Raw genomic sequence first — 55,375 nt, 5'->3', positions numbered from 1 at the left:
AGGGCAAGGGCCGATACCGTGGGCAGGTACATCAGAGGTGCCGCTCAGAAGCTCCAGGTCATGCGTGTGGTTACGACGATCACATCCTGCGCGCCGCGGATGCCGCCCGGCCCGTGCACCCATTGTATGTCGGGCTGCACGCTAAGCGACGGGGCGATCGCGTCGGCGAAGGTCAATTCCAGCGCGGTCTCGTTTCCGGGGTCCTGATCGAGTGCGCGCACCGCATCGCGATAGTGATTGCTCGTCCAGGCGTGATGCACACCAAGCGAAAGCTGGCTGTCGGGGCGCCCAGAAAACGCCGGCTCCATCAGCAGGCCGGCCTGGAAGCCACCGTGAAAGGGCGTGGTATGGGGATCGGACAGGCCGGCGCGCAGGAAGGCGGTAACCTCGCGCGATCTGCCGGCGGGCAGCAGGTCCCCCTCGATCACGAGGTACGCGCCTTGCGAGGGCTTTCGCAATGGCTGTCCATCTTGCCCGGTTTCATACTGGTTTTCAGGGTTGCGGGTGTAGCGCCAGACGCCGACCGTACCGCGGATCCTTCCTTCGCCCCGCCCGGCTTCGGCAATGGCAAGAAGGCCGTCGCGAAAGCTGAAATCAACGCCGCCGCGGTCACCAAGGGTGCTCGCCCGCGCATTGATCAGGCCCAGGCGAACAAAGCTGCCCGCATTGCCCACAGGGACATGAAGACGGGCCGCCAAGGCGCTCGACGGAAAGATCGAGGGGCCGTTTGGTCCGGTTGCCGCCAGTTCCGATCCGATGCCGAAAGGGGGGGCAAGAAGCAGGCCTGCCGCTTCGTTGGCGTAGAACTCGCTGTTCACATCGTAAAGACCGGCGCGCAACGAGGTCCCGGAACTGCCGATGTCCTGCTCCAGCCAGGCTTCGAAGAGCCGCAGGCCCGCGTCAGGCACTTCAATGTTGTCCACGCCCTGAAGCGTCTGCGCGGCATCGTTGGGCCGTGCGCCGCGGTTGTCCAGCACGTGCAGGTGGGCCCGCCCGCCCTGCCACCCGACGAGACGGCCAAGATCGAGATCGGCGGTCAGGTTGACGTTGGTGAGACTGCGCACCTTGCGGTCGCTTCCGCCCTGCACCACCGACACCAGATCGACGATCGCCTCGCCCGCCAGTTCGACCGGTGCAGTTTCGCCCGCTGTGTCCTGCGCCAAAGCGACCGGCACAGCCATCGGCAGGACAAGGCCGGACAGGGCGATGGCCAAAGCCATGTTGGTGAGGCCGGTCATGCCGCCAGCGCCCGTCCAGGATGCGCAGGGCTGGCCTCGCCGATGCGAAAGCGCGAAAGTTGTTCCACCACATCTTCGATGGAGCCGACGACCGAGCGGCTGGCCTCGTTCACCTGCTCGGCAACGGCACTGTTGCTTTGGGTGATCTGCTCGATCTGCCGCGAAGTCGCGTCGATCGAACGCAATGATATGTCCTGCTCGCTGGCGCCCGCCTCGACCACTTCCATCATGTGGTTGATCTCGTCCATCTGCCCGGTGATTGCGCGCAAGCTTGCGCCGGCATCGCGCACCAGCCGCACGCCATTGCCGATCTCGCCCGAGGCATTGGTGATGAGGTCGCGGATCTCGCGCGCCGCGTCGGCGCTGCGTTGGGCAAGCGCGCGCACTTCGGTGGCGACGACGGCAAATCCTTTGCCCGATTCGCCAGCCCGCGCGGCCTCGACGCCGGCGTTCAGCGCGAGCAGGTTGGTCTGGAAGGTGATCGCGTCTATGACACTGACGATCGAACCGATCTCCTGCGCAGCGTGCTCGATGCGATCCATCGCCTCTTCGGCATGCTGGATCACTTCGCCGCCCCGGTTGATTTCCTGCCCTACGCGATCGACCGCCGTACGCGCGGTCGACACCGCTGCCGTCGAGCCTTCGACGCGCTGGGCGAGACTGGCGATCGCCGCGGCGGTCTCTTCGAGGCTGGCGGCCTGGCTGGCGTTGCGGTCGGACAGGTCGCCCGCCGCGCCGCCGATGTCGCGTGCCACGCCGTTGAGCCGCTCGGTCGTCGTCTTCATGCGATCGAGCGCCGAACCGAGAACGCGCAGCGCGTTGTTGAAATCGCTGCGGAGTTGCTCGAACGGCCCATGCAGCGGGTGATCGATGGTATAGGACAGGTTGCCCGCAGCCAGTTCGCTCAGCCCCTTGCCAATCGAGGTGACGATGACGTCAGCCTGACGTGTCGTTTCGCTTTGTGCTTCGCGCAGGTGATCGCGCAGTTCGACAACCGCCCGCGCGAGACTCCCGATCTCGTCGGCGCGCGTTTCACCCGCCATGTCGACGTCGAGCCGTCCGGCAGCCATCTCCTGAACGCGCCCGGCAATGGCGATGATCGCCGCAACGATGTCCCGCCGCGCAAGACGTGCGACACATGCCAGCAGGAACAGCAGCACGACAAGGCTCGCCAGCGAAATCCACTTGGCTTGTGCTGCGACGGCATTGGCATCGGCGGCCGTGCGCGCTGCGTGTGCTTCGACGGCGTCAGAAATCTTTGCCATCTCGCCTTCAAGCCGTGAAAACAGTTCCTGAAAGCGTTGCAGCTGCGCATCGTCGGGCACGCCACCCTGCTGCGCTGACGCAGCAATGCTCTGGCCCAGGGAAACGTAGGCGCGAAACGCCTCGTCCGCCGCCCGGCGCGCAGCTAGCACTTCAGGCGCGCCGGTCGTGCGCATGGTCGCTCCCATCCGATTGTCGAACTCGCGCAGGCGCGCCTGCAGTTCGCGCGCAGCTTCGCCGCCATCGATGGCCCGGGTCTGCTGCGCTGCGACGATGCTGACCACTTCTCCACGGATCGCATCGTGCCCCATGTCGGCTTCCATGTGGTCGCGCATCAGTCTGGTCGCAGCGTTAAGCTGGACCATCGCGCTTTCCTGCCGCCACATTCCGCCAAGGCTGAGAGCCGTCGAAACGAGTGCACCGACCCCAAGGATCGTGCAGCCAAGCATGACTTTCCGTTTGATGGATTGCTCACCAATCACGTGATGCTCCATGTTCATGCACACCGAACATCGCCGGGTGGCTCGACAGCGGAACATCTTGCGCAATTACGGCCAATATTGGCCGAATCTGGCCATAGGTACTCCACGTTAGTGGAATGTCCGTGGCAACTTTACGCAATGCGCCAGTAATCGCTTGCTAGGGGCGAATAACAAGTGTTTGTTACAGCGCGAAATTAGTGGTGCTGGCTGAAGTTGAGGGAGCAGGCTTGAACGCACAAACAGCCTTGCAGATGGGGAGTGCCGTCATTGCAGCCATTACAGCGGCTGCACGTGGCGCTGCCCCGCGTGAAGCCTGCGGCATCCTGCTTGGCCGGGGTGCCTGCGTCGAGTCCGTGCTGGTTACGGCAAACGTGTCGGCCGACCCGACGCGGCATTTCGAGGTCGATCCTGCCGCGCTGGTCGCCGCCCACAAGACTGCCCGTTCTGGCGGCGCGAAAGTCATCGGATATTTCCATTCCCACCCCAACGGCCTTGCACGCCCGTCTGCCACCGACGCTGCCTCATCGGCCCGCAATGGCGCCGTGTGGGTCATCGCGGCTCCCGACAGCGACGGAACGTGGGGGATTACGTGTTGGCACGATGGCGCCGCAGGGTTCGAACGCCTTTCCTACCACGTCTCGGGTGGCTAAGGCTGTTGGCGAATGATTGCGGCGGACCGTCTATGTCATCCTGCCCGGCGCTGCTGGAGCATGGAACCGGGACGCACCGCATCGCAATCGCATTTGTCTGTCAGGACAGTGTAAACAGCGTAAACCCCTTATCCAAAAGGCCTGCAAACCGAACATGACCGCAACCGTCTCTGCTCTCGATCTTGCCAGCCTGCTCTGCTCGCGCCTTTGCCATGACCTGCTCAGCCCGGTGGGGGCCCTGTCAAACGGGCTCGAACTGCTTGCTGACGAAAAAGACCCTGAAATGCGGCAGCGGTGCTTCGAGCTGCTCGAGCAGAGCGCGAAGGCTTCGGCTGACAAGCTCAAGTTCTTCCGCCTTGCCTTCGGTGCCGCCGGCGGGTTTGGCGAACAGGTGCCTGTCGCCGAAGCGCGTCAGTTGGTCGATGCTCTGGCAGGCAGCAATGGCCGCGTCGCAGTCAACTGGATGTTCGGCGTGGACAGCCTCGCCAAGCCTGCGGTCAAGACCATGCTCAACCTTGCATTGATCGGCCTTGATGCGCTGGTGCGCGGTGGCACTCTGGATATCGGCGTGGAAGTGCGCGAAGGCGTTGCGGAAATCGTCGTGCGCGCGGCAGGGCAGCGCGTGGCCTTCGATCCGGCGATCGGCCAGGCACTCGAAGGCACGCTGCCCTCGGCCGAACTTTCCAACCGCACCGCGCCTGCGGCAATGGTCAACCAGCTGGCCACGGCAATCCAGGGTGGCGTGCAGGTGCATGTCACGGCGGAAAGCCTGGTCCTTGGCGCGGTGCTTCCGGTCGCCTGAGCCATGATGCGCCGCTGGCTCGTCCATCGCGAGGTGCCATCGCCAAACTGGAACGAGCGCAAGTTGCCCGTCAGCATGGTGGTGCTGCACTACACGGGGATGGAGACCGGGCAGGCGGCGCTTGACCGGTTGTGCGATCCGGCGGCGGAAGTTTCGGCGCATTACATGATTGACGAGGACGGCACGGTCACCGGCCTCGTCGATGAAGCCAAGCGGGCGTGGCATGCGGGACGATCAAGCTGGCGCGGGATCACCGACGTCAATTCTGCAAGCGTCGGCATCGAACTGGTCAATCCCGGCCACGAATTCGGCTATCGCCCATTCCCCGATGCGCAGATCGAGGCGCTGCTGCCGCTGCTGGCCGACATCGTCAAGCGGCACAACATTCCCCGCGCCAACGTCGTCGGCCATTCCGATGTCGCCCCGGCGCGCAAGGAGGACCCGGGCGAGCTGTTTCCGTGGGAACTGTTGGCCCGCCACCGCTTGTGCCTGCCGACACCCAAGCTGTCGATGCGGCTGCTCTACGACAACGAGGCTGCGTTCTTTCTTGCCCTCGAACGGTTCGGCTACGACATCTCCGATCAGGAAGCCGCCGTGCGCGCCTTTCAGCGACGCTGGCGCCCGCACCGGATCGACGGGCAGGTCGATGGCCATATCGGCGCATTGCTGTTCGAACTCCTGTTGGAACGCGATCTGGGTCATGCTAGGTGACTGCTCGCCAGGGGGCCGGGCAGCCGCGTGATCGCAAGATCCCGAGGAAAGTCCGGGCTCCACGAAACAAGGGTGGCGGGTAACGCCCGCCGGGCCTGACGCCGCAAGGTGGAGGGTCAAGGGAAAGTGCCACAGAGAGCAGACCGCTAGTCCGCAAGGACGAGTAAGGGTGAAAGGGTGCGGCAAGAGCGCACCGCGCGACCGGCAACGGAAGCGGCACGGCAAACCCCACCCGGAGCAAGATCGAATAGGGACTGCGCGCTCTTCGGAGCAGGCCTGTTTCGGGCCAGCAGTCCGGGTTGATTGCTTGAGCGTTCCGGCAACGGTCCGCCTAGAGGAATGGCTGCCAGCGGCGATACGGTGCCCGCCAAGAGCAATCTTGGGCATACCGTCGGCGCTACAGAACCCGGCTTACAGGCCCCCTGGCGCAAGGTCTGTTCCCACCGCCGCCCGCAGGCGTTAGGAAGGGGCCATGTCTGCCGGCCATCATCACCATCATTCGCACGCCCACTCGCACGATCATGGCCACAGCCACGCCCCTGCCAGTTTCGGCCGCGCCTTCGCGGTCGGCATCGGGCTGAACCTTGCCTTCGTGATCGTGGAGGCGGCCTATGGGCTGATTTCCGGATCGATGGCGCTGGTTGCCGATGCGGGCCACAACCTGTCCGACGTGCTTGGCCTGGTCATTGCCTGGATCGCCAGCGTGCTGACTGCGCGGCCACCATCGGCGCGGTTCACCTATGGCTTCAAGTCTAGCTCGATCCTTGCCGCGCTGGGCAATGCCGCGATCCTGCTGGTCGCGCTCGGCGCGATTCTGGTCGAGACCATCCGTCGCCTGATCGATCCGCAACCGGTTGCTGGCGACACCGTGATGATCATTGCCGCGATCGGCATAGTCATCAACACCGCCACCGCGCTGATGTTCATGCGTGGCCGCAATCATGACATCAACATCCGCGGAGCCTATCTGCACATGGCCGCAGATGCTGCCGTTTCGGCAGGCGTCGTGGTTTCGGGCCTGCTGATCACGCTGACCGGGGCGCAGTGGATCGATCCGGTGACCAGCCTGATCATCGTTGCGATCATCGCCATCGGCACCTGGGGCTTGCTCAAGGATTCGCTACGGATGAGCCTGCACGCAGTACCGCCGGGGATCGACGAGCAGCATGTGCGCCGCTTCCTGACCGGCCTGAACGGTGTGGAAGCCGTGCACGACCTTCACATATGGCCGATGAGCACGACCGAAACGGCGCTCACCGCGCACCTTGTCATGCCCGGCGGCCATCCCGGCGACAACTTTCTCCACCAGCTTGCCCACGAACTGGAGCACGATTTCGGCATCTGCCACGCAACGCTGCAGGTGGAGACGATCGACGGGCATGAATGTGCGCTGCTTCACGATCACACGGTCTGAGCATTGACCGAACAGGATGCGCTGACCTGACCTTGCGGGCATAGCCCCAAGGGACACGTCGAAATGCATGGGCAGAGAGCGCATCTGGAGCGCCGGAGACGTTCCAACCGGGTCAGAATTACCCCTCCGGCCCGGTTCCTCCCCTGACTTGCCGGCTATCTCGTTCCCTTCGGCCGGCGTCACATTCTGAAAGGCGCGCTGCCCCACGCAGCGCGCCTTCTTTTTGGCGTTTGTAGTTTGCGATCAATGACATGCACCTACGTGCATGTGGCCTATGCGACGACTCTCCCCACCTTATACGCGGGAGGGTGGGCCGGCCGCCCAATGTTTTGCGCCGGATGATCTGACGTTTCGACAAAGGAGTGACCGATGACCAAGAAGTTTCTGATCGCCGCGCTTGCCGCAACCGCCGCCGCCGCCGCACCCGTGTTTGTAACGCCCGCTTTCGCCAACCACCATGAAGAGACCAAGATGGTCGGCGGCGCAGCGATGTATCCGTCAAAGACCATCGTAGAGAACGCGGTGAACTCCGCCGATCACACCACGCTGGTTGCTGCCGTGAAGGCTGCCGGTCTGGTTGACACGCTCAACGGGACCGGTCCGTTCACTGTGTTCGCGCCGACCAACGCCGCCTTCGCCAAACTGCCGGCCGGAACGGTCGACACCCTGCTCAAGCCAGAGAACAAGGCCACCCTGACCAAGGTCCTGACCTACCACGTCGTGCCGGGGAAGGTGACGGCAGCGCAGCTCGTCGCCAAGATCAAGGCCGATGGCGGCAAGACCGAACTGACCACCGTCTCGGGCGGCAAGCTTACCGCCTCGCTGATGGGTGACACTGTGATGCTCACCGACGAGAAGGGCGGCATGGCCCACGTGACGCAGGCCGACGTAATGCAGAAGAACGGCGTGATCCACGTGACCGACGCGGTTTCGCTGCCGAACTGATCGGCTTCGAAAGCCCCCCACCCCCTCCCGGTTGCGGGAGGGGAGAAGGGTGGCGATCAGGCGGGAAGCTTTTGTGGACGTGGAGCGCACCTCAGCCCACTTCGCCGATAAGTGGCCGCTGCACTACCGTCTGACGAGTACAGAGTGAATTGGCTAACGGCAGGGGTAAACTCCCCTTCTCGACTCAAGAAGATGAAAGAACCGCTGCCTCGCTTCAGGGCTAATCTCGATCCTGAACCTATCGGCTCAAAGCGGAGTACATCCTCAAGCGAGTATGCCCAGCCCTTGTGGTACTCCAGAGTATAGCGAGCCGTTAGTGTCGGCGATTGCAAAGCCCTGATCTCACTTGCGCCCACCTCAATGTCAGGCAAGCCTTCCGATCGGAAGCACCCCTTTGCCTCCATTGGTGACTGCGGCGGCGACCCATTAAATGGCTGAAGCCACGCTAGCAACGCCACCAAAATCAAACCGCCCGCCAGCATAATGCCAGCGGGCGGTCCAAAATTTTCGTCCAGTTCGTTAAGTCCGCTCAGGCCGCTTCTTCCTTGCCCTTGTGGACGCGGATCGGTTCCTTGCGGCCTTCGACGACGTCCTTGTCGACCACGACCTCGTTGATGTCGGTCTCGGTCGGCACGTCGAACATGGTGTCGAGCAGCAGGCCTTCTACAATCGAGCGGAGGCCGCGTGCGCCGGTCTTGCGTTCGATGGCCTTCTTGGCGATCGCCTCGAGAGCGTCGTCGGTGAAGGTCAGGGTCACGTCTTCGAGCTCGAACAGCTTGGCGTACTGCTTGATCAGCGCGTTCTTCGGCTCCTTGAGGATCTTGACCAGCGCCTCGATGTCGAGGTCGTTCAGGGTCGCGATCACCGGAAGGCGGCCGACGAATTCGGGGATCAGGCCGAACTTGAGGAGATCCTCCGGCTCCGACTTCTGGAGCAGTTCGCCAACGCGGCGCTTTTCCGGATCGGCAACATGCGCGCCAAAGCCGATCGAGCGCTTCTGCAGGCGGTCGGCGATGATCTTGTCGAGGCCTGCGAAGGCGCCGCCACAGATGAACAGGATGTTCGTGGTGTCGACCTGCAGGAACTCCTGCTGCGGATGCTTGCGCCCACCCTGCGGCGGAACCGAAGCCGTGGTGCCTTCCATCAGCTTGAGCAGAGCCTGCTGCACGCCTTCGCCCGAAACGTCGCGCGTGATCGAGGGATTCTCGGCCTTGCGGCTGATCTTGTCGATCTCGTCGATGTAGACGATGCCATGCTGCGCCTTCTCGACGTTGTAGTCGGAAGCCTGGAGCAGCTTGAGGATGATGTTCTCGACGTCTTCGCCCACGTAACCGGCTTCGGTCAGCGTGGTGGCATCGGCCATGGTGAACGGCACGTCGAAGGTCTTGGCCAGGGTCTGGGCCAGCAGCGTCTTGCCCGAACCGGTCGGGCCGACGAGCAGGATGTTCGACTTCGACAGTTCGACATCGCCGCCCTTGCCGCTGTGCTTGAGGCGCTTGTAGTGGTTGTGCACGGCAACGGAGAGCACGCGCTTGGCGCGATCCTGGCCGATCACGTAGTCGTTCAGAGTCTCGAAGATGTCGCGCGGGGTTGGTACGCCGCCATCCTTCTTGCCGGCAATGCCGGCCTTGGTCTCTTCACGGATGATGTCGTTGCACAGTTCGACGCATTCATCGCAGATGAACACGGTCGGTCCGGCAATGAGCTTGCGCACTTCATGCTGCGATTTGCCGCAGAAGCTGCAGTAGAGGGTGCTCTTGGTATCCGATCCGGAAAGCTTGGTCATTCGTCCATCCCAGGCGCCTCTCCACGAGAGGCGGGCCCGATTATCCTACTACCGCAAGGGCATTAATCAACCGGACTCGAAAACAGGTAACAGATGCTTACTCGCCAAAGCCTTTCGCTGAGCTTAAGGCATTGGCGAGTAAGCGGAAACACTTATGCAGGCGCGCCGCCCGAACCTTCTTCGCCGCCGACCGTATCGGTCGTCGGACGCGACTCGAAGACCTTGTCGACAAGCCCGAAGTTCTTCGCTTCCTCGGCTTCGAGGAAGGTATCACGGTCCATCGCCTTCTCGATCTCGTCGAGCGTGCGGCCGGTGAACTTCACGTAGAGGTCGTTCATGCGCTTGCGGATGCGCAGGATCTCGCGCGCCTGAATCTCGATGTCGGAGGCCATGCCGCGGGCGCCGCCCGAAGGCTGGTGGACCATGATGCGTGCGTTGGGCAGCGCGATGCGCATGCCCGGCTCACCGGCGGCGAGCAGGAACGAGCCCATCGAGGCAGCCTGGCCGATGCACACGGTCGACACGCGGGGGCGGATGTACTGCATGGTGTCGTAGATCGCGAGGCCCGCCGTCACCACGCCGCCCGGCGAGTTGATGTACATCGAGATGTCCTTCGAGGGATTTTCCGACTCGAGGAACAGGAGCTGGGCGATGATCACCGAGGCCATGTGGTCCTCGACCTCGCCGGTCACGAAGATGATGCGTTCGCGCAGGAGGCGCGAATAGATGTCGAAGCTGCGTTCGCCGCGGCTCGATTGTTCGACCACGACCGGGATCAGCGCGCCGGTGACGGGATCGGTGGTGAATTTGCCTTGCGCACTCGATGCGCCGAACAGGTCGAGCATGGAAATCCTCATATGGTTAGGCTTCGCTATGTCGCGTGCCACGGCGCGATGTTCAAGGGCGTTAACCCCGAATCCGGGGATTTGCGGGTCGAATGGCAATTCGGCGATCCTGCCCGATGGTGCCGTTCGCTTCTGCAAGGCTGCCAAGGCGCTTGCATCGTGGCTTCGGCGTGGCAACCATGGTCGCAAACAAGGGCATGAGGGTAGCATAATGAGACTGCACATTCTTTCGGCGGCACTGGCGGCGACCGCGCTCTCTCCGGCAGCAAGCGCGCAGAGCGTTGCCGACTACCTCGCGCAGATCGCGGCGGTGGACGATTCTGGTCCCAAGCTCGATGCCGTCCTTGGGATTAACCCCGATGCCGCGAAGGAGGAAGCGGCGGCCAAGGCAATCAAGGGCGCGCTGGCTGGCAAGGCGGTTCTGATCAAGGACAACATCGAAGTTGCGGGCCCGATGGCTACCACCGCAGGCAGCCTTGCCTTGAAGGACAGTGTCACGGGTCGCGATGCGCCGCTGGTGGCGCGCCTGCGCAAGGCCGGCGTAGTGATCCTGGGCAAGACGAACCTTTCGGAATGGGCCAACATCCGCTCCTCCTCATCCTCCAGCGGCTGGAGCGCGGTTGGCGGTCAGACGAAGAACCCGCACGCGATTGATCGCACCGCTTGCGGCTCGTCCTCTGGCAGCGGTTCGGCAGTGGCGGCAGGCCTTGCCTGGGCCGCGATCGGCACGGAGACCGACGGGTCGATCACCTGCCCGGCATCGGTAAACGGCATTGTCGGATTCAAGCCGACCGTGGGCATGGTAAGCCGAACCCATGTCGTGCCGATCAGCCACAGCCAGGACACGGCAGGGCCGATGACCCGCAGCGTAGCCGATGCGGCACTGCTGATGAACGCGCTGGCGGGGAGCGATCCGGCCGATGCTGCTACCGCCGAGGCCGACGGGCGCAAGGCAGACTTCACTTCCGGCCTTGCCGCCGCCAGCCTCAAGGGGGTTCGCATTGGCGTGATGCGCAAGCAGGCGGGTAGCCATCCTGTGCTGCTGGCCCTGTTCGACAAGGCGCTGGCCGACATGAAGGTGGCTGGCGCGGAACTGGTGGACATCCAGTTCGAGCCAAGAGCGGAAATGGGCCGCGATGAGTTTGCCGTGCTGCTTTATGAACTGCGCGAGGACATGGGCACTTATCTGCGCTCGCTGCCCGGAAAGACCGGACCGAAGTCGCTCGCAGACCTGATCGCGTTCAACAAGGCCCACCCCGAAGAACTGCGCTGGTTCGGGCAAGACGTTTTCGAACAGGCCGAAGCGGCGACTGACAAGGCTGCTTACGAGGCAGCCCGGGCCAATTCGCTGAAGCTGGCAGGGGCGGAAGGCATTGACAAGTTGCTGCGCGACAACAAGGTGAGCTTCCTCGTCGCGCCGACCGAAGGCCCGGCCTGGCCGATCGACCTGGTGCTGGGCGACCATTTCGTTGGCGTCGGCGCAGGCAGCCTTGCTGCGATCGCGGGATACCCGCACCTTTCAGTGCCGATGGGAGCTGTGGAAGGCTTGCCGATCGGCTTGTCGATCATCGGCGCCAAGTGGGACGACAAGCGCGTGCTCGAAGCCGGCGCAGCTTTTGAGCATGTTCGGACCGCGCCCGTGCCGGTCCCTTCGTTCAAGCGCTGGGGAGAATAGGAAGCAAGGCTGTTTCGGCTTGCTGTAGAAGCTGGCGATATCGGCGGTTGGCTTGGGCCAGCAATCGCCGATCGGGCGAGCGGCGGACCGTAGTGCACTTCAGCCAGCGGGCCAGCCCGCGCAGCTTCGCGACAATCCGTTTTATGAGTGGCCGGGATTGTTCAGGCCGGAACAGGACCAGCGGTCTATGGCCGGGTGGCGAAAGGTTGGGAAGGGGGGCAACGATCAACTCTCGCGCGGTGGGCGTTTTTCTGGCGCAGGGCGTCGTACTGGACTTGCGATTGCGCTTGGGCGCTGGCTTGCGCGCTCCAATAGGAGGGCGGAGAGCCTTTTTCTTCTTGCGGGCGGCAGGAGGCGGAATCGCATAGGGGATTTCGCGCGAAGGTTCGGCTGAGCGCTTGCGGTCATCGCCCGGCCAAGTTTGCCGGCTAATGGCAACTTCATGTGGCAGCATGGGTATGGGAACGACAGATAGGCACTGTGTGGGCGGTGCCAGAGCTAGAACCGGGGGGCCTTGATCGCCTCGCTCCTTCACTTTTGACTGCTTTGCCGGGGTCCGGGCGGGGGGCGGTTTGGCAGCGCGGACCAAGACTTTTGCCGTGGCCTTGGCCCTGACTTTGTCAGCCTTGGGGGCGGGCGAACAATCACGTTGAAGCTTTGCCACCGATCAGTCCTTTGGACAGATAAAATGTCCAATTATATTTACACATTATTCATCAAGACTGGAGAGCAAGCAGGTCGGCAACGGATATGACAAGAAGATCAAGACATGAAACGAGCGCTTTGTCCAAGCCCCCGGAATAATGGACTAAAATACTTAAGGGGTGATGCGGTGCTGCTGGCCATGCCTGCGTTGATGGGGGCAGGGGCCTGCCTTTTGATCCATAGTCGAGAAACAGCCCTCCCTGAAGGACATGATGCCAGTGCACAAGGACATCAGATTTCAGGTCGGAGCCAACTACCCGCCACGTGAAAGGCGGTAACCGGCGGATTGCGCTTCCTCCTCGGAGCAAAACAGCCGCTCGGGGCGAGTACCGTCGTAATATTTCATGCCGGGCAAATAGTAGATGTGCTCACCGTTGCGGTGACTGATGTTTCCCTTGATCGCGCAGCCGAAAGCGTGGCGATAGACCTTGCGGACCGGGCGCTGAGGCATATTGCCGGACCCGCCAGAGCCTTGGCTGTCATGGCGCGAGACGATGGGGAGCCGCGCCTGGGGATGCGATTTTCGCCACTGCGAGGGCATCTCGAATGTCCCTGCCCATATGCCGACCTTGGCTTCTTTCGCAAGCTGCTGGGCCTCTGCCAATGCCGGTTCATCGGGGCTTGGCGCGGTCACCACGGCAAGACCGGCGGCCACCAGCGCTTCTGAAAGATCGCGCGCCGCGACAGTGCAGCGGGCGATCCCTATGCCCTGTGGATCGGTCACAACAACCCGGCATTCCGGTTCGGCGCCGTCTATCAACATGGCGAGTTGTCGTTTTGCCTGTGCCCCGCAGTCCCACGTCGCACCATCGCGCAGGCACTTTTGCGTGCTCTCGGGCGCATCGATCCCGAACAGGCGCAGCCGCTGCCCGGTCATGTCCAGCGTGTCTCCATCAAGAGCACTGGCATGGCCGCTGACAATCTGCCCCGCTGCAGGCACTGAAAGGGCGAGGAGTGCCAAGGCAATGGGCAGGCGCAAACACTATCTCCGATAAAAGGTCGGAGCCGCCTCTGGCGCATTCAGGTTAACCCTTGGTTTGCGACTGCAACGCTTCGAGCGCCTCCGAGTGCGATTGCAGGGCACGATGGCGGGCATTAGCACGAACTGCGTGGCTACGGTCCTGTGCTTTGCGTGCCCGCGTGCTGCGCCATAGGGCAAGGCTGCGAAACCACTGCGCGATGGTTTCAAAAAGGCCGCTGCCGCGCGGAAGCATGGGGGTATGCGAACGCGGCAGCGGCGTGACTTCGGCCATCGTTGCGGAGGCTTTGGCCGAAGGGGATTCGGTTGGTGCTGAGGGAAGCTCGGGCTCCATCGCCAGCGCGCGATCCAAAAGGTCGATCATGGTCATGGCAACAGTTGCATCCGAACCTGGTTGGACGTTGGGCGCCGAAGGCATGGCAGCGGGCGGTCTAGCGGCCATAGGCAGTTCCGCCTCCTGACTCGCAGGCTTGCGCGCATCGGCCGCCTTCCGCCGTGTCGCCTTGCGAGGGGGAGATGGGCGGCACTGTTTCGCCTCAAGCTTACCCTTCAGGGTTTTTCCCTTGTCGTTCTTGCCACGCTTCTTGCGCGCCGGAGCCTTGGGCGTGACGGGCCTTTCCGGCCAAGGCACGCTGGCGATGACAGCTCCGCGCGGGGCGGGGAGGATCAGATGCTCCGGGAAGGCAGGCGGGTTGGGGTGACGCAGCAGGAAGGCCGGTTCACGACGCGTTGGCGCAACCAGTGCGGCCGATCTTGGCACTTTGCCCTTGGTGGAAGAACGAGGCGGACGCGGACGCGAGGCAACACGATTGCGGACGGTGTGCATGGCAGTTCCCCCTTGAGAGGTTCTTGCCAATGGATGCTGACACAATGCGACTCGGCCGCGAAAGGAAGATGAATCGGAAACCGAGCAACCGCATATTTCCTAAGAAAATAGGCAATCAAACGGCGCATCACTACGTAGTACAAGGCCACAAAAGCCAACGGCCCGGCGTGCCGAAGCATGCCGGGCCGTCTGATATCCAGCCCCGTCGGGCCAGATCAATCCGTGATGGATCAGCCTTCGGCCTTCTTCTTGGCCGGAGCCTTCTTCTTGGGCGCAGGCGCTTCGTCAGCGGCGGCTTCGGCAGCAGGTGTTTCCTCGGCAGCCTTCTTCTTGGGAGCGGCCTTCTTCTTCGGCGCGTCGGCTTCGGCAGGAGCGGCGGTTTCCTCGGCGGGAGCCTCTTCCTTGGCAGCCTTCTTCTTGGCCGGAGCCTTCTTGGCAGGCTTTGCGTCAGCCGGAGCAGCGCCTTCCTCGGCTTCGATCGCGGCCTGCAGCTCGTCCTTGGTCACTTCACGTTCCGTGACTTCGGCCTTGTCGAACAGGAAGTCGACAACCTTGTCCTCGTAAAGCGGCGCGCGCAGCTGGGCGGCGGCGAGCGGTTCGGAACGGACATAGTCAACGAAGCGCTGGCGGTCCTGCTCGCGGTACTGCTGGGCAGCCTGGCGGATCAGCATTTCCATTTCCTGGCTGGAGACGGTCACGCCGTTGGCCTGGCCGATTTCCGACAGCAGCAGGCCGAGACGCACGCGGCGTTCGGCGATCTTGCGATAATCGTCCTTCTCGGCCTCGATTTCCTTGAGAGCCTCTTCGGGGTTCTCTTCGTTCTGGGCTTCCTGCTGGAGCTGGGCCCAGATCTGCTCGAACTCGGCATCGACCATCGAAGGCGGCACGGCAAAGTCGTGACCGGCGGCAAGCTGATCGAGCAACGCGCGCTTCATCTGGGTGCGGGTCAGGCCGGCAGTTTCCTGCTCGAGCTGGCCACGCAGCAGGGTCTTGAGCTGATCGAGGCTTTCAAGGCCGAGCGCCTTGGCGAATTCGTCGTTGGCTTCGAATTCACCGGGGTTCTTCACCGCCTTGACCTTGATGTCGAAGGTGGCTTCCTTGCCCTTGAGGTTTTCGGCCGGGTAGTCTTCAGGGAAGGTCACGGTGATGACGGTTTCGTCACCGGCCTTCACGCCGACGAGCTGTTCCTCAAAGCCGGGGATGAAGCGACCGGCGCCGAGTTCCAGCGGGGTGTCTTCAGCCGCGCCGCCTTCGAAGGCAACGCCATCGACCTTGCCGAGGAAGTCGATGATGATCTGGTCGCCGTCCTTGGCGGCTGCGCCTTCGGCAGCATCGCTGAACGACTTCTGGCCGGCGCCGATGCGGGCGACGGCTTCGTCGACCTGCTCTTCGGTAACGGGCACGGTCAGCTTTTCGAGCTTCAGGCCTTCAAGCGACGGCGCTTCGATCTGGGGCAGAACTTCCAGCTCGACGGTGAGCTCGGCGTCCTTGCCTTCGTCATAGCCTTCGCCAAGCGAAACGGCGGGCTGCATGGCGGGACGCAGCTTGTTGTCGGCAACCAGCTTGTCCATCGCTTCGCGAATGGAGGTCTGCAGCGCTTCCTGATGGAGCGCCGGGCCGTGCATCTTGCGAACGAGGTTGGCGGGCACCTTGCCAGGGCGGAAGCCGGGCATGCGCACCTGCGGAGCGATCTTCTTGACCTCACCCTCGACCCGGGCGGCAATGTCGCTCGCAGGGATGGTGACGGTGTAGGCGCGCTTCAGGCCCTCGTTGGTGGTTTCGACGATCTGCATCCTGATCCAACTTTCATGTATGTCACGCGCTTGCGCGGGAAAAGCTGACTCGGACGCCGGCGCGCGGACTGGTGCGGGCGAAGGGACTCGAACCCCCACATCTTGCGATGGCAGGACCTAAACCTGCTGCGTCTACCAGTTCCGCCACGCCCGCATCCGGCGAAAAGCGAGCGGTGCCCCTATCGCAGTGGCTTGAAAAGGGCAAGCACCTTGGATTTGGGGAGCGAGATGACCCCGCTTCTTGCACCCTCTCCGGCGGGGAGGGCACCTTTTCTTACCCCCCTCCCCGACGGGGAGGGGTTGGGGGTGGGGGCTCAACACCCGCCGGAATGCCCCGCATCAAGCGCAGACCACCCCTCCCCAACCCTCCCCTCAAGGGGAGGGAGCACGCGCGCAGCTATGCGCGGAACCCGCTATCCCCGCGACGAGTTGGGGCAGAAAGCGCAAGCCTTCAAAGGAGCCCCACGATGGCCACGACCCCTGATTCCCCGCAGCCCGACCGAATCGAACCCCAGTCCCCGCCCGAGAGCCCCCCGGTGACTGAGCCTGATGGCGTACCGCCGGTGATCCAGCCAGACGAGACGCCGGTGGTGGAACCGGATCAGGTTGAGCCGGGCGCGCCGCAGGAAGTGCCAGCGCCGCCGGATTGAGGCGATAGGAGATTGATTGAAAGCGTCGTCATGCTGAACTTGTTTCGGCATCCATCCCCCACCAACCCCGGACAGCGCAGGGGGAGATATGGACCCTGAAACAAGTTCAGGGTGACGCATATATTGAAGCGCGGATTTACAGATTGAACAACAAGATCGCGCCACCCACGATGATGAGCACAGAAATAAACTCTGTGGATTTCAGACGGCGCCCTATGACCCGGTCATACCATTTGTCGCCGTAACCGAGTGGTTCGAAGGGCATCTTCAATCTCCAAATCCAAGAGCATTGGGGTTAGGTAAAAAACCGCCCCAACAAGGCAAGGACGCCAATGCTTGCTGATGCTCGGCGGTCAGCATGACCGGCATCATCCCCCGCACACTCCAAGCAATAAGCCCTGATCCCGCCGCCCTCCATCAGGCGCAGCACATCGACCTGCATCCTCGCCATCAGGCCCTGCTGCTGCGCCGCAAGCGCTCCCGCGAGGTCGTGCGCGCGCGCTTCGGGCGCTTGCCCGGTCTCCATCTGGCGCAGGATTTGCGCGAAGGGGCTGGGTTCGTCCTCGACGTAGGCGGCGTGGAACGTGTCGGCCTTGGCCTGTTTGGCGACCCATGCCACGGCGTCGTCCAAGCCACCGAACTGGTCGACTAGGCCCAGCTGGCGCGCGGTTCCGCCGTCCCAGATGCGGCCTTGTGCGATCTTGTCGATGTCGGCCGGAGACTTGCCGCGCGCCTTGGCGACGAGGCCGAGGAAGCGGCCGTAGGTCTGTTCGACCTGGCCTTGCAGCAGGGCCTCGACCTGCGGGCTGAGGCCACCCAGGAGGTCCGGTTGGCCCGAGAGCGGGGTGGTGCGGATCGAATCGGTGGTGACGCCATATTGCGGCAGCGTCTGTTCGAGCGTGGGCAGGACGGCGAAGACGCCGATCGAGCCGGTGATCGTGCTGGGTTCGGCAAAGATGCGCTGGGCCGGCGTGGAGACCCAATACCCGCCGCTGGCGGCAAGGCTGCCCATCGAGACGGCGACGGGCAAGCCCTTGGCCTTGACGCGTTCCACCGCGCCACGGATGCGTTCGGAGGCCATGACCGAGCCGCCCGGCGAATCCACGCGCAGGACGAGCCCTGCGTAATCGTCGCTCTGCGTCACGCCGTCGATCAGGTCGGCGATCCGGTCGCCACCAGCGGTGCCCGGGCCGACATCGCCATCGACGATCTCGCCGGCGACAGTGACGACGGCGACAGCCTTGCCCGCCCTGGGCGCGGGCTTGTCCGCCAGATAGACCGGGAGTTCGGTGGCCTTGAACGCGCCGAGGCCTTCTTCCTCATCGGCGCCGACGATCTGCGCAACGCGCTGACCGAAGGCCACGCGATCGCCGATCTTGTCGACGAGGTTAGACTTGAGCGCTGCCTGCGCGGCATCGTTGCCGTTGTCCTGCACCCACTTGGCCGGATCGGTGGTAGCGAGGGTAAGATCGGCCTTGGGGCGGGCCTTCTTCACCTCGTCCTGCCAGTTCTGCCACAGCGTGCCATAGACCGCCTGCATCGCCTCGCGCGCTTCGGGCGACATGTCGGCGCGAATATAGGGTTCGACCGCACTCTTGTAGGTGCCGACCTTGAAGACGTGGACGTTGGCTTTCAGCTTGTCGATCAGGCCCTTGTAGAACAGCAGCGTGCCGCCCGGCCCGCTGATGGCCACGCCGCCCATGGGATCGACCCAGGCTTCGGACGAATGCGCGGCAAGCTGCATCGCATCGTCGGTGTAGATCAGCGAGCGGACGAGCACCGGCTTCTTCGCCGCGCGCACCTTGTCCATCGCCGCGCCGATCTGGCTGAGATGGACAGCCGAGCCGCCGCCGAACGCTTCGAGATCGAGCACGACAGCCTTGATCCGCGTATCGTCCGCCGCAGCGGCAATCGCGCGCGATACGTCACGCGCGGTATATTCGGCCTCGGGCGTCTGCCCGGACAGCAGTTGCGTTGGCGAAACCTCGCTGGCTTCCTCGACGATGCGGCCTTCAAGCGGCAGGTAAAGCGCACCTTCGCGCACCATTCCGGGAGCGGGGCGCAAGGTCAGCAGCATGTAAAGCCCTGCGAAGAACAGGAGCAGGAACAGCAGGACGAGACCGTCCTTGATGGCGACGAGGATCTTCCAGACCGATTTGGCAAAGCTCATGGGCAAGACTCTATTGTGGACGACCTGCCCTGACCAGCGGGAAACGGCTTGAGACTGAACCAACTGCCCTCTAGGGAACTGGTTTCAATGCAAAGCCCAACGACACCCCAAGCGGGCCGCTATCCAGCGGGCGGCCTCGCCTACCCGCACCGTGACCTGACCGGTATCGGCCAGCTTGCGCGCCACGAAATTCTCTACCTTCTGGACGAGGCGGAGCAATGGGTGGAGCTGAACCGGCAGCCGAAGAAAAAAACCGACCTGCTGAACGGCTTGACGATCATCAACGCCTTCTTCGAGAATTCGACGCGGACGCTGCTGAGCTTCGAGATTGCCGGCAAGCGCCTGGGCGCAGACGTCGTCAACATGCACGCCGCGACGAGCAGCGTGAAGAAGGGCGAGACGCTGATCGACACGGCGATGACGCTGAACGCGATGCGCGCCGATGCCATCGTGATCCGTCATGCCAGTTCCGGCGCGGTGCGGCTGATTGCGGAAAAGGTCGATTGCCCGGTGCTCAACGCCGGCGACGGACAGCACGAGCATCCCACTCAGGCGCTGCTCGATGCCCTGACCATGCGTCATGCGCTCGGGCTACCGGTGAGTTCGGACCTCAACGGGCTGAAAGTGACGATCTGCGGCGATATCCTGCACAGCCGCGTTGCGCGCTCGAACATTCTCAGCCTGACCGCACTGGGCGCAGATGTGCGGGTTTGCGCGCCGCCTGCGCTGATGCCAGCCGAGATCGAGGCAATGGGCGTAACGCCGTTCCATGATTTCGACGCAGCGCTGAAAGGGGCCAACATCGTGATGATGCTGCGCCTGCAACAGGAGCGCATGACCGGGCAGTTCATCCCCTCGCCGCGCGAATACCGGCACCTTTATGGTCTCACACCCGAACGGCTGGCCAAGGCAGAGCCCGATGCCTTCGTTATGCACCCGGGACCGATGAACCGGGGTGTCGAGATCGATTCGACCGTGGCTGACATGCCCGTGCGCAGCCTGATCACGCGCCAGGTGGAGATGGGTGTTGCGATCCGCATGGCCTGCCTCGAAGTCCTGACCCGCCGGGCGCGTGGCGTGCCGGGCTGGGAAGCAGAGAGAGTGCCAGCATGATCGCAAGGCCATTGACGATCATCGGCGGCAAGCTGGTACTGGGCGAGGGCGCTCCCGTCGCAGGCAGCTTGCGCTGTGAGGACGGCCGCATCGTGGCTGTCGGAGACGTGACGCCGCAGGATGGTGACGATGTCTTCGATGCCAAAGGCAAGCTGATCGCGCCGGGCCTCGTTGATCTCGGCGTTTTCGCCATCGACAAGCCGGCCTTCCACTTTGGCGGGATCACCCGCGCAGCCCTGATGCCCGATCAGGGGCCGGTGCTCGACCATCCGGCGCGTGTGCGCTTTGCCGCGCAATCGGGCAAGCCGGACATGTGGGTTCACCCGCTGGCTGCAGCGACACGCGGGCTTGAGGGTACGGAACTCGCAGAGCTTGCGCTGATGCGCGATGCCGGAGCCAAGGCCGTGGCGACAGGGCGCGGCTGGATCGCGGATTCGGGCGTGATGCTGCGGCTGTTGCGCTATTGCGCGATGCTGGGGCTGGTTGTGGTGACGCACGCCGAGGACGCCGGGATCACCGGCAGCGCCGTGGCAACCGCGGGCGATGTCGCGACGCGGTTGGGGCTGCCCAGTGCGCCGGCCGAAGCCGAGGCGCTGGCGGTGGCGCGCGATATCGCACTGGCCGAGCTTGCCGGCGCACACGTCCACTTCCGGCAGGTTACAACGGCCCGGGCGCTCGATCTGGTGCGTGCGGCCAAGGCGCGCGGGGTGAAAGTGACGGCTGGTGTCACCCCTGCGCACTTCATCCTGTCAGACCTCGAACTCGTCGGCTTCCGCACTTTCTGCCGGATGTCGCCGCCGCTGCGCTCGGATGCCGACCGCAAGGCCGTGGTCGCGGCGATCGGCGATGGCACGATCGACGTGATCTCGTCGGGTCACGACCCACGCGGGCCGGAAGACAAGCGCCTGCCCTTTGCCGATGCCGAACCAGGCATGGCCGGAGCCGAAACGCTCCTGCCGTTGACGCTGACACTGGTGCGTGATGGCGTGATCGGCATGGCCCGCGCTTTCGAACTGCTCTGCACCAACCCGGCGCGCCTGCTTGGCGTTCAAGCGGGGCGGCTTGAGGCGGGCATGGAAGCGGACATCGCCATCGTCGACCCCGTCCGACCGTGGATCGTCGATTCCGACAAGATGGCAGCCGCGGCGGGCAATACGCCATTCGATCGTCGACCTGTGGAAGGCCGCGTTGCCGCGCTGTTCAAGGGCGGCAAGCAGATCGACTGATCGTCGCGCCGAAACGGACAAAGGCGCGGCAGCTTTCGCCGCCGCGCCTTGCCGCCCCAATTCGGGTACTGATGATCAGCGTTTGGCCATCCGTGTTTCGGCAGCGCGTTGCTGGCCGGGCACGGCTGGTGCCGCTCCGCGCATGACAAGACATGCGCCGCCGCGGGCCTTCACCGTTCCGCACATCGAAGTGGCGGAGGATTGCCCGGCAAATCCAGCAGCAAGGACGCGCCAGTATTGCTTGCCATTGACCGTGACTTGCGTGGTCACGTTGGTGAAGCCTTTCAGCGCAGGGGTGCGTGAAGTGTAATGGCGCCAGGCGCGGCGCGCGCCTTCAGGGGTGGCAAAGGAGCCAAGCTGAACAAGATGGGTGCCATTGCGGGCAGGGGCGATGACCGCTCTCGCAGCAGGCAAGACCGGCTTGCGGCCAAGCGTGGCTGCAACCGCTACAGGCGCGGGCAGCCGGGCAGCCGGGCGGTCGATCATTGCCATCTGCGCTTGTGGCGATTGCGACGAAGCGTCAGCAAGGACCGGGGCAGGCGACTGTGGCTCGACTGCGGGCAGTTCGTTCACTGCTGCTTCGGCGAGTGCAGGTGCGGCAGCGACAGGCTCCACTCGCGTTGCAGCATCGGCCGCGAGTTGTTCGTTGCCGGGAAAGTTGGCCAGAGCCAAGGCTGCGGGTTGTCCTGCGTCTCCGCGAAGCGGAACGCCAATAAGGCCGGCGACACGATCGCGCGGCTTTTCCGAATAGCCCATGAGGGCCCACTGCTCCATGCGTTCACCCAGCTGGTCAGCCGGGACGTCCTGCGCGGCCATGAGGCGGGCCTGGCGCCACTGCCCGCCGAGCGCATAGGCAAGAGCGAGATTCTGGCGGACCTTTGGAGTATTCTCGCCACGGCGCAACGTATCGGCAAGCACTGCCGCTCCCTGCGCAGGCTGCCCTGCCAGCGCGATTGCAAGGCCGTAATCCGATGGCGCCATGGCATCGCGGTAGGAGTTGAGCGTGTCGAGCGCTTCGGCATTGCGCCCGATGGCGATATCGGCAAGCGCCAGGCTCAGGGCTGTCCGGCTCGAGTCCTCGCCCAGTTCCATTGCTTCATCGTAGGACTGCCGAGCCGATTCGAAACGGCCTGCCTTGAGATAGGCATTACCGAGCAGCACGCGGTATGCCGCATTGCGCGGATCGGCCAGCACCGCTTTCTCGGCGTTGCCGATCGCGATGGTCGTACTGCCCTTGGCAAGCGCGGTTTCTGCCGAACTTGCAAGCTTGGCCGGATGGACGCCAGCCGCGCCACATCCGGTCAGCAGCCCTGCACCAAGTGCGGCGGTCATGGCCAGGCGCGAGGCGCGGCCTGAAGCGATAATCCGAGAAGCGGCGGTCATCGTTCGAAGTCCCTCTTCATCAATTTCGCGAGATCGTCTTGCGGGCGAGATCTTCCAGACCCGGCATGTCGGCGAGGAAGCGATCAAGCGCTTCGGTCACCAGAGCCTGTGCACTGCAATCCTCGATCGTGCAGGCCAGGCGCAGGCGCAGGTGACGATAACTATCGAGCCGCAGCGTGAAGGCAGCCTTGCGGCCATCCTGCAGGGCCGAGCGTACTTCGCGTCCGGCCTTGAGACGGCGGGGCGGCGGCATGGTCAGCGGCGGGATCGGCTTGTTTGCTTCGACCTCGAACGGCGCTACGGCCTCGGCCAGCGCCTCGATCTGCTGGACGACAACCGGCTTTTCGGGCTGGGTGTGAGCAATTTCGTGCTCCTCGCCATGGTCGTTCCAGCCAAGATCGTCGAGGCTGATCGCCAGTTGCGGGCGCATCGCCGGGCGCGCGGCACCCTTGCGGGCAAGGAGGCTCGGAGACAGCGAGGCGAGAGGCTTTGCCAGGCTCATGCGCGACACCTCACGAGCCAACCACGCGACGACCGAAGCCGCCCGTCGGACGTGCGGCGCCGGCCATCGGCATCGTGGCAACCTGCTGCGGTACGGCAAACACGGTGCGACGGAAATTCTTCTCGAGTCGCTCTGAGATGTATGTCCACAGCGCGGTGACTTCGGCGGCCGACTTGCCCGATGGATCCACTTCCATCACGGTGCGTCCGTCGATCATCGATGCTGCGAAGTCGGTGCGGTGGTGCAACGTCACTGGCGCCACGGTGCCGTGCTGCGACAGCGCTACGGCGGCTTCCGAGGTGATCCGCGCCTTGGGCGTGGCGGCATTGACCACGAAGATCAGCGGCTTACCGGCGCGATCGCACAGATCTACCGTCGCTCCGACGGCGCGCAGGTCGTGCGGGCTGGGGCGAGTCGGCACGACGATGAGTTCGGCCACCGAAATCACCGACTGGATCGCCATGGTAATGGCCGGGGGCGTGTCGATCACGGCAAGCTTGAAGCCCTGCTGGCGCAGGATGGCAAGGTCGGATGCAAGACGGGCAACCGTGGTCTGGGCGAAGGCCGGAAATTCGGCCTCGCGCTCGTTCCACCAATCCGAAAGCGAGCCTTGCGGATCGATGTCGATCAAAACCACCGGGCCTGCGCCCGCACGCTGCGCCTGCACGGCGAGGTGACCGGACAGCGTGGTCTTGCCCGATCCGCCTTTTTGCGATGCCAAAGCCAGTACGCGCAAAGCCAAAACCCCCTGAATTACGCAATCTCTTGAGCAGGGATTCGCAGATCGGGCTGAAATTTTGGTTAAGACGGGGCCGAAGGGCGTGGGACAGGCGGCAAAAGGGTAGCGCAACGGCGCGGACAAGGTCCGTAATCTGCGCTAAGGTTTCGCTAACGCGTCATTGACTATAAGCTTCGAGTACGAGGCCCGGACAACGGGCGCGCGGCGTTGCGAATGGCTCAGGCAGACCCCTGCAGGTTGCCAGGCTATCGGACCGGCCGGAGCGGGGTGCATGGACAGGCGAATCTTTCGGGGACGGGCAATCGCACGATGACGAAATTGGCGAACGGTTATGCACCTGTGGCAGCTCTTGTCGTGGCCTTTGCGCTGGTGGCCTCAGCTCCGGCCCGGGCCGACGTCAAGGCAGGTGTCGATGCCTGGTCGCGGGGGGAGCACGAGGCGGCCGTAAAGGAATGGCTCGGCCCGGCGGCGAGCGGCGATGCCGATGCGCAATTCAACATGGGCCAGGCCTACAAGCTGGGCAAAGGCGTGCCGCAGGATCTCAAGCGGGCCGAAGCGTGGTATCGCAAGGCCGCTGAACAGGGGCACATCAAGGCAGCGGATACGCTGGGCCTGTTGCTGTTCCAGTCAGGCCGAAAGGGCGATGCGCTGCCCTTCCTGCAGGCTTCAGCCGAGCGCGGCGAACCGCGTGCCATGTACATTCTGGGCATTGCCCATTTCAACGGTGATGGCCTGAACAAGGACTGGGTGCGCGCCTATGCCTTGATGACGCGGTCTGCAGCATCGGGTCTCGAGCAGGCGCAGCGCAGCCTCTCGACCATGGACGGCATGATCCCGTTGGAGCAGCGGCAACTAGGCGTGTCGCTGGCGGCCGAACTGGAACAGGGGGCGCGGGCGAGGCGATCGCAGCAGTTTGCCGCAGCCGATCTCGGCGTGAAGGCGGCGCCCGCCGTGCCCTTGCGCGGTGCGGGGGCAGCGGCCCGGCCGATCGAAACGGTGCCGCTCTCTCCTTCCGTGATCACCGCTGGAGCGGATTTTGCAAATCCGGTGGAAATGCCGCAGCCGCGCCGGGTTGCCGGCACTGCCGCAGCCACTCCGGGAGCCGCACCGGCCGCCAACCGGCCTGCGGAAAAGGCCATGGCAAAGCTGCTGCCAAGCGCGCCGGCAACGAAAACAGCGCCAGCGTCGCCAACGGCGAAGCCTGCGACAGGGCAATGGCGCGTCCAGCTTGGAGCCTTCGGGGTGAAGAGCAATGCCGATGGCTTGTGGGCCAAGGTCAGGGGGCGGCCCGAACTGGCCGGCCATGGCCGCATCGATCTGCCCTCGGGCAACGTGACACGGCTTCTCGCCGGTGGATTCGGCGGACAAGTCGATGCCGAAAGAGCCTGCGATGCCCTCAAGGCTGGCGGGTTTACCTGTCTGGTGGTAAAGCCCTGATGGCTTGGATCAGAACCCTCACGCCTCCCGCATAGACGCGATCGATTTTCTGCGCGGCGTTGCCGTGCTCGGTATTCTTGCGGTGAACATCACGGGCTTCTGGGGCCCCTCGCTGGCAACGTTTTCGCCTGCCATTCCAGGTCCTGCGACAATCGGTGGGGAAGCGTGGTTCGCCTTTGCCTTCGTGGTGTTCGAAGGCAAGATGCGCGCGCTTTTCACGATCCTGTTCGGTTCAAGCATGATCCTCTTTGTGCGGGCTGCGGAGCGGGCAGGCGTGGATCCCGACCTTGCCCAGGTCCGCCGCCTTGGATGGCTGGCGCTGTTCGGATATGCGCACTACGCCTTATTGTGGTGGGGGGACATTCTGTTTCCCTACGCGCTAAGCGGCCTGGCGGTGCTGGCACTGCGCAAGCTGGAGGTGCCGCAGCTTCTGGCCATCGCCATTCCGTTCTACCTGATTGCGCACGGCATCGAGACGCTGGCGAGTTTGCCGGGGGTGTTTGTCGAACAGGCCGTCCTGTCGGGGCATGGTGCGGCTGCCGATGTGGCCGAGCAGACGGCAATGATGCAGCGCATTTTTGCCTCGGTTGCGAAAGATGACGCCGTCCTGCAGGCGGGCTTCATCGAGGCGGTGCGACTGAAACTGTCGTCAGGTCCGTTCCAGCCATTCTTGGTCACGCTCTCGACGTTGACCGAGACCGTCCCGCTGATGCTGGTTGGCATGGCACTGCTGCGCGGCGGGTTCTTTACGCACTGGCCAAGCAGGCGCCTTCTGGGGATGGCCTTGGCGGGAATTGCAGGTGGCGGCATTCCCAGCATCCTCGCACTGCGGTGGCTGGCTGCACACGATTGGCCGCCCCGCGCCATGTTTCTCGCTATCGAAGACGGCATGGCCGTCCCGCATCTGCTGATGGCCCTTGGATATGCCGCCGGACTTGTCCTGATCTTTCCACGTGCCGGACGCACTCGCCTCGGCCAGGCTCTGGTTGCGGCAGGGCGCTGCGCCTTTACCAATTACCTTGGCACGACGGTGCTGATGAGCGCCATCTTCTGCCACTGGGGACTGGGTCTGGGGCCCGAACTGCCCCGGCAGTGGCTGTTCCTCTTCGTGATCCTGGGCTGGGCTGCCATGCTGGCATGGCCCTGCTGGTGGCTCGTCCGTTTTGGGCAGGGTCCGCTCGAGCGCCTCTGGCGGAGGCTTGCCCTGCCTTCGGCACGTCCACGCGATCGGGGCTGATCGCGCCTTGCATCGAGGGTCGGAGCCCTGTCCTGCTGGTTCAGGCTGCTGCCCACCTGTGCATCCCGTTAACCTTGCTTGGTAACGTGCAGCTGCCCCTGCGTCTCTTTGCGGGACGCAGCGCGATCAAGACTCGCAAGGCCACCGGCAAGTGCCTATTTTGTTGCCTGAAGGAGCCGATGGAATGACGAAGCAGGCAGGATTCTGGAGCAAGCGCTGGGTGCGCATGCCGCTGGGCTTCCTGGCGACGTCGGCGGCATCGCTGCTTGCGTTCCATGCCGGGCAGGACATTGCCGGAGCGTTGTTTGGCAATGCCACGGCCGAAGCAGCCGCGCCGATGATCGAGGCTGCGGCGCAGCCCGCAGCCATTCCGGCCGTTGCGGCAAAGCCTGTCGAAAGCCCGTTTGTCGTCAAGTCCATCCTTCCGATCAACGAGCCGATCCGCTTCGGCAAGTTCTACTGGGACGAAGCCCGCGCCCCTTCGCAAGGCCCGCTCGTCGTCACGGTGGACCTGACCGCGCGGGTGATCTCGGTGTTCCGCGACGGACACGAGATCGGCGCGGCGGCCATCCTCAAGGGTTATGGCGACAAGCCGACGCCGACCGGTGTTTTCCCGATCACCGAGAAGGACGCCGATCACGTCTCCAATATCTACGACGCTCCCATGCCGTGGATGATGCGGCTCACCAACGATGGCGTCTCGATCCACGGCAGCAAGGTCGAAAAGGGCTATGCCACCAACGGCTGCATCGGGGTGCCCGATGCCTTTGCCGAAAAGCTGTTCCGCATCGCTTCGCTGGGCGACAAGGTCATCGTCACCGATGGCAAGACCATGCAGGTGGGCGACCCGATCCTGACGGGCGAACACGCATCGTGACAGGGCTGTTCAGCGCGCGTTAGGCCAGGCCCTTGCTCGTGCTGGTGCGCGAGGCATCGCCGACCGAACTTCCGCCATCGACATCAAGGATCGCGCCGGTAACGTAGCTTGCTGCCGGCGTCGACAGGAAGACGGCGGCTTCGGCGATCTCGTATGCCGTGCCCCAGCGCTTCATCGGAATGCGCGCATAGTGCGCCTGGCGCGTGGTTTCATTGGGCGCGAGGCGGGCCATGCCTTCGGTATCGGCAATCGGCCCGGGGGAAATGCCATTGACGCGCACGTCCGGTCCCCATTCGATGGCGAGCGTGCGGACGAGCTGGTTGATACCGGCCTTTGCCGCGCAAGCATGGGCCTGCATTGCCATCGCCTGTTCGGCCTGGCCTGCTGTGATCGCGATCAGCGATGCGCCGGGGTTCAGAAGTTCATGGCACCCGCGGAACACGTTGAAGGTGCCGAGCAGGTCGATATCGACCACGGTCTTGAAGGCATTGGCCGACATGCCGAGCACGGGTGCTAGGAAGTTTCCGGCCGCACCCGAAATGACGATATCGAACGTGCCGATTTCGTCGCGGGCGGATTTCATCGCCTCGCAGATTGCGCCGTAATCTCGCACGTCGGCGGCGCGCCACATGGCATCGTGGCCGATTTCCGTTGCTGCCGCTTCGGCCTTTTCAGGGTTGCGGCCAAGGACGGCAACGCGCGCGCCCAATTCGGCAAAGCGCTTGGCGATACCGAGGTTTATGCCGCTGGTGCCACCGGCGATGAAGGCGGTCTTGCCGGCGAGGATGTCGTTGCGAAAGGGGGACTGGCTCATCGAATGTCTCCTCAGCGCGGGGCCATGCGGATCGCGCCGTCAAGCCGGATGGCCTGACCGTTGAAGTAGCTGTTGCGCACCAGTTCCATGGCAAGGCTGGCGTATTCCTCCGGCTTGCCCAGGCGCTTGGGGAAGGGGACCGAGGCGTTGAGGCTGTCGAGCACCTTCTCCGGCAGGCGGCCCAGCAGCGGCGTGCCGAAGATGCCGGGCATGATCGCGTTGACGCGAATGCCGAGGTCCATCAGATCGCGCGCCATCGGCAGGACAAGGCCGTTGACCCCGGCCTTCAGCGAACCATAGGCCACCTGACCGATCTGGGCGTCCTGAGCGGCCACCGAAGCGGTCAGGATAATCGTGCCGCGCTCACCATCTTCCAGCGGATCGAGCCCTGCCATGCCGAGTGCTGAAAGCGACGCCACGCGATAGCTGGCAATCAGGATGCCCTGCGCGGCGAATTCGTAATCCTCGGTCGAGAGGCGCGTGAATTCGCCGGTTTCCCGGTTGCGTGAGATGGTCTTGCCCTTGCGGCTGGCCATCGCGCAATGGACGCAGATGCGTTCCTGCCCGTGCGCGGCACGAGCCTTGGCGAAGCCGGCTTCCACGGATTCTTCGGACATGATGTCCACCTTGCAGAACAGCCCGCCAATGGTCTGGGCAACGACTTCGCCCGCTTCTTCGTTAAGGTCGAAGATGGCAACCTTGACCCCTGCGGCGGCCAGGGCCTCTGCCGTGGCGCGGCCAAGCCCGGAAGCCCCGCCGGTGACCACTGCGCTTGTCGTTGCGTCGATTTGCACTGCGCTCTCCCATTGTCTTTAACCGATCGATTAACACAATGGGAGGCGTTGGCAAGGGGGCGGGGCAAGTGGGCAGGGGCAAGTGGGCGGGGGCAAGGGGGCAGGTGGCAGGAAGCTGGCGCAAGAGATCAGATGACGTCGTACCCATCGCCAAGCGCCGCGCGCAGCTTTTCAAGCGCCTGCGCCTTCAACTGGTGGACGCGCGGAATGCTCACGCCCAGCACTTCGGCGATTTCTGCAAGGTTCAGTTCCTCGACGAAATAGAGCTGGATGATCATCTGCAGGCGTTCGGGCAGATCGGAGATCGCCGCGACCACCGCGCCGCGCATTTCTGCATCGGCCAGCATCTCGAAGCTGTCGGGGCGATCGTCGGCAAAGGCGGCGTTGCTGTCGGAGTAGGCATCATCGATCGCTTCGAAGCGCAACGGTTCGTCGGCCGCCTTCTGGTCGGCCAGTTCGCGTTCGGTCAGCCCCATCGCCGCAGCCAGTTGCGCGTCAGTTGGCGGCTTGCCCAGTTCGTTGGTCAGCGCGGTCGTCTTCTCGCGCAGCAGGCGCCGCCGCTCGGTTGCCGAACGCGACAGTGGCGTTGATCGCCGCACCAGATCGACCATCGCACCGCGCACCCGCAGCTTGGCATAGGCGGCGAAGCCATCCTCGGTCGGTCCGTCGTGCTTCTGCGCGCATTCCGTCAGGGCGACAAGGCCAGCCTGGATCAGGTCTTCCACTTCGATTCCGGCCCGACCGGAACCATGGACGTGCCAGGCAAGGCGCTTCACCATCGGCAGGAAGCGGCGGATGCGGTCTGCGGCTTCGTTCTGCGCATAGGCGCGGGCAGCGGCAAAGCCGCGGTGGTCGTGTTTCATGCGGCAATTCCCTCAGGGACTGGCAGCTCTGGACGAGTGGGTTGCGGGGCCTCGCCACCGATCACCGAGATGACCTCGATCGGCTGCGAAGGCGGCAGTTCTGAAATTGACAGGACAAGGCAATTGGGCGCGCGCAGGCGCAGCAGGGCGGCCAGCGGGCGACGCGCACGCGGCTGGACGATCAGCGCGATCGGCGGCGCGCCGGGACCGCGTTCGGCGATCAGGTCGGTCACGCGCTCGCCAATGCCGCGGGCAAGGTCAGGCTCGATGACCGGCTGGCCGGTGGCAGGGTCGTGCATGCCCGAGACGATCATCTGTTCAAGGCCAGCCTCGAGCGTGATGACCGGCAGGCGGTCGTTGGGGCCACAGATGCGCCCGACGATCATCGGGCCCAGGTCTGCGCGCAGCAGGTCAATCAGGCGATCATGGTCGTTGGTCTGCTGCAGCGCCTGGCTGAGCGCGGAGAGGATCGGCAGTGGGTGCGCGATCGAGATGCCATCGTCGAGCAGCGCGTGGAACAGGCGGGTCAGCGCGCCCAGCGACATCGGCTGCGGGTGGATGGTCTCGACAAGGCCAGCGGCGCGTTCCTTGACGCCTTCGAGGATAGCCTTGACCTCGTCCGGGCCGAGCAGGGCCGATGGCCGGTCACCCAGGACCTGGTTGAGATGCGTGGCGATGACCGTGCTGGGATCGACGGTAAGGAAGCCTTCGGCAATGGCCAGATCGCGCTGCGAAGATTCGATCCAGATCGCCGGGCAGCCGAAGCTGGGGTCGCGGGTTTCCTCGCCGCGCAGGCCATGGTCGGGGTTGGCTTCGCCGGCATCGATCGCCAGCACCTTTTCAGGCCGCATGTCGCCAACGCCGATCGGAACGCCGCCTAGCAGGATACGATAGACGTTGGGGCCCAGCTCAAGCGAATCGCGCACGCGGAACTGGGGCACGATGAAGCCGAAGGCCTGGGAGAGCTGCTTGCGAACGCCGGTAAGACGGGCGACGAGGGGAGATCCGCGACGTTCGTCGACCAGGTGGATCAGGCCATAGCCCATCTCGACGGTCACCAGCGTGTGGTCGCTGACTTCGTCGAGCGTGATGCGGCCCGGATCGACCGGCGGCGGCGCTTCGACAGCAACCGGGACCGGACGCTCGGCGCGCTTCTTGAGCGCCCACCAGATGTAGCCCGAAATGCCGGCGGCAGGCAGGAACACGGTCTGGGGCATGGCGGGAATCACGCCGATTGCGCCCATGATCACGGTGACCGGCAGCCAGATCGCGGGGTTCGAGAACTGCCCGCCGATCTGGCCGGTCAGGTCGCGGCTGTCGGAGACGCGGGTGACGATGACGGCGGCGGCGATCGAGAGCAGCAGCGAGGGAACCTGCGCGACAAGCGCGTCGCCCACTGCAAGCGTTATGTAGAACTGCGCCGACTGCGAGGCGGTGAGGCCGTGGCTGATCATGCCAAGGCAGAAGCCGGCGATGATGTTGACCCCAAGGATCAGCAGCGCGGCAATTGCATCGCCCTTCACGAACTTGGACGAACCGTCCATCGAGCCGTAGAAGTCCGCCTCGGTCGAGACCTCGCGGCGGCGGGCCTTGGCCTCGTCGGCGGTGAGCAGGCCTGCGGCAAGGTCGGCGTCGATCGCCATCTGCTTGCCGGGCAGGGCATCGAGGGTGAAGCGGGCCGAGACTTCCGACACGCGGCCGGCGCCCTTGGTGACGACGACCATGTTGATGATCATCAGGATCATGAACACGAACAGGCCGACCGCGAAGTTGCCGCCGATCAGGAATTCGCCGAAGGCCTCGATAACATGTCCTGCCGCAGCACCGCCTTCGTGGCCGTTGACCAGGACGATGCGGGTGGAGGCAACGTTGAGGGCAAGTCGCAGCAGGGTGGCGAACAGGAGGACCGAGGGGAACGAGGAGAAATCGAGCGGCTTTTCCGCATTCATCGCCGCCATCAGGATGGCGACCGAGAGCGCCATGTTGAGCACGAAGAACACGTCGAGCAGGACGGCCGGAATCGGCACGACCATCAGCACGATCAGCATGAGGATGCCGGCGGGCAGGACCATTGCGGCGGGCGAACCGAAGCGCTTCAGCATGGTTTAAAGCCCCAGCGCCGAAAGGCGGCCATAGGCCTGCCGGACATGAGCGGGAGCCGAGCCACCGTCGTTGAGCGCAAAGGCCTGGCGCAGGGTATCGGCCATCGAGCTTGCCGGACCCGGCAGGGCATTGCCGGTGCTTGCCGCCGTGCGCTGGAATTCCTGCGCCACGGGGCCGCCGCTGAATTGCGGGGCCTGCACCGAGGCGGTTGCCGGGGTGACACCCATCGATGCGGCCCATTGCAGGGCCTCGTCGCCGCTGGTGCCTTCGGCGGCACCGGCCATGCGACCTCGGATCAGGTTCATTACTTCGCCCACCGAGCGCGGTGTTCCCGCACGGTCGTAGAAGGTGGAGCGATTGGCACCGGCAGCGGCGGGCAGGAGCGCGGCAGCGCTCTGCGCAGGATCGTTGCCCAGCGCGGTCAGGAAGCGGCCAGCACCCTCGGCGCCGAAGAAGTGGGCGAGGTAGAGTTCCGCGTGGTCGGGCTGGCGACCGAGGACGCCGTTGAGATACTCGCTGTTGTCGCCCGCCAGTTCGCCGGCCATCGTCGCGGCGATCTGCGGATCGAAGCGCAGCGCCAGCAGTTGCGCGCGAGCGGCAGGATCACGCACGGCGCCGCTGCGGATCATGTCGCTGGCCCAGCCAAGGCCGTGTTCGGCGCCATGCTTGTCGAGCGTGCGCAGCCAGGTCTGGCTGGTGAACTGGTAGAGCCCCGATGCGCTCGACGCGCTGGAGCGCGCGGAAGGATCCAGGCTGGATTCGAGCTTCGCTTGCGCTATCAGATAGGCGAAGTCGGTCCCGGTTGCCTGGGCGGCCCCGGCAATAGCCGAACGCACGTTCGCCCCGGCACCGCTGGTTGCGGCCGGGGCGATCGGCATTGCGAACGTATCGGATGAACTCACGTCGGTATCCTTCCGGCCGCGAAGAAGCGGCGCTGTGGAAGGACTTCAGCAAGCCCCGTGCCAAACTGGCGTCAGGCGGTCCTGAGGCGATGAACCTGCGCGTTCGCGCGATAGAGCGGCGCCGAGCCAGTAAGCGCGTCGAGACGGGCCGAAACATTGGCGGCGATCAGGTTGCGCACCTTGCGATTGGCCTCGTTCAGGCGGCGCGCGGCCTCGAGCAGGCCGCGGCACTCCTCGTCGACCAGCGCATGATCGACATCAGCGAGCGTGCCGCACAGATCGGTCTTGCTTGAAGCACAGCCCATGATCATGTCGAGGTCCAGACCGGCAAGTGCATGCCGTTCTTCCTGCAGCACGGCAAGCATCTGCCGCAGCGTGTCGCGAAGGTCAGCGGACCGGGCGGGGGTCTGGATCGACATTATTGGGTGGTCCTCAGCAGCATTCCGGCAGCAATCATGGCATCGGCGATCTTGGTGGGGATCACCGGATAGCTTCCGGTCTCGATGGCGTGGCGGATAACCTTCACGCGCTCGAAGTCGACGGGGGCAGATTGGCCCGCATTGAGCGCGGTCGACCGCTCGACCTGCGCTGCAGTGCTGACTTCAGGGGCTGCAGGCACATTGTCCGCGCCTTGGGTGTTCGGGGCCCTGGTGGTCTTTGCCGTATTGACCTGCACCGGGCCAACCGGGCGCGTTGCACCGATTTCAAAAGGTGACATGGTCCGCTCCTAGCGTTTCACGAGGAGAAGAACGGAGCCTGTGAACGCGTTTTAAGGAGCATTACGGAAAAATTTTGCCGGTTGCGGGAAATGGTCCGGCCGACCGGCCCCCGAGACCCCCTAGTTGATGGGCACGACGACAAGCCCGGGACGATCGATGCGGGCGCGGATCGGGACAGCCTTGGCGCTTGTGCGCACGCGGATCCAGCCGCCGATCTGCCCTGCTTCCATTGCCTCGCCGGCCTGGCTGACGCTGAAGCCTTCGCCCTCGACCGCGATGGTCACGGCTTCGCCCCGGGCAACCGCCTGGGCGGCAGCATCCTGCCGGGCATTGCCGCCGGTGGCAACGAACAGCCGCCACCCACCCGCGTCGGGGCATTGCACCAGAACGGTGTCCTGGCGGTTTCCATACCAGGACGTCGCGAGGGGGGAGCGGCACGGCGCCAGGCGCAAGCGTCGATCGACCGGCAAGGTCGCACCGCCGGGCTGACCGATGCCGGCCCCGGTAAAGGCGGCAACGGCAGTGTCGATGCCGGCAAGATCGAAAAAGCCCGCAGGTTGCGCGCTGGCCGGAGGTATCGCCAAGAGCACGGCTGACATTGCTGCGGCTGGCAGGAGGGTTTTGAAGATGTTGGGTTTCATTGGCAGCTTCCGGCAATGGAGGTTTGCCGCGATGCTACGCAATCATCGTGCCAACCCAGGCCTCGCCAGATTGGCCGGGGCGGGCTGTTCGTGCGCATAGAACAACGAAACACTGGCGCCGGAACGGTCGCCCGGTTCCACCAGAAGCCGCGCGCGCCGGGCGCGGGGGCCGCCCGAAGCAGCAAGTTGCACCGCTTGTGCAAGCGCTGAGTCACGCCCGTCGCCCTCGTAGCGGACGACCACGCGCACTTCGAGGCGGGTGTCGGCGCCGACCTGGTCAAGCCACTGCCGCAGCGCGGGCGCGCCTTCGCCTGCGCTCCAGACGGCGACGGGTTCGCTGTCCATGGCGGCGGCGACCGGGGGCGGCGGCGCGAGTGGTGGCGACGGCGCGGGCGGGGCCGAATGAGGCGCCGGCTGCTGCATCAGCGCGCCGGCATTCCCGCGATGTCCAGCCTGCGCGAGCGCCGATGCTGTAACGAGGAAAAGGATCAGCGAAAGATCTGCCAGCGCATACTGCCATCCGGTGCCCGCCCTGACGATCATGCGCTGACCCGCTGCTGGAGCGTGTGCAGAAGGTGTGGCGGAGACGAAGGTACTTGATGGGGCAAGGCCGGTTCGATCTGATGCGAAAGCCAGTCGATCACCTGCTGCCGTCCGCGTTCCTCCGACAAGGCCCGGCGTTCGACCGCACGCGCCAGCGGAGCGAGCACGAGATTGGCGAGAAGCAGGCCATAGAGCGTCGTGGTGACTGCCATCGATATCGCACCGTTCAGCGCTCCGGCCGCGAGACCATCGCTGGGCAGGCTGCTGAGCGAGACCAGCGTGCCGACCATGCCGAACACCGGACCCAGTTCGGCTGCCTGCGCCAGGGTGCGAATGGCGGCATTGGAAACGTACTGGCGTTGCTTGCGATGGGCATGGTGGCGATCGATCAGCGCATCGAGCGAGCGGGACCGGATCATCGCGTCAGTGGCATCATCGAATTCGCTGTCGCCGATGCTGCGCGGCTTGGCGCGGAGGATACCGTCCTGCCGGATCGCCGCGACCTGCCCGGCCAGATCGGCCTTTGCCTGATCTACCGAAAATCGAGGCCTGACCAGAGCCGCGAGCGCCCGCAGGGTCTGGCCGAGGTCCTCACGGCCTGCACGCAGGATCGTCGCCAGCAGGGTCCCGCCCAGCACGATGGCGACCGAACCTGGATCGATCAGCGAATTGAACTGCATCTGCCGGGAGCCTCCATCGCCAGCTAGGACGGCAGGCAGCCCCGTTGTTTCAGCCCTTTGCCGCTGATCTGCCGGAATTTGCCGCTGTCCGGCAAGGAATTGCCGCTGCCCCCACCTGATCGGCCTTGAAAGCCATGTCTGCGGCAATTGGCACGGTGCTTGCTGAACTACCGGCAGAAATCCGTCAGCCAGTGAGGCGAGGTCCATGAGCGAGTCCCTGTTCGGTATCCACGGCGCTGCGCTGGAACTGCGTTCGCAGCGCATGGGCCTGTTGACTTCCAACATCGCCAATGCTGCCACGCCGGGGTTCAAGGCCAAGGACATCGACTTTGCCGCTGCGCTGAAGGCTCGCACCGCCGGCATGAGCGAGGACAAGGCGATGGCGGCGGCAACGCGCTTCCGCGTTCCGGTCATGCCGAGCCTGGACGGCAATACCGTGGAAATGGCGACCGAGCAGACCGCCTTTGCCGAAAACGCGGTCGGCTACTCCGCCACGCTCAATTTCCTCAAGGGTCGGGTCGAAACGATCACCCGCGCCATCAAGGGAGAATAAGCCATGCCCGCCAACAATCCGATGACGCTGTTCCAGGTGACGGGCCGCGCAATGTCGGCGCAGCTCGTACGGATGAACGCTGCGGCTTCGAACCTTGCCAATGCAGGGACGGTCAGCGCCACCGAACAGGAAGCATATCGCCCGCTGCGCCCGGTCTTTGCCGAACAGCTCGATCAGGCCAACGGCCTTTCCACCGTCCGTGTCGCTGCCGTGAAGCGCTCGGACGCCACCCCCATTCGCCAGCACGATCCGGGCCACCCGCTCGCCGATGCCAATGGCGATGTCTGGACTGCCCCGGTCGATGAGAATGCCGAGATGGTCGAGATGCTCGAAAGCTCGCGCCAGTACCAGAACGTGGTCGAGGCGATGCAGACCGCAAAGCAGCTCATGCTCGAAACGATGAGGATGAAATAATGTCGATCGCTTCCGTAACTGCCACCACCGGCGTCAATGGCGCCAAGACCTCCTCGAAAGCCGGACAGGGCTGGGGCGGAATGGGTGCCGAGGACTTCGTCAAGCTGCTGACCACGCAGCTCCAGAACCAAGACCCGACCGAGCCGGTCGACAATACGCAGATGCTGGCACAGCTCGCGCAGTTTTCGTCGCTGTCGAACCTTAACGACATGAAGGACTCGCTCGGCACGATCACCAAGCAGTCCGACACGCTCTCGGCGATCTCGACCAAGCTCGACACGCTGAACAGCACGGTCGGCAAGCTCCTTGCCAGCCAGCCGACCTCGACCAACGCCTAATTTCCGCAGGAGACGACCATGTCCTTCTACACCTCGCTCAACGGCCTCAAGAACGCCCAGACCGATCTTGGCGTGATCAGCCACAATATCGCCAATGCCGAGACCACCGGCTTCAAGAAGAGCCGCACCGAATTTGCCGACATCGTCGTCGGCAGCGCCTTCACCAATCCCAAGCTGGTGGTCGGCATCGGTGCCGCGGTGGAATCGATCAACCAGAACTTCGCGCTGGGCCCGATCGAGCAGACCGGATCGGCGCTTGACCTTGCCATCAACGGAGACGGCTTCTTCACCACCAAGAACGTGGTGACAGGCCAGACGCTCTTCACCCGCAACGGCAGCCTCACGGTCGATGGCGGCGGCCATATCAGCGATGGTTCGGGCAACCGCCTGCAGGTCTTCCCGACCACCGCCACCGGCACGATCACGTCGACGACCCCCGCAGATGCCGTGATCCCCGCCACCAACGGCACCGATGCGTCCGGCAATCCGATCGAGTTCGCCGGGATCACCGTGGGTGATGATGGCGCAGTGACTGCCTCATACGCCGACGGATCGAACGTGATCATCGGCAAGGTCGCACTGGCCAGCTTCATCGCGCCGCAGGGTCTCAAGCAGGTTGGTTCGTCGAACTGGGTGACGACCGGCATCTCCGGGGCGCCGAATTACGGTCAGCCGAGCACGGGCCAGTACGGCTCGCTGCTGTCGGGTGCGCTCGAGCGCTCGAACGTCGACATCGCCGAAGAGCTCGTAAGCCTGATCACCGCGCAGCGGAATTTCCAGGCCAATGCCAAGGCCATCGATACCGCGACGCAGATCTCGCAGACCGTGATCCAGCTCCAGACCTGATCCAGCCTGCCGAACGGAGCCTGACCGATGGACCGCCTGATCTACACCGCCTATTCCGGAATGACCGGTTCGACCGTGCGCCAGCGCGTGATCGCCAGCAACATGGCGAACGCGCAGACCATCGGCTTCCGCGCCGAAATGCTCACGACCACGCCGATGACGCTGAAGGGCCCAAGCCTCGAAGCGCGGGCGATGACCGACGGCGAGGTACGCGGTGCATCGCTGGCGCAGGGCACTCTGATCGCCACGGGCAAGCCGCTCGACGTGGCGCTGACCGGAGACACCATGCTTTCGGTTCAGGCCGAGGATGGCAGCGAGGTCTATACCCGGCGTGGCGATCTCGATGTCAGTGCCGGTGGCGTGTTGCAGAACGGCGATGGCCGCCCGGTCATCGGCGAGAACGGCCCGATCACGGTTCCCCTGGGTTCCGAGGTTTCAATTTCCCCCGATGGCGGTGTTTCGGTCGCCAATCCCGAGACGCCCGACCAGCCGCCCCAGCTGGTCGGGCGCATCAAGATCGCTTCCACTGTCGGCAGCAAGATCGAGAAGGGCCTCGACGGCCTGTTCCGCGTCGCCAGTGGCCAGCCCGGCGGCGTGCTGCCGCAGGACGAGGAGGCCAGACTCATGGTCGGCAGCCTCGAGCAGTCAAACGTCGATCCCACCCGCATCCTGGTCGAGATGGTCGAGGCCCAGCGCCTGTTCGACATGCGCACCAAGGTCGTCTCCCAGGCCAAGGAAATCGACGAATCCAGCGCTTCCCTGATGCGCATCTCCTGATTTTCGAAAGGTAGTTCCCGATGCCCAGTTCAGCCCTTCACGTCGCCCGCACCGGTCTCGAAGCGCAGGACACGCGCATGCGCGTGATCGCCAACAATCTTGCCAACATCGGCACCACCGGCTTCAAGCGCGACCGCGCCAACTTCGCGACGCTCGCCTATCAGGACGCGCGCGTTGCCGGCCAGCAGTCTTCGAACGAGACGGCCTATGCCACGGGCCTCAATCTCGGAACCGGCGTCGGCATCCAGGCGACGACGCGGATCGACAGCCAGGGCACGCTCCAGAGCACCAGCAACGCACTAGATATGGCGCTCGATGGCGATGGCTATTTCCAGGTAACGATGCCGGGCGGCCAGCTGGCCTACACCCGTGCGGGCAACTTCTCGCGCTCGGCCGAAGGGGTGCTGGTGACGGCGCAGGGCTATCCGCTCAATCCCGCCATCACCATTCCCGAAGGCGCCAGCGCCATCACGATCGCACAGGACGGCACGGTTTCGGCAACGCTTCAGGGCCAGGCCGAACCTGCCCAGCTGGGCCAGATCACGATCGCGAGCTTCGCCAATCCGGGCGGTCTGCGCTCTTCGGGCGACAACTTCCTGCAGGAGACTGCAGCCTCAGGTGCAGCCCAGGTCGGCGTGGCGGGTGAACTTGGCCGTGGCCACATTCGCCAAGGCTATCTCGAAGCATCGAACGTCAATGTCGTCGAGGAACTGGTCGACATGATCGAGACGCAGCGTGCATACGAGATCAACTCGAAGATGATCACCGCTGTCGACGAGATGCTCCAGAACGCGAACCAGACGCTGTGACGCCGATGAACACGCCATTCGAAAAGCACTTCCTTGCGATCACGGACGCGGAGCCGCGCCGCCGTCGTACCGCACTGCGGGCGCTGCTGGCGGGTTCGCTGGTGGCTGCGCTGGTGGTCTTCGGCATGGACCCGGCATCGGCCGCAAAACCCAAGAAGGGTTTCGAGCCCGTCCTACCGCCGCCGGCGCCGATGCAGCCCGCGCCGCCCACGGCCGGTTCGATCTTCAATGCCAGCACCGGCTACATCGGTTTCGTCGAAGGTCGTCGCGCCAATGCGGTGGGTGATCTCGTCACGGTGGTGCTGGTCGAAAACATCACCAGCGCCAAGACGGCTGGGGCCAAGACACAGAAGAACGGCGGGTTCTCGGTGACACCACCCAGCGCCGGGCCGCTGTCGTTCCTCAACCCGAACGCCCTTAACGCCTCGGGCAATTCGTCGTTCAATGGTCAAGGCAATGCCTCGCAAACGAGTTCGCTCGCCGGCGAGGTAGGGGTGACCATCGCAGAAGTGCGAGGGAACGGCACGGCGCTGGTCCGCGGCGAGAAGCGGCTGATGCTGAGCCAAGGCCAGGAATGGGTGCAGTTTTCCGGGATCGTGCGCTTGCGCGACATCGATCAGGAAAACCGCATTCTTTCGTCCCAAGTCGCGGATGCGCGGGTCGAATACACCGGCAACGGTGCGGTCGGCCGGGCAAGCCGCGAAGGCTGGCTCTCGAAGTTCTTCAACGCGATTTCGCCCTTCTGAAGGTCATGGCAATGCTGGTCCGGTTCATTCCTCTCCTGATCGCAGCCCTCGCAGCTGCACTGCCAGCGCCCGTGCTGGCCGAACGCGTGCGCGACCTCGGCGAGTTCCAGGGCGTTCGTGCCAACCAGCTTACGGGCTACGGAATCGTGGTGGGTCTTGCCGGCACGGGCGACGACAATCTTGAGTATCTCACGCAAGCGATGAAGGGGACGGCGGGCCGCCTTGGTGTGCAATTGCCAGCCGGCATCTCGCCGGGCCTCAAGAACGCCGCGGCCGTGCTGATCACGGCCGAGCTTCCCGCCTTTGCCAAGCCGGGGCAGCGCATCGACGTTACCGTCTCGACCATCGGCAAGGCCAAGTCGCTGCGCGGTGGCGCGCTGATCATGGCGCCGCTCTATGGCGCTGATGGCCAGATCTATGCAATGGCACAGGGCAACCTGGCCGTCGGCGGTCTTGGCATTGCCGCGCGTGATGGCTCGCAGCTTACTGTCAACGTCCCCACCGTCGGCCGCATTGCCGAAGGCGCCAGTGTAGAGCGCGCGGTGGCGACCGGTTTCGACTCCGGGGAAGTGCTCCGCTGGAACCTTTTCCAGGCCGATTTCATGACTGCGCAGCGCGTGCGCGACGCAATCAACGCGCGCTACCCGCAGTCGGCCACCATCGAGGATGGCGTGACGCTGGCACTGCGTCTTCCTGCCGGGGCTGACAGCCGCGCGACCACCATGGCGGCGATCGAGATGATCGACGTGACCCCGGCCGAGACCGCCGCCAAGGTCATCGTCAACAGCCGCACCGGCACGGTCGTGATCAACAGCGCGGTGCGTCTGTCGCCCGCGGCGATCAGTCATGGCCGCCTGGTCGTGAAGATCGACGAGAAGCCGCAGGTTTCGCAGCCTGCGCCCTTCAGCCGCGGCCAGACGGCCATCGTCCCCAACAGCCAGATCGCGGCCGAGGAAAAGGAAGCCAAGGTCGCACTGTTCAAACCCGGCGCTTCGCTCTCCTCGCTGGTCGATGCGCTGAACACGCTCGGCACCAGCCCTTCGGATCTCGTCGCGATCCTGGAAGCGCTCAAGCAGGCTGGTGCCCTCAAGGCCGAGATGGTGGTGATATGACCGCGATCCTATCTTCCGCAGCCGCTGGCGCGCCTGCTGCCGCCGGCTTCTCGCTCAGCCCGAAAGCGCCGAGCGAGAAGGAAAAGCTGTCAGCTGTCGCCAAGCAGTTCGAGGCGATCTTCCTGCGCCAGATGCTCGCCACAGCCCGCTCGACCGACTTTGGCGGCGATGACGTCTTCGGCAAGATGGACCAGACCTTTGTCCAGATGCGTGACGAACGCTTCGCCGAAATCGCTTCGCAGACCGGCGCGCTGGGCTTTGCCAAGCAGATCGAACACCACCTTGCCGCGCTCGTATCGCCGCAGCCTGCCGTCGGGGAGGGCAAGTAAGCCATGGCCTCGGACCTGCTCTCGATCGGCCGCAGCGGCGCACAGGCCGCGCGCATCGGCCTTGATGTCACCGCGCAGAACATCGCGAATGCAGGCTCGACCGGCTATGTCCGGCGCTCGGCCTCGTTCAGCGAAGTCGCATCGACCGGCGGCGCCTATCGCATCGGCGATCTCTCGCTGTCAGGCGTGCGGCTTGATGCCATGGTTCGCAATGCCGACGCCTTCCGCCAGGCCGAAGTCCGGCGCACCGGGTCCGATGTGGCACGGGCCAGTGCGGAAGTCTCCGGCCTGCAGAATCTCGAATCGGCCATCGAGCAATCGGGCGTTTACGATGCCATTGTCGGCTTCGAATCCTCGCTCCAGCAGCTTACGCAAAACCCCACCGACACCTCGCTGCGCGCTTCGGTGATCGAGAAGGCGCGGACGATGGTCGGCACCTTCCAGATCGCCGCGCAGGAGCTTGATGCGGCCGCGGACGGCCAGCAGTTCCTTGCCAAGGACGGCGTGACGCAGGTGAACCGTATTGCGCAGGAACTGGCGCGGACAAACGCGCGCCTTTGGCGCGCAGCCGATGCCAGCAGCGACAAGACTGCCTTGCTCGACCAGCGTGACAAGCTGCTTGAGGAACTGAGCAACTACGGCAACATCGCCACCGATTTCTCCTCAGACGGGCAGGTTGCGGTCAAGCTCGGCGGGCAGGGCGGGCTCGATCTCGTCACCGGCAACAGCGCCAAGACCGTCGGCATCACGCTTTCGACAACTGACAAGACGATCAGTTTCGACGTGGCCGGGCAACCACTGACCCTCTCGGGCGGATCGCTTGCCGGGCAGCAACTCGCCCTGGCCAAGGGCGCGCAGCTCAAGACCGATATCGATACGCTGGCCAAGAACATCGTCGATGCGTTCAACGGCGCCCAGGCTACCGGGAACGACCTTGATGGGAACGCCGGTGCCGCGATTTTCTCGGGCACCAGTGCTTCAACGATGGCGCTTGCTGTCCAGGATGGACGCAAGATCGCCACCGCGCCGTCAAGCACCGTGGCCGGCAGCCGCGATGCCACGAACCTCACAGCCATTCGCGCGGCCTTGGCCGATGTCGATCCGGCGGGGGAAATGGACAGGATCCTGTTCGACGTCTCGGGCACGCTGGCCGGGCGAACTGTCACGCTCGGCGCGCTGCAGACCATCTCGAACACCTCCAAGATCGCGCTGTCGGCACAAGCGGGCGTCGATCTCGATCAGGAAGCGGTCAACCTAGTAAGATTCCAGCAGGCCTTTCAGGCGTCCGGAAAGGTCATGCAGGTAGCATCCGATATTTTCGACACCCTTCTGAACATTGGGTAACCAGCCATGAGCACGATCTACGGCACCTCGACCAGCGCCTTCTTCGAAAGGTCCGTCATGGACCTGACCGCGCTGCGCAAGCAGGCCGAGGAAACGCAGGCAGAAATGTCGACCGGGCAGCGCCTGCAGCGTTCGTCCGACGATCCGGTTGCTGCTTCGCGGCTGCGCCAGCTCGCCCGGGCCGACGCGCTCGACGAAGTCGACACCGCCGCCACCAATCGCGCCACCACTGATCTGACCTTGACCGACAATGCCCTCTCGCAGTTCGCCAATGTCGTCACGCGTCTGCAGGAACTGACCACGCAGGCGGCGTCCGGCACGCTCAGCCCCAGCCAACGCGCCGGAATTGGCGAGGAAGTGGCGCAGCTCCGCGACAATCTGGTCGCCCTCGCCAACGCCCGCGATGGGAGCGGCAACGCTCTGTTCGGTGGAGAAAGCGCGGCTGATGCGTATACGCTCGATGCCAGCGGCAACGCGACTTATGCTGGCACGCCAAACGCAGCGGTAATATCGCTGGGCGGCGGACAGTCGGTTACGCGCGGCGTGACGGGACCGGAGTTCCTCAAGTTCAAGTCCGGAAACGCCACCGTAGACCTTTTGGCCGTCACGAAGGACCTTGCCGATGCGCTCAAGAGCGGCGCCGGCGGAGCCACGGCTGCCAGCAATACGCTGACGGCGCTCACCGATGGACTTAACGCGATCACCACCGCGCAGACGGTCGTCGGCTCGCGCCTGTCGTGGATCGACCTCAACACCGAGCGGCGCACTTCTCTGTCTGAAATGCGCACCACCGAGAAGACCGAGGTCGGCGGCGCAGACCTTACCGAATCCATCGCCAAGCTGCAGAACACCATGCTGGTGCTCGAAGCCAGCCAGGCCAGCTTTTCGAGGCTCGCCAACCTTTCGCTCTTCAGCGTGCTGAATTGAGCGCCGCAGCCATAGACCGGGAATAGTAGTTCATGTTCGTCATCGTTGGCATCGTCATCCTGCTCGCCATGGTCTTTGGCGGCTTCGCCATCACCGGCGGCGCGCTTGGCCCGGTCATGCACGCCATTCCGCATGAAATGCTGATCATCGGCGGCGCGGCACTGGGCGCAGTGGTGACCGGCAACTCGATGCACGAGTTGAAGGGCATCGGTGGCGGTTTCAAGAAGGTGTTCAAGGGACCGCAGCATTCGAAGCAGGATCACGTCGATGCGATCGTGCTTTGCACCAAGCTCATGAAGATCCTGCGCAGCGACGGCCCGGTGGCGCTGGAAAGCCATGTCACCGATCCGAAGAATTCGCCGATCTTCGCTGAATACCCCAAGCTTCTTGCCAATCATGCGCTGACCGCCCTGATCTGCGACACGCTGACGCTGATCGTCGTGTCCTCGGGAACGCTGGAAGTCCATGCGGTCGAAGACGTGATGGACCACGCGATGAAGACGCATTTCCACGAAGCGGCAGAGGCGCAGCATGCGCTGCAGGGCCTTGCCGACGCACTGCCGGCACTCGGCATCGTCGCGGCCGTTCTCGGCGTGGTCAAGACCATGGGCTCGATCGACAAGCCGCCATCGATTCTGGGTGCGATGATCGGTTCGGCCCTCGTCGGGACCTTCATGGGCGTGCTGCTCGCCTACGGCATCGTCGCGCCGATTGCAGGTCGTCTCAAGCAGGTGCTCGATCAGGACGAGATGATCTTCCAGGCGGTGAAGCAGGTGATCATTGCCAGCTTGCACGGCTGGCCGCAGCCGCTGGTCGTCGAAAGCGCGCGGTCGGGCCTGGGCCACGCCTTCCGCCCCGGCCTTTCGGAACTCCTCGACGCTCTGCGCGGCAGATAAGCCATGGCCAAGGCACCTGCCAAGGGCAAGAACGAGCCGCCCAAACCGATCATCGTCAAGAAGATCACGGTCGTGGCCGGCGGCCATCATGGCGGCGCGTGGAAGGTCGCCTACGCGGACTTCGTCACCGCAATGATGGCCTTCTTCCTGCTGATGTGGCTGCTCGGCGCGACGACCGAAAAGCAGCGCAAGGGCATTGCCGACTACTTCACGCCGACACTGGTAAAGGTGAAGCAGGGTAGCGCCGGTGGATACGGTGTGCTTGGCGGGTCGTCGCTGACCGATGCCGACGACTATCCGAACCGTGCCGGACAGACCGGCAACAAGACTCTTTCGATCCCGCGCGATGCATCGGGCGGCGCCAAGGAAGGCGGCAGCAAGGTCAAGCGCAGCCAGGTGATGAAGGAGCGGATCGCGCAGAAGCTCGCGCAGTCGGAAAAGCTCAAGCGTCTGGCCCGGCAGGTGCGGATGACCGAAACGCCTGAAGGCATCAGGCTCGATCTGGTCGACGATGCCGATTTCTCGATGTTCCTGCTGGGCACGACGGTCTTGACCCCGGACGCGGCCGAGCTGCTGCGCGCCATCGGTCAGGCGATTGCGCCCGATACCAGCCAGATCACCGTGCGCGGGCACACGGATTCGCTGCCATGGAAGAACGGGGTGGCCAACAACTGGTCGCTGTCTGCCGGTCGCGCCGAGGCTACTCGTCAGGCGCTGACGCGCCAGGGCATCGTCGAGCCGCGCTTCCGCCGCATCGAGGGCGTGGCCGATCGTGAGCCGCTGATCCAGAACAACCCGGCAGATCCGCGCAATCGCCGCATGTCGATCCTGATTACCGGCTGATTAACGAACAAAATGACACAAACCTGAAATACGGATGAAACGGTGGTTGCGATTGCAACTGCTCCGGTGCAGCTTCCCGAAATCGCGCGGGGGTGCGCAAGGGTGTGATGCCCTGACCCCGCGCAATCGACGGGGAGTGCATCACGGATGAAGAAACTTGCAGCAATGGCCACGGTATCTGCTCTGGCCCTCGCAGGAATTGTCTTTGCCGCAGCGGGCGGCACGAAGGGAGCGGGCGCGGGCCCCGTGCTTCTTCCGGCTTCAAGCGGCAGCGGGGGAGCATCGCTCGTCCAGGCCAGCGCCACGCAGTCGGCAGCACCCGGCACCACCATTCCCGATAGCTGGATCTGCGTGTTCAAGGCTGGCGCCGTCGCGCCGGGGGCCGAGCGGGCAGAGGCCAACAAGGTCGTCGGCAAGGCCGGCGGCCGCATCGGCCATGTCTATGCCCACGCACTGCAGGGCTTCTCGATCAACCTGCCCGCCAAGGCGGCAGCAGTCGTTGCCGAACACAACCCCAACATCGCTTATTGCGAAGCCGATCAGATCGCCACGATCATCGATCCGGTGAACGCGCTGGCCAAGCCTGGCGGCGGCGGCGGCTCGACTGCCGAAACCACACCTGTCGGCATCACCCGCGTCGGTGGCGGCGCCGCCTACAGCGGAACGGGCCGCGCCTTCGTGATCGACAGCGGCATCGACCTGACCCACCCCGATCTCAACGTCGATACCACGCTCAGCAAGAATTTCGTCTCCCGTGAAACCTCGCCGCAGGATCTTAACGGTCACGGCACCCATGTTTCGGGAACCATCGCCGCAAAAATCAACGGCATCGGCGTGGTCGGCGTTGCCGCAGGAGCAAAGGTCGTGGCTGTGCGCGTGCTCGACCGGCGCGGCAGCGGTGCCTATTCCGATGTCATTGCCGGGGTGGATTACGTGGCGTCCGTCGGCAAGGCAGGCGATGTCGCGAACATGAGCCTTGGCGGTCCGGTTTCGGAGCTGCTGGACACCGCAGTGCTCAATGCGTCGAACAACAGCAAGGTGATTTTCGCACTCGCCGCCGGTAACGAAACCGACGATGCCAACAACCACTCGCCCGCGCGCACCGACGGCCCGTATATCTATACGGTCGCGGCGGTTTCGAGCACGGACGCTTTCGCGAGCTTCTCGAACTACTCGGTCATCAACGACCCGGTGGACTTTGCCGAGCCCGGCGTGTCGATCCTGTCCACCTGGCTGAGCGGCGGCTACAACACGATCTCGGGAACCTCGATGGCCACGCCGCATCTTGCCGGTCTGGTCCTGCTGGGCGGTCCGCGGAGCGACGGACGGCTTTCCACGGCCGCGCCGAATGGCGTGCGCTTCCCCGTTGGCGTGAAGTAACCCGCGCCATCTGGACGTTCGAAAGGCGGCCCAGCAACGGGCCGCCTTTCTTCGTATTGCACCGGAGAATGCAGAAAGGCCCGGCGGCTGGGAAGGCCGCCGGGTTCATGATCACGCCTGGTGGAGACAGGCGCTTCTCATTCTTTAACGCAGCAGCGACAGCACGTTCTGCTGGCTCTGGTTGGCCTGTGCGATCATCGCGGTCGAGGCCTGCGAAAGGATCTGGGCCTTGGCCATCTGCGTGGTTTCGGTCGAGTAGTCGGTGTCCTGAATGCGCGAACGGGCGTCCGACAGGTTGGTGATGTTGTCGTTGAGGTTGTTAACCACCGATTCCAGACGGTTCATGCCGGCACCGAGCGTAGCACGTGCGCTGGAGATCGAATCGAGTTCGGTATCCAAGGTTCCGAGGAGCGTGTTGGCAGCCGTTGCCGACGAAACGTCATAGGAGCCTGCCGCACCGCCCGAGGCAGCCAGCGTGGTCAGGTCAGCCATCGTCAGATCGACCGTATCCGAACCGTTTGCGCCAGTCTGCACCGTCACAGTAGGCGTCGCGCCACTGAAAAGCTCAACGCCGTTGAACTTGGTGTTAGTGATGATCTGATCGAGCTGCTGGGTCAACTCGTCGACTTCCGTCTGCATGTAGGCGCGGTCGGTGGTGTCCTGATAAGTACCCGAAGCCGACTGCGTGGCCAGTTCACGCACACGCTGAAGCATGTTGGTGACTTCGTTGAGCGCACCTTCAGCGGTCTGCGCCAGCGAGATGCCGTCGTTGGCGTTGCGAACGCCCTGGTTCATGCCCTTGATCTGCGCAGTCATGCTGGTGGCAATGGCCAGACCGGCCGCGTCGTCCTTCGCGCCGTTGATGCGCTTGCCGGTCGACAGGCGCTCCATGGCCGTGCCGAGCATCTTGTTGGCCATGTTGGACGAGTTGGTCGCCTTCAAGGCGCTGATGTTGGTATTGATTACCGCCATTTTTCTTCTCCGGTGGGTGGTGTGTCGTTCCCGAAAGGACTGCCGGGTCAGAGGATCGACACGGCTGTCGGAAAGCTAGACCGGCAAAGTGCAGCCGGTTTTAAGTTGCCACCCGGCAAAAGAATGCCGGACCTAGGTAATCGCACTTAGGGTTACCCGACCCCTTAAAGTTTCAACCTGTTTGTCGGTCCCGCGCGAAAGAGGGTGCCAGACAGGATGGTTAACAGGGGTCTTGAAATGATTCGCGATTGCGGAGCACTGCAGTTCACCGAAGCGGCGGCAAAAGCCCACGCAGCGCTGGTTCAGCGCGCAGCTTCGGTGCTTTCGAACTACGGTGCGGAAGGTCAGTCGCTGCTGGCCGATGCATTCGAGAACGCGGCCCTGCCGCCGCGCAAGCAGGTTGTCCTGCTCGAGCGTGCGCAGGCCCCGGCGATCATGCGCCAGGCCGGCAATCGCGTTGCCACGTTGCGCTATGCCGACGGGGCGGGCGAAGCCGCGCTCGCCGCCCTGCTCGCCTGTGCCGCCAAGCCAGGCGCGCCGATTGCCGCCGATCCCGAAAGCCTGTCGATCCTTGCCCTGGCCGAACGCATCGCCGCCACCGACATCCCCGTCCTGATCAACGGCCCCACCGGCACCGGCAAGGAAGTGCTCAGCCGCTTCATCCACGAACGCTCCGCCCGCGCCGACAAGCCGTTCATCGCGATCAACTGTGCCGCCATGCCCGAAGCCATGCTCGAGGCGCTGCTGTTCGGCCATCAGAAGGGTGCCTTCACCGGTGCCAATGCTGCCAGCGAAGGCTTCTTCCGCGCGGCCGATGGCGGCACCCTGCTGCTCGACGAGATCGCCGAGATGCCACTGACCCTTCAGGCCAAGCTGCTGCGCGCGTTGCAGGAAGGCGAAGTCGTGCCCTTGGGTGCGACGCAGCCGGTCAAGGTTGATGTGCGCGTGATTGCCTGCGCCAACCGCGACCTGCCCGTGGAAGTCGAGGAAGGGCGCTTCCGCGCCGACCTCTACTACCGCCTCAACGTTTTCCCGCTTGCCCTGCGCGCCCTGTGCGAACGCCCTGACGACATCGCTCCGCTCGCCTTCGCGATGGCCCTGCGCCATTCGCAGAGCGCCCAGTGGATTTCGGACGAGGCGCTGGCGCTGCTCTTTGCGCACAACTGGCCGGGCAACGTCCGCGAACTCGAAAACGTCATGCGCCGCGCGCTGGTGCTGGCGGGCAACGCCATGGTGATCGAGGCTGCGCACATCGTGTTCGACCGGCCGGCCCGCCTGATCAACGAACCGGTTGCTGCACCGGCAACGGGCGATGCCAAGCTGTCCAACATCGTCCAGATGTCCGAAGCCCGCGCGATCCTCTCGACGCTCGAGGCCTGCAACGGCAGCCGCGTCGCCGCCGCGCGCCAGCTCGGCATTTCCGAGCGCACGCTGCGCTACCGCCTTGCCAGCTTCCGTGAAGCCGGCATCGAGGTGAACGGCCGGTCAGTGGACGGTAGGGCCGTCGGTGGCCGGCGATGAGCAGCATCGGCGGCATCGGTGCCAGGGCATCCGGCATCCAGGACATCATGGCCCTGCGCCAGCAGATCATGGAGCGCTCGCAACTGCTCCAGCAGGTCAAGGCGCCCGACGCCACGCAAGGTGCGCAAGGGCCCCAGGCCACGAACGGCCCGGCAGGCAGCTTTACCGAAAGCCTCAAGGGTGCACTCGATAACGTCAACGCCAGCCAGCAGCAGGCCAGCGCCATCAGCGAGGCTTACGAAAAGGGCGAAGTGGTTGACGTCGCCAAGGTCATGCTGGCCCGGCAGGAAGCCGGCGTTGCGTTCGAGGCCACGCTGCAGGTCCGCAACAAGCTGCTGACGGCCTACCAGGACATCATGCGGATGGGAGTGTGATTGAATGGCTGACCTTGTTCCCGCAACAACCGCACCATCGACCTTCGGTGTCCTGACCGATCCCGCTGCCGGAAGTTTCGGCACGCGGGCCAAGGCCTTTCTGGCTCAGCCCCCGGTGCGACGCACCTTGCCATGGTTTGCGGGCGTATCGGCTGCGGGCCTTTCTGCCGTGCTGTGGATGACGATGTCACCCGCGCCGCAGCGCATGCTCTACAGCCAGCTTTCCGACAGCGAGCGCGCCGAAGTGACCGCCAGCCTCGACAAGGCCGCGATTCCCTATCAGATCGACAACGACACCGGTGCGATCACTGTCGGCGAGGACGATCTCTACAAGGCGCGCATGGCTGCAGCCTCGGACGGCGCCATCGCCACGCCCGAAACCGGCACGCAGATGCTCGACAAGCTGCCGATGGGCGCCAGCCGCGGCCTCGAGGGCCAGCGTCTGCAGGCTGCGCGTGAGCGCGAGCTTGAACTGACGGTCATGGAAATCGACGGCGTCGAAGCCGTGCGCGTCCATCTTGCCGAGCCGGAAAAGTCGGTGTTCGTGCGCGAAAGCGTGCCGCCCTCGGCCTCGGTCATGGTCAAACTGAAGCGCGGTCGCCAGCTTTCGGAAAGCCAGGTGCGTGCGATCGTCAACCTCGTCGCGGGGTCTGTCCCCGGCCTTTCGATCGATGCCGTTCGCGTTGTCGACCAGCACGGCGCCTTGCTCTCTGAAACGACCGGGCCCGATGGCGACCGGCTGGAACTGCAGCAGCGCATGGAAGACAAGCTGCGCCAGCAGGTCTCGCAACTGCTCACGCCGATGCTGGGCGATGGCAACTTCTCGTCCGAGATCCAGCTCGAACTCGACATGGATCAGGTCACGTCGGCGCGCGAAAGCTATGACAAGCAGGGCGTTGTCCGGCAAGAAACGCAAAGCGCCTCGCAGCAGGCCGGCGCCGCCAACGCACAAGGCGTGCCAGGCGTCACCGCCAACACCCCGCCCCCGGCAACGACGGCCCAGCCGGGCGCTCCGCAAGGAACGCAGGCGGCGCCTGCGCAGCCTGGTGCCAACGGCGAATCCAGCTCCTCGCGCACGTATGAACTCGGCCGAGAAGTGGCCGTGTCGAACCAGACTCCGGGCAAGATCAAGCGCCTGTCGGTCGCCGTGGCCTTGAGCGCAGAGATCATGGCCAAGGCCAAGCCGCAGGACATCGAGCAGATCAAGCAGCTGGTCAGCGCCGCAGTCGGTGCCGACACCGCGCGTGGCGATCAGGTGGCCGTCGCTGTCCGGGCCTTCAAGCCCGCTGATGTTGCGCCGACCCCCTTCTGGGAAACGCCATGGTTCGCCACGATCCTGCGCAATGCCGTGGCCCTGATCGCAGTCCTGCTGGTGCTGCTGCTGGGAGTTCGCCCGCTGATCAAGGCCCTCAAGCGCGAACCTGCGCCCGCCGAAGCCAAGTCTGCCAAGAAGGGCAAGAAGGGTGAGCCAGCCGAAGACGACGAAGCGGATGGAGAGGCCGAGAACAGCATTGAAACGGTCACCGCCGAGGAAGTGGCCCAGGCGATCCAGCCTGCGCAGAACCCCGAGACCGGTGTCGTCGATGCCGAGGCGCTGGCTCGCCAAGTCAGCCTTGCCCAGCGGCTCGTCGTCGAAAAGCCCGACAGCGCGCTCGTCGCGCTCAAGCAGATGCTCAAGACCCCTGAAGAGGAAGGTGCCCCGGCATGAGCGACCTGATGGAAGCCCCCGGCTCGATGGCGGCCATTTCCGATCCGGAACGCGCGGCTGTCATGGTCATGCTGCTGGAAGACGATCAGGCAGCCCAGATCCTGGCCCAGCTCGAACCGGCCGAATTGCGCCTGCTGGGTGAGAAGATGTGTGCGTTGGGCGAGATCGGCCCGGTGGCGATTGCCCAGGCAATTGCCGGATTTGTCGAGAAGACCGAACGCCTTGGGCTCGTTGCGCACGACCGCGTAGGCCAGGTCCGCTCGCTGATGACCCGCGCAGTGGGCGAGATCAAGGCCGACAGCATGATGCAGCGCATCCTGCCCGACGATCCTTCGCGTACGCCCAGCATCGAACTCGCCAGATGGCTCACGCCGCAGGTGATCGTGCCGCTGATCCGCGATGAGCACCCGCAGGCGATTGCCGTGCTGCTGGTCCAGCTCGATCCCGAAGTGGCCGCTGCGGTGCTGCATGGCCTGCCTGACGAGGTGCAGCCGCAAGTCGTCCACCGCATCGCTTCGCTCGGACCGGTTGCGCCCGAAGCCATCGCCATGCTCGAGGAAATGCTGCACCAGCGCATCGGCGAACGGCACGGGCAGGGCGCCTTTGCCATGGGCGGGCCGCGCGAAGCGGCCGACATCATCAACGCCTCGGTTCGCGCGGTCGAAAAACGCGTCATGCCCGAGATTGCCAAGCAGGATAAGCAGCTCGCCAAGGCGATCGAGAACGAGATGTTCAAATTCGAGCATCTTTTCGCTCTGGACGACAAGTCGATGGGCGCGCTGCTGCGCGAGGTCGACAGCGACGCGCTGATCGCCGCGCTCAAGGGCATCCCCGAAGACCAACGCGAATGCTTCTTCCGCGCCATGTCGAGCCGCGCGGCCGATGGCGTGCGCGACGAGATCGCCGCGCGTGGCCGAATGAAGATGGCCGAGGTGATCGAGGCGCAGAAGGCGATGGTCACCGCAGCCCGCCGCCTGTCGGCCGAAGGCGTGATCGTATTTGGCGCCGGCGACGACGACTATGTCTGACGGCCAGGGGGCCTTTGCTATCCGGGCGATCTCGCTGGCAGACCTTGGGCAGGTGCCCACAGGTTTTGCGCGCGATCGCCGCTTCTTCCGCGAATTTGCCGCGCCCGAACCGGAACCGATCATGGTGCCGGTGGAGGAAGAGCCCGAGCCGCACGATCCGATCGCCGAAGCCTGGGCCGATGGCTATGCCAAAGGGCTGGGCGAGGCGCAGGAAGCTGCCGCGCAACTTATCGCCGAACAGGAAGCCGCTCGGCAGAAGATCGAATTCGCGCTCGGCAAGCTCGATGTCGCGATGCAGACCGAACTGCAGGATCGTCTTCGCGAAACCGTGATCGCCTTGTGCGAGGCGGCCATTGCGCCCGCCGCACTCGATCCCGACGCGCTGACCCGCCGGGTCGAGATTGCCGCCGCAATGTTGTCGCGGGCCGAGGACCAGCGCGTCATCCGGCTCCATCAGGAAGACCTTGCGCTGATCGCGGCGCGCCTGCCCGAAGACTGGCACTTTGAACCAGATGCCTCGCTCGAACGCGGCGCATTGCGCGTCGAGGGTGCTACTGGCGGGGTCGAGGATGGGCCCGAGCAGTGGCGGCGGGCAATCAACGAGGCGCTGCGCCAATGCTGATGGGGCCGAACTTCACAGCGCTCGATCGTGCACTCGATTCGCTCGCGCTGTGCGAACCCGATTTCACGCCGGCGCGTTATGGCCTGCTCGCCGCCTGCGATGGCGGGATGCTCGAGGTTTCGGGCTTGTCCGTGCCGATCGGAACGCAGTGTCGCATCGCCCATGGCGCGGGTTCGCTGACAGCAGAGACCATCGGCTTCCGCAACGGCCGTACTTTGATGATGCTGCTTGGCGATCCGGTGCTGCTTCGGCCCGGTGCAAAGGTGCGCCCCGAAGGCCGTCCCGGCATGGTGCCGGTGGGCGAAGCCTTCCTTGGCCGCGCCATCGATGGCGAGGGCAAACCGATCGACGGCATGGGGCCGATCAGCAATCGTCGCGAATGGCCGGCAGGTGGCGTCCGCGCCGCCGCGCTCGATCGTTCGCCCGTGCGCGAAAGTTTCGACACCGGGGTTCGAGCGCTCAACGCGCTTACCACCTTCGGCATCGGCCAGCGTATCGGCATCATGGCCGGGTCGGGCGTCGGCAAGTCGGTCCTGCTCGACATGATCGCGCATGGGGCCGAGGCCGAAATCGTCATCGTCGGCCTCATCGGCGAACGTGCGCGCGAGGTCTCGGACTTTGTCGAACGCCACATGCAGGGATCGAAGCGCGAGCGCTCGGTTATTGTCGCAGTGCCGGCAGACCATGCACCAAACTTGCGCATCCGTGGCGCGATGATGGCAACGGCGATGGCGGAATACTTCCGAGCACAGGGCAAGCGCGTGCTGCTGATCATGGACAGCCTGACGCGCGTTGCGCACGCGGGCCGCGAGATAGCGCTGCTGCTGGGTGAGCCGGGTGCTGCGCGTGGCTATCCGCCCTCGGCACTCGCCACGATCACCAAGCTGGTCGAGCGGGCCGGCAATTCGGCGCAAAGCGGTGGTTCGGTGACCGGACTCTACACTGTCCTGGCCGACGGCGACAACCAGGACGATCCGGTGGTCGATACCGCGCGTTCGATTCTCGACGGACATATCGTGCTCTCGCGCGATCTAGCTCAGCGCGGCCAGTACCCCGCGATCGACATCGCCGCCTCGCTCAGCCGCGTGATGAACGACATCACTGCGCCCGAACACCAGCGCGCTGCGCGCACGTTCCGCGCCCTTGTGGCGAGCTACGAGGCCAACCGCGATCTCGTGCTGATGGGCGCGTACCGCTCGGGCGCGGACCCCCAGCTTGATCGCGCCATCGCCATGCACGATGCCCTGACCGGCTTCATCAGCCAGCCGCAGCGCGAAATCGTGCCGATGGCGCCGAGCGTCGCCGCGCTTGCACAGCTGATCGGCGCATGAAGGCCGAACGCGAACGCCTTGCCCGCCTCCGGCGGCTCGAGCGCATCCGCGACATCGCCCGGCAGACCGCGCTTGCCGAAGCGGGCAAGGCGGAAGGCACCTTGGCGCAGCTTCAGGGGCTGGTGGAGCGGACGTCCCGGCTTTCTGCCAACTATTCCGCCCGCACCGATGCTCAAGATGCCCATGCGTTGCAGCAGTTGCGGCGCTTCACCGCAGGGCTCGATCGCATTACCACCGGCACGCGGGCCGATGCCGAGACCGCGCGACGCATCGCCGATGCCAAGGCGCAGGAGGCAGCCGCTGCCGAACGCCGCCGTGCCGCCGTGGAAGAGCGCGCCGAGGCGCAGGCCCGTCTGATCGCGCGCAAGACGGCATCCGCAACAACACCTACTACCGGCAAAAGGCAATCTGGCACGGGTCTTGAATAAACACGGTTAACGCACCGCCACGGAGCCTTAGCCGATGTTCGATCTCGCTGCCCTGCCTCTGCCACCCGCCGGTCCCGCAACCGCGGCTGCACCGCTGCATAACGGCGGAAATCCGGCGGATGCTGGCGATCAGGCCATCTCTGGCACCATCGCAGCACCCGGCATCGCATTCGAGGCGCTGCTCGCGCTGCAGACTGCCCCGGCAGAACCGGCAGACGCGCCTTTGCCGGAAAGCGGCAAGACCTTGCCGGATGCGGCAAAGCTCGTTGCCGCCTTGCCGCAGTCACGTCCTGCCGATCTTCCGACCAAGCCTTCGCCGGCAAAGACCAAGGCGGAGACGCAGACGGATGGTAGCAAGCAGGATGGCCACGATGACGTCGAGCCAGAGGCCGTTGCGCTTCCCGATCCGTCGCTGATCGCAGCGATATTTGCCGCCCCTGACCGGCTGGCATCCACGCCTGCCCAAACTGCGCCTGCCGCTTCCGTCACCGCTCCTCAACTTCAGTCAGTGGCCTCGCAGCCGCAGGCCGAGGCCTTGGCAGCCGCCCATCCGCAAGCCTCGCGTTCCGC

At 64.5% G+C, this 55,375-nt stretch carries 56 protein-coding genes, 1 tRNA gene and 1 other RNA gene (1 of these 58 running past the window's edge); 35 read left to right on the top strand and 23 right to left on the bottom strand.

Features of this window, described 5'->3' with window-relative positions:
• Nucleotides 1–44 precede the first annotated feature (44 nt).
• The gene (locus tag B9A23_RS09515; protein ID WP_084278610.1) at nucleotides 45–1,238 is read right to left on the bottom strand and encodes a carbohydrate porin; all 1,194 of its coding nucleotides are present in this window, start codon (nucleotides 1,236–1,238) and stop codon (nucleotides 45–47) included.
• The gene (locus B9A23_RS09510) at nucleotides 1,235–3,001 is read right to left on the bottom strand and encodes a methyl-accepting chemotaxis protein (RefSeq protein WP_176217936.1); all 1,767 of its coding nucleotides are present in this window, start codon (nucleotides 2,999–3,001) and stop codon (nucleotides 1,235–1,237) included. Before B9A23_RS09510 ends, B9A23_RS09515 begins: the two co-directional genes overlap by 4 nt.
• Nucleotides 3,002–3,210: 209 nt before the next feature.
• On the opposite strand from B9A23_RS09510, the gene B9A23_RS09505 reads away from it, so the two are divergent.
• The 6 genes from B9A23_RS09505 (at nucleotide 3,211) to B9A23_RS09480 (ending at nucleotide 7,505) form a co-directional block, all read left to right on the top strand.
• Nucleotides 3,211–3,633 carry a M67 family metallopeptidase gene (locus tag B9A23_RS09505; RefSeq protein ID WP_254895062.1) on the top strand — a complete coding sequence of 141 codons (423 nt, stop codon included), beginning with the start codon at nucleotides 3,211–3,213 and terminating at the stop codon, nucleotides 3,631–3,633.
• 154 nt (nucleotides 3,634–3,787) lie between these two features.
• The gene (locus B9A23_RS09500) at nucleotides 3,788–4,435 is read left to right on the top strand and encodes a histidine phosphotransferase family protein (protein ID WP_084278607.1); all 648 of its coding nucleotides are present in this window, start codon (nucleotides 3,788–3,790) and stop codon (nucleotides 4,433–4,435) included.
• A gap of 6 nt (nucleotides 4,436–4,441) precedes the next feature.
• Complete coding sequence (locus tag B9A23_RS09495; RefSeq protein WP_084278723.1) at nucleotides 4,442–5,146, top strand: N-acetylmuramoyl-L-alanine amidase; 705 nt, start codon at nucleotides 4,442–4,444, stop codon at nucleotides 5,144–5,146.
• Nucleotides 5,147–5,153: 7 nt separating this feature from the next.
• Nucleotides 5,154–5,576: RNase P RNA component class A (gene rnpB / locus B9A23_RS09490), an RNA gene on the top strand.
• 42 nt (nucleotides 5,577–5,618) lie between these two features.
• Nucleotides 5,619–6,560 carry a cation diffusion facilitator family transporter gene (locus tag B9A23_RS09485; protein WP_084278606.1) on the top strand — a complete coding sequence of 314 codons (942 nt, stop codon included), beginning with the start codon at nucleotides 5,619–5,621 and terminating at the stop codon, nucleotides 6,558–6,560.
• A 471-nt stretch (nucleotides 6,561–7,031) separates the two neighbouring features.
• Entirely contained in the window at nucleotides 7,032–7,505 is a 474-nt protein-coding gene (locus tag B9A23_RS09480) for a fasciclin domain-containing protein (protein ID WP_254895064.1), read from the top strand.
• A 529-nt stretch (nucleotides 7,506–8,034) separates the two neighbouring features.
• Here the strand turns inward: B9A23_RS09480 and clpX are convergent.
• Together clpX and clpP are read right to left on the bottom strand one after the other, a co-directional pair.
• Nucleotides 8,035–9,291, bottom strand: coding sequence for an ATP-dependent Clp protease ATP-binding subunit ClpX (clpX, locus tag B9A23_RS09475; protein WP_039336115.1), 1,257 nt, complete (start codon nucleotides 9,289–9,291; stop codon nucleotides 8,035–8,037).
• 152 nt (nucleotides 9,292–9,443) lie between these two features.
• Complete coding sequence (clpP, locus tag B9A23_RS09470; protein WP_084278604.1) at nucleotides 9,444–10,136, bottom strand: ATP-dependent Clp endopeptidase proteolytic subunit ClpP; 693 nt, start codon at nucleotides 10,134–10,136, stop codon at nucleotides 9,444–9,446.
• 211 nt (nucleotides 10,137–10,347) lie between these two features.
• Between clpP and B9A23_RS09465 the strand changes: the two genes are divergently transcribed.
• A complete protein-coding gene (locus B9A23_RS09465) occupies nucleotides 10,348–11,811 on the top strand; it encodes an amidase (protein ID WP_084278722.1) in 1,464 nt (487 codons plus the stop codon).
• A gap of 958 nt (nucleotides 11,812–12,769) precedes the next feature.
• Here B9A23_RS09465 and B9A23_RS09460 read toward each other — a convergent pair.
• The 4 genes from B9A23_RS09460 to B9A23_RS09445 form a co-directional block, all read right to left on the bottom strand.
• Complete coding sequence (locus B9A23_RS09460; RefSeq protein WP_084278603.1) at nucleotides 12,770–13,477, bottom strand: thermonuclease family protein; 708 nt, start codon at nucleotides 13,475–13,477, stop codon at nucleotides 12,770–12,772.
• A 64-nt stretch (nucleotides 13,478–13,541) separates the two neighbouring features.
• Nucleotides 13,542–13,859, bottom strand: coding sequence for a hypothetical protein (locus tag B9A23_RS22205; RefSeq protein WP_176217935.1), 318 nt, complete (start codon nucleotides 13,857–13,859; stop codon nucleotides 13,542–13,544).
• Nucleotides 13,860–14,551: 692 nt separating this feature from the next.
• Nucleotides 14,552–16,114: a trigger factor gene (gene tig / locus B9A23_RS09450; protein ID WP_084278601.1), complete on the bottom strand. Its 1,563-nt coding sequence runs from the start codon at nucleotides 16,112–16,114 to the stop codon at nucleotides 14,552–14,554.
• Nucleotides 16,115–16,183: 69 nt separating this feature from the next.
• Nucleotides 16,184–16,268 (bottom strand) — tRNA-Leu (locus B9A23_RS09445).
• 313 nt (nucleotides 16,269–16,581) lie between these two features.
• Between B9A23_RS09445 and B9A23_RS09440 the strand changes: the two genes are divergently transcribed.
• The gene (locus B9A23_RS09440) at nucleotides 16,582–16,764 is read left to right on the top strand and encodes a hypothetical protein (protein WP_084278600.1); all 183 of its coding nucleotides are present in this window, start codon (nucleotides 16,582–16,584) and stop codon (nucleotides 16,762–16,764) included.
• A gap of 295 nt (nucleotides 16,765–17,059) precedes the next feature.
• On the opposite strand, the gene sppA is transcribed toward B9A23_RS09440, so the two are convergent.
• Nucleotides 17,060–18,934 (bottom strand): signal peptide peptidase SppA, encoded by a 1,875-nt coding sequence (gene sppA / locus B9A23_RS09435; RefSeq protein ID WP_084278599.1) that lies wholly within the window; start codon nucleotides 18,932–18,934, stop codon nucleotides 17,060–17,062.
• Between the two features lie 87 nt (nucleotides 18,935–19,021).
• Between sppA and B9A23_RS09430 the strand changes: the two genes are divergently transcribed.
• Nucleotides 19,022–20,047: an aspartate carbamoyltransferase catalytic subunit gene (locus tag B9A23_RS09430; protein WP_084278598.1), complete on the top strand. Its 1,026-nt coding sequence runs from the start codon at nucleotides 19,022–19,024 to the stop codon at nucleotides 20,045–20,047.
• On the top strand, nucleotides 20,044–21,273 hold the full coding sequence (locus B9A23_RS09425) for a dihydroorotase (protein ID WP_084278597.1): 1,230 nt from the start codon (nucleotides 20,044–20,046) through the stop codon (nucleotides 21,271–21,273). Before B9A23_RS09430 ends, B9A23_RS09425 begins: the two co-directional genes overlap by 4 nt.
• A gap of 75 nt (nucleotides 21,274–21,348) precedes the next feature.
• Here the strand turns inward: B9A23_RS09425 and B9A23_RS09420 are convergent, their stop codons facing one another.
• The 3 genes from B9A23_RS09420 to B9A23_RS09410 are packed head-to-tail and all read right to left on the bottom strand — an operon-like array spanning nucleotide 21,349 to nucleotide 23,894.
• Complete coding sequence (locus B9A23_RS09420) at nucleotides 21,349–22,656, bottom strand: SPOR domain-containing protein (RefSeq protein WP_084278596.1); 1,308 nt, start codon at nucleotides 22,654–22,656, stop codon at nucleotides 21,349–21,351.
• Nucleotides 22,657–22,675: 19 nt separating this feature from the next.
• Entirely contained in the window at nucleotides 22,676–23,158 is a 483-nt protein-coding gene (locus tag B9A23_RS09415) for a hypothetical protein (RefSeq protein WP_084278721.1), read from the bottom strand.
• Between the two features lie 10 nt (nucleotides 23,159–23,168).
• Entirely contained in the window at nucleotides 23,169–23,894 is a 726-nt protein-coding gene (locus B9A23_RS09410; RefSeq protein WP_084278595.1) for a ParA family protein, read from the bottom strand.
• A gap of 312 nt (nucleotides 23,895–24,206) precedes the next feature.
• Between B9A23_RS09410 and B9A23_RS09405 the strand changes: the two genes are divergently transcribed.
• From B9A23_RS09405 to B9A23_RS09395, 3 genes are all read left to right on the top strand, one after another.
• On the top strand, nucleotides 24,207–25,334 hold the full coding sequence (locus tag B9A23_RS09405; RefSeq protein ID WP_084278720.1) for an SPOR domain-containing protein: 1,128 nt from the start codon (nucleotides 24,207–24,209) through the stop codon (nucleotides 25,332–25,334).
• Between the two features lie 4 nt (nucleotides 25,335–25,338).
• Nucleotides 25,339–26,571 (top strand): DUF418 domain-containing protein, encoded by a 1,233-nt coding sequence (locus tag B9A23_RS09400; RefSeq protein WP_084278594.1) that lies wholly within the window; start codon nucleotides 25,339–25,341, stop codon nucleotides 26,569–26,571.
• 184 nt (nucleotides 26,572–26,755) lie between these two features.
• Nucleotides 26,756–27,448, top strand: a complete 693-nt coding sequence (locus B9A23_RS09395) for a L,D-transpeptidase family protein (protein ID WP_139797395.1) — start codon at nucleotides 26,756–26,758, stop codon at nucleotides 27,446–27,448.
• Between the two features lie 19 nt (nucleotides 27,449–27,467).
• Here the strand turns inward: B9A23_RS09395 and B9A23_RS09390 are convergent, their stop codons facing one another.
• The 10 genes from B9A23_RS09390 to B9A23_RS09345 all read right to left on the bottom strand — a co-directional run bounded on the left by B9A23_RS09390 (nucleotide 27,468) and on the right by B9A23_RS09345 (nucleotide 35,507).
• On the bottom strand, nucleotides 27,468–28,262 hold the full coding sequence (locus B9A23_RS09390) for an SDR family oxidoreductase (RefSeq protein ID WP_084278593.1): 795 nt from the start codon (nucleotides 28,260–28,262) through the stop codon (nucleotides 27,468–27,470).
• A gap of 11 nt (nucleotides 28,263–28,273) precedes the next feature.
• Nucleotides 28,274–29,056 carry an SDR family oxidoreductase gene (locus tag B9A23_RS09385; RefSeq protein WP_084278592.1) on the bottom strand — a complete coding sequence of 261 codons (783 nt, stop codon included), beginning with the start codon at nucleotides 29,054–29,056 and terminating at the stop codon, nucleotides 28,274–28,276.
• Between the two features lie 128 nt (nucleotides 29,057–29,184).
• Nucleotides 29,185–29,919, bottom strand: coding sequence for a sigma-70 family RNA polymerase sigma factor (locus B9A23_RS09380; RefSeq protein WP_084278591.1), 735 nt, complete (start codon nucleotides 29,917–29,919; stop codon nucleotides 29,185–29,187).
• Nucleotides 29,916–32,021, bottom strand: a complete 2,106-nt coding sequence (locus tag B9A23_RS09375; RefSeq protein WP_084278590.1) for a flagellar biosynthesis protein FlhA — start codon at nucleotides 32,019–32,021, stop codon at nucleotides 29,916–29,918. Before B9A23_RS09375 ends, B9A23_RS09380 begins: the two co-directional genes overlap by 4 nt.
• Nucleotides 32,022–32,024: 3 nt before the next feature.
• Nucleotides 32,025–32,924 carry a lytic transglycosylase domain-containing protein gene (locus B9A23_RS09370; protein WP_254895061.1) on the bottom strand — a complete coding sequence of 300 codons (900 nt, stop codon included), beginning with the start codon at nucleotides 32,922–32,924 and terminating at the stop codon, nucleotides 32,025–32,027.
• Nucleotides 32,925–32,995: 71 nt separating this feature from the next.
• Nucleotides 32,996–33,343 (bottom strand): flagellar protein FlgN, encoded by a 348-nt coding sequence (locus B9A23_RS09365; RefSeq protein ID WP_254895060.1) that lies wholly within the window; start codon nucleotides 33,341–33,343, stop codon nucleotides 32,996–32,998.
• Nucleotides 33,343–33,642 carry a flagellar biosynthesis anti-sigma factor FlgM gene (gene flgM, locus B9A23_RS09360; RefSeq protein ID WP_084278589.1) on the bottom strand — a complete coding sequence of 100 codons (300 nt, stop codon included), beginning with the start codon at nucleotides 33,640–33,642 and terminating at the stop codon, nucleotides 33,343–33,345. Before flgM ends, B9A23_RS09365 begins: the two co-directional genes overlap by 1 nt.
• A 120-nt stretch (nucleotides 33,643–33,762) precedes the next feature.
• Nucleotides 33,763–34,284 carry a flagella basal body P-ring formation protein FlgA gene (locus B9A23_RS09355; RefSeq protein WP_254895059.1) on the bottom strand — a complete coding sequence of 174 codons (522 nt, stop codon included), beginning with the start codon at nucleotides 34,282–34,284 and terminating at the stop codon, nucleotides 33,763–33,765.
• Between the two features lie 42 nt (nucleotides 34,285–34,326).
• A complete protein-coding gene (locus B9A23_RS09350; protein WP_084278588.1) occupies nucleotides 34,327–34,827 on the bottom strand; it encodes a hypothetical protein in 501 nt (166 codons plus the stop codon).
• Nucleotides 34,824–35,507: a MotA/TolQ/ExbB proton channel family protein gene (locus B9A23_RS09345; protein WP_084278587.1), complete on the bottom strand. Its 684-nt coding sequence runs from the start codon at nucleotides 35,505–35,507 to the stop codon at nucleotides 34,824–34,826. Before B9A23_RS09345 ends, B9A23_RS09350 begins: the two co-directional genes overlap by 4 nt.
• Nucleotides 35,508–35,712: 205 nt before the next feature.
• Between B9A23_RS09345 and flgB the strand changes: the two genes are divergently transcribed.
• The 14 genes from flgB to B9A23_RS09275 all read left to right on the top strand — a co-directional run bounded on the left by flgB (nucleotide 35,713) and on the right by B9A23_RS09275 (nucleotide 46,821).
• Nucleotides 35,713–36,060: a flagellar basal body rod protein FlgB gene (gene flgB / locus B9A23_RS09340; protein WP_084278586.1), complete on the top strand. Its 348-nt coding sequence runs from the start codon at nucleotides 35,713–35,715 to the stop codon at nucleotides 36,058–36,060.
• A gap of 3 nt (nucleotides 36,061–36,063) precedes the next feature.
• Entirely contained in the window at nucleotides 36,064–36,474 is a 411-nt protein-coding gene (flgC, locus tag B9A23_RS09335) for a flagellar basal body rod protein FlgC (RefSeq protein WP_084278585.1), read from the top strand.
• Nucleotides 36,474–36,812 carry a flagellar hook assembly protein FlgD gene (locus B9A23_RS09330; RefSeq protein ID WP_139797394.1) on the top strand — a complete coding sequence of 113 codons (339 nt, stop codon included), beginning with the start codon at nucleotides 36,474–36,476 and terminating at the stop codon, nucleotides 36,810–36,812. The genes flgC and B9A23_RS09330 overlap by 1 nt, the downstream gene beginning before the upstream one ends.
• Before the next feature lie 18 nt (nucleotides 36,813–36,830).
• Nucleotides 36,831–37,658: a flagellar hook-basal body complex protein gene (locus B9A23_RS09325; RefSeq protein WP_084278584.1), complete on the top strand. Its 828-nt coding sequence runs from the start codon at nucleotides 36,831–36,833 to the stop codon at nucleotides 37,656–37,658.
• Nucleotides 37,659–37,685: 27 nt separating this feature from the next.
• Nucleotides 37,686–38,435 (top strand): flagellar basal body rod protein FlgF, encoded by a 750-nt coding sequence (locus B9A23_RS09320; protein WP_084278583.1) that lies wholly within the window; start codon nucleotides 37,686–37,688, stop codon nucleotides 38,433–38,435.
• A gap of 20 nt (nucleotides 38,436–38,455) precedes the next feature.
• Nucleotides 38,456–39,244, top strand: a complete 789-nt coding sequence (flgG, locus tag B9A23_RS09315) for a flagellar basal-body rod protein FlgG (protein ID WP_084278582.1) — start codon at nucleotides 38,456–38,458, stop codon at nucleotides 39,242–39,244.
• Between the two features lie 5 nt (nucleotides 39,245–39,249).
• Nucleotides 39,250–39,990: a flagellar basal body L-ring protein FlgH gene (locus B9A23_RS09310; RefSeq protein WP_084278581.1), complete on the top strand. Its 741-nt coding sequence runs from the start codon at nucleotides 39,250–39,252 to the stop codon at nucleotides 39,988–39,990.
• 11 nt (nucleotides 39,991–40,001) lie between these two features.
• Nucleotides 40,002–41,102, top strand: a complete 1,101-nt coding sequence (locus B9A23_RS09305; protein ID WP_084278714.1) for a flagellar basal body P-ring protein FlgI — start codon at nucleotides 40,002–40,004, stop codon at nucleotides 41,100–41,102.
• Nucleotides 41,099–41,431 (top strand): hypothetical protein, encoded by a 333-nt coding sequence (locus B9A23_RS09300; protein WP_084278580.1) that lies wholly within the window; start codon nucleotides 41,099–41,101, stop codon nucleotides 41,429–41,431. The genes B9A23_RS09305 and B9A23_RS09300 overlap by 4 nt, the downstream gene beginning before the upstream one ends.
• Before the next feature lie 3 nt (nucleotides 41,432–41,434).
• Nucleotides 41,435–42,775 carry a flagellar hook-associated protein FlgK gene (gene flgK / locus B9A23_RS09295; RefSeq protein ID WP_084278579.1) on the top strand — a complete coding sequence of 447 codons (1,341 nt, stop codon included), beginning with the start codon at nucleotides 41,435–41,437 and terminating at the stop codon, nucleotides 42,773–42,775.
• A 6-nt stretch (nucleotides 42,776–42,781) separates the two neighbouring features.
• Nucleotides 42,782–43,702 carry a flagellar hook-associated protein FlgL gene (gene flgL / locus B9A23_RS09290; RefSeq protein WP_084278578.1) on the top strand — a complete coding sequence of 307 codons (921 nt, stop codon included), beginning with the start codon at nucleotides 42,782–42,784 and terminating at the stop codon, nucleotides 43,700–43,702.
• Nucleotides 43,703–43,734: 32 nt separating this feature from the next.
• A complete protein-coding gene (motA, locus tag B9A23_RS09285) occupies nucleotides 43,735–44,598 on the top strand; it encodes a flagellar motor stator protein MotA (RefSeq protein ID WP_084278577.1) in 864 nt (287 codons plus the stop codon).
• 3 nt (nucleotides 44,599–44,601) lie between these two features.
• Nucleotides 44,602–45,441, top strand: coding sequence for a flagellar motor protein MotB (locus tag B9A23_RS09280; protein WP_084278576.1), 840 nt, complete (start codon nucleotides 44,602–44,604; stop codon nucleotides 45,439–45,441).
• A gap of 147 nt (nucleotides 45,442–45,588) precedes the next feature.
• Nucleotides 45,589–46,821: a S8 family serine peptidase gene (locus B9A23_RS09275; protein WP_217806591.1), complete on the top strand. Its 1,233-nt coding sequence runs from the start codon at nucleotides 45,589–45,591 to the stop codon at nucleotides 46,819–46,821.
• 144 nt (nucleotides 46,822–46,965) lie between these two features.
• On the opposite strand, the gene B9A23_RS09270 is transcribed toward B9A23_RS09275, so the two are convergent.
• Entirely contained in the window at nucleotides 46,966–47,793 is an 828-nt protein-coding gene (locus B9A23_RS09270; protein WP_084278574.1) for a flagellin N-terminal helical domain-containing protein, read from the bottom strand.
• 237 nt (nucleotides 47,794–48,030) lie between these two features.
• Here B9A23_RS09270 and B9A23_RS09265 point away from each other — a divergent pair, with 237 nt between their 5' ends.
• The 8 genes in view from B9A23_RS09265 to B9A23_RS09230 are tightly spaced (at most 34 nt apart) and all read left to right on the top strand, a layout consistent with a single transcriptional unit that may run on beyond the window.
• Complete coding sequence (locus B9A23_RS09265) at nucleotides 48,031–49,314, top strand: sigma-54 interaction domain-containing protein (protein ID WP_084278573.1); 1,284 nt, start codon at nucleotides 48,031–48,033, stop codon at nucleotides 49,312–49,314.
• Nucleotides 49,311–49,688, top strand: coding sequence for a flagellar hook-basal body complex protein FliE (fliE, locus tag B9A23_RS09260; protein ID WP_084278572.1), 378 nt, complete (start codon nucleotides 49,311–49,313; stop codon nucleotides 49,686–49,688). The genes B9A23_RS09265 and fliE overlap by 4 nt, the downstream gene beginning before the upstream one ends.
• A 4-nt stretch (nucleotides 49,689–49,692) precedes the next feature.
• Nucleotides 49,693–51,396 (top strand): flagellar basal-body MS-ring/collar protein FliF, encoded by a 1,704-nt coding sequence (gene fliF / locus B9A23_RS09255; RefSeq protein WP_084278571.1) that lies wholly within the window; start codon nucleotides 49,693–49,695, stop codon nucleotides 51,394–51,396.
• Complete coding sequence (fliG, locus tag B9A23_RS09250) at nucleotides 51,393–52,424, top strand: flagellar motor switch protein FliG (protein ID WP_176217934.1); 1,032 nt, start codon at nucleotides 51,393–51,395, stop codon at nucleotides 52,422–52,424. Before fliF ends, fliG begins: the two co-directional genes overlap by 4 nt.
• On the top strand, nucleotides 52,417–53,046 hold the full coding sequence (locus B9A23_RS09245) for a FliH/SctL family protein (protein ID WP_084278570.1): 630 nt from the start codon (nucleotides 52,417–52,419) through the stop codon (nucleotides 53,044–53,046). Before fliG ends, B9A23_RS09245 begins: the two co-directional genes overlap by 8 nt.
• A complete protein-coding gene (locus tag B9A23_RS09240) occupies nucleotides 53,046–54,377 on the top strand; it encodes a FliI/YscN family ATPase (RefSeq protein ID WP_139797411.1) in 1,332 nt (443 codons plus the stop codon). The genes B9A23_RS09245 and B9A23_RS09240 overlap by 1 nt, the downstream gene beginning before the upstream one ends.
• Nucleotides 54,374–54,805 (top strand): hypothetical protein, encoded by a 432-nt coding sequence (locus B9A23_RS09235; RefSeq protein WP_084278569.1) that lies wholly within the window; start codon nucleotides 54,374–54,376, stop codon nucleotides 54,803–54,805. Before B9A23_RS09240 ends, B9A23_RS09235 begins: the two co-directional genes overlap by 4 nt.
• Before the next feature lie 34 nt (nucleotides 54,806–54,839).
• Nucleotides 54,840–55,375, top strand: the 5' end (the start) of a protein-coding gene (locus B9A23_RS09230) for a hypothetical protein (protein ID WP_084278568.1). It continues 751 nt past the right edge of the window; the window shows 536 of its 1,287 coding nt (coding positions 1–536); the start codon lies at nucleotides 54,840–54,842; its stop codon lies off the right edge, out of view.

The organism is Novosphingobium sp. B1, assembly GCF_900176395.1.
Taxonomy (GTDB): domain Bacteria; phylum Pseudomonadota; class Alphaproteobacteria; order Sphingomonadales; family Sphingomonadaceae; genus Novosphingobium.
Note: the sequence above shows the minus strand (reverse complement) of the source record. Positions and strands in the feature narration are given on the sequence as shown.

Coding starts and splice junctions, on each gene's coding strand:
- B9A23_RS09310 (WP_084278581.1), top strand. CDS start 39,250: ATGAACACGCCATTCGAAAAGCACTTCCTTGCGATCACGGACGCGGAG.
- fliF (WP_084278571.1), top strand. CDS start 49,693: ATGGCTGACCTTGTTCCCGCAACAACCGCACCATCGACCTTCGGTGTC.
- B9A23_RS09345 (WP_084278587.1), bottom strand. CDS start 35,507: ATGCAGTTCAATTCGCTGATCGATCCAGGTTCGGTCGCCATCGTGCTG.
- B9A23_RS09235 (WP_084278569.1), top strand. CDS start 54,374: ATGAAGGCCGAACGCGAACGCCTTGCCCGCCTCCGGCGGCTCGAGCGC.
- B9A23_RS09405 (WP_084278720.1), top strand. CDS start 24,207: ATGACGAAATTGGCGAACGGTTATGCACCTGTGGCAGCTCTTGTCGTG.
- B9A23_RS09320 (WP_084278583.1), top strand. CDS start 37,686: ATGGACCGCCTGATCTACACCGCCTATTCCGGAATGACCGGTTCGACC.
- B9A23_RS09515 (WP_084278610.1), bottom strand. CDS start 1,238: ATGACCGGCCTCACCAACATGGCTTTGGCCATCGCCCTGTCCGGCCTT.
- B9A23_RS09390 (WP_084278593.1), bottom strand. CDS start 28,262: ATGAGCCAGTCCCCCTTTCGCAACGACATCCTCGCCGGCAAGACCGCC.
- clpP (WP_084278604.1), bottom strand. CDS start 10,136: ATGCTCGACCTGTTCGGCGCATCGAGTGCGCAAGGCAAATTCACCACC.
- B9A23_RS09440 (WP_084278600.1), top strand. CDS start 16,582: ATGGCCACGACCCCTGATTCCCCGCAGCCCGACCGAATCGAACCCCAG.
- B9A23_RS09280 (WP_084278576.1), top strand. CDS start 44,602: ATGGCCAAGGCACCTGCCAAGGGCAAGAACGAGCCGCCCAAACCGATC.
- sppA (WP_084278599.1), bottom strand. CDS start 18,934: ATGAGCTTTGCCAAATCGGTCTGGAAGATCCTCGTCGCCATCAAGGAC.
- B9A23_RS09265 (WP_084278573.1), top strand. CDS start 48,031: ATGATTCGCGATTGCGGAGCACTGCAGTTCACCGAAGCGGCGGCAAAA.
- B9A23_RS22205 (WP_176217935.1), bottom strand. CDS start 13,859: ATGATCGACCTTTTGGATCGCGCGCTGGCGATGGAGCCCGAGCTTCCC.
- motA (WP_084278577.1), top strand. CDS start 43,735: ATGTTCGTCATCGTTGGCATCGTCATCCTGCTCGCCATGGTCTTTGGC.
- flgM (WP_084278589.1), bottom strand. CDS start 33,642: ATGTCACCTTTTGAAATCGGTGCAACGCGCCCGGTTGGCCCGGTGCAG.
- B9A23_RS09275 (WP_217806591.1), top strand. CDS start 45,589: ATGAAGAAACTTGCAGCAATGGCCACGGTATCTGCTCTGGCCCTCGCA.
- B9A23_RS09485 (WP_084278606.1), top strand. CDS start 5,619: ATGTCTGCCGGCCATCATCACCATCATTCGCACGCCCACTCGCACGAT.
- B9A23_RS09325 (WP_084278584.1), top strand. CDS start 36,831: ATGTCCTTCTACACCTCGCTCAACGGCCTCAAGAACGCCCAGACCGAT.
- B9A23_RS09415 (WP_084278721.1), bottom strand. CDS start 23,158: ATGAGCCTGGCAAAGCCTCTCGCCTCGCTGTCTCCGAGCCTCCTTGCC.
- flgC (WP_084278585.1), top strand. CDS start 36,064: ATGCCCGCCAACAATCCGATGACGCTGTTCCAGGTGACGGGCCGCGCA.
- flgG (WP_084278582.1), top strand. CDS start 38,456: ATGCCCAGTTCAGCCCTTCACGTCGCCCGCACCGGTCTCGAAGCGCAG.
- B9A23_RS09500 (WP_084278607.1), top strand. CDS start 3,788: ATGACCGCAACCGTCTCTGCTCTCGATCTTGCCAGCCTGCTCTGCTCG.
- B9A23_RS09305 (WP_084278714.1), top strand. CDS start 40,002: ATGCTGGTCCGGTTCATTCCTCTCCTGATCGCAGCCCTCGCAGCTGCA.
- B9A23_RS09300 (WP_084278580.1), top strand. CDS start 41,099: ATGACCGCGATCCTATCTTCCGCAGCCGCTGGCGCGCCTGCTGCCGCC.
- B9A23_RS09395 (WP_139797395.1), top strand. CDS start 26,756: ATGACGAAGCAGGCAGGATTCTGGAGCAAGCGCTGGGTGCGCATGCCG.
- B9A23_RS09375 (WP_084278590.1), bottom strand. CDS start 32,021: ATGCTGAAGCGCTTCGGTTCGCCCGCCGCAATGGTCCTGCCCGCCGGC.
- B9A23_RS09510 (WP_176217936.1), bottom strand. CDS start 3,001: ATGAACATGGAGCATCACGTGATTGGTGAGCAATCCATCAAACGGAAA.
- B9A23_RS09245 (WP_084278570.1), top strand. CDS start 52,417: ATGTCTGACGGCCAGGGGGCCTTTGCTATCCGGGCGATCTCGCTGGCA.
- B9A23_RS09465 (WP_084278722.1), top strand. CDS start 10,348: ATGAGACTGCACATTCTTTCGGCGGCACTGGCGGCGACCGCGCTCTCT.
- B9A23_RS09480 (WP_254895064.1), top strand. CDS start 7,032: ATGGTCGGCGGCGCAGCGATGTATCCGTCAAAGACCATCGTAGAGAAC.
- fliE (WP_084278572.1), top strand. CDS start 49,311: ATGAGCAGCATCGGCGGCATCGGTGCCAGGGCATCCGGCATCCAGGAC.
- B9A23_RS09240 (WP_139797411.1), top strand. CDS start 53,046: ATGGGGCCGAACTTCACAGCGCTCGATCGTGCACTCGATTCGCTCGCG.
- B9A23_RS09270 (WP_084278574.1), bottom strand. CDS start 47,793: ATGGCGGTAATCAATACCAACATCAGCGCCTTGAAGGCGACCAACTCG.
- fliG (WP_176217934.1), top strand. CDS start 51,393: ATGAGCGACCTGATGGAAGCCCCCGGCTCGATGGCGGCCATTTCCGAT.
- flgK (WP_084278579.1), top strand. CDS start 41,435: ATGGCCTCGGACCTGCTCTCGATCGGCCGCAGCGGCGCACAGGCCGCG.
- B9A23_RS09355 (WP_254895059.1), bottom strand. CDS start 34,284: ATGAAACCCAACATCTTCAAAACCCTCCTGCCAGCCGCAGCAATGTCA.
- flgL (WP_084278578.1), top strand. CDS start 42,782: ATGAGCACGATCTACGGCACCTCGACCAGCGCCTTCTTCGAAAGGTCC.
- B9A23_RS09350 (WP_084278588.1), bottom strand. CDS start 34,827: ATGATCGTCAGGGCGGGCACCGGATGGCAGTATGCGCTGGCAGATCTT.
- B9A23_RS09365 (WP_254895060.1), bottom strand. CDS start 33,343: ATGTCGATCCAGACCCCCGCCCGGTCCGCTGACCTTCGCGACACGCTG.
- B9A23_RS09420 (WP_084278596.1), bottom strand. CDS start 22,656: ATGACCGCCGCTTCTCGGATTATCGCTTCAGGCCGCGCCTCGCGCCTG.
- B9A23_RS09380 (WP_084278591.1), bottom strand. CDS start 29,919: ATGAAACACGACCACCGCGGCTTTGCCGCTGCCCGCGCCTATGCGCAG.
- B9A23_RS09430 (WP_084278598.1), top strand. CDS start 19,022: ATGCAAAGCCCAACGACACCCCAAGCGGGCCGCTATCCAGCGGGCGGC.
- B9A23_RS09495 (WP_084278723.1), top strand. CDS start 4,442: ATGCGCCGCTGGCTCGTCCATCGCGAGGTGCCATCGCCAAACTGGAAC.
- tig (WP_084278601.1), bottom strand. CDS start 16,114: ATGCAGATCGTCGAAACCACCAACGAGGGCCTGAAGCGCGCCTACACC.
- B9A23_RS09425 (WP_084278597.1), top strand. CDS start 20,044: ATGATCGCAAGGCCATTGACGATCATCGGCGGCAAGCTGGTACTGGGC.
- B9A23_RS09330 (WP_139797394.1), top strand. CDS start 36,474: ATGTCGATCGCTTCCGTAACTGCCACCACCGGCGTCAATGGCGCCAAG.
- flgB (WP_084278586.1), top strand. CDS start 35,713: ATGAGCGAGTCCCTGTTCGGTATCCACGGCGCTGCGCTGGAACTGCGT.
- clpX (WP_039336115.1), bottom strand. CDS start 9,291: ATGACCAAGCTTTCCGGATCGGATACCAAGAGCACCCTCTACTGCAGC.